A 56775-nucleotide genomic window follows, 5' to 3' on the forward strand; every position below is an offset into this window, starting at 1 on the left:
GGCGTCACCGGCCTCGTCGTCGCGAACGAGTGGCTCGACAACGTGCCGCTGGACGTGGCGGAACGCACCCCCGACGGCGTCCGGACCGTGCTGGTCGACCCGTTCACCGGCACCGAGCGCCCGGGGCCGCCGCCGTCCGACGAGGACCGCGACTGGCTGGAGCGGTGGTGGCCGCTGCCCGAACCGGGCGACCGCGCCGAGATCGGGCATCCGCGCTGCGCCGCCTGGTCCGCGGTGATCGAACGCCTTTCCGCCGGCCTCGCGCTCGCCGTCGACTACTCGCACTCGCGCGAGTCGCGCCCCGTGTACGGGACGCTCACCGGCTACCGCGACGGCGCCACCGTCCCCGCCGTGCCGGACGGATCGTGCGACGTCACCGCCCATGTCGCGCTCGACGCCTGCATGGTCGCGGGGAAGCGCGCCGGCGCCACGTCCAGCCTCCTGACGACTCAGCGCGAGGCCCTGCGCGCCCTCGGCCTCTCGGGCGCCCGCCCCCCGCTGGACCTGGCCCACCGCGACCCCCGCGCCTACCTCGCCGCCCTCTGCCACGCGGGCGAGGACGCCGAACTGACCGACCCGTCCGGCCTGGGCGGCTTCGGCTGGCTAGCCCAAACCACCGCCATCCCGCTCCCCCCTCCGCTGGCGACCGGTTAGCGCTCCACGTGGAGGGCTGTTAGGCCGCGGAGGATGAAGCCGGGCTTCCATTCCGGCTCGGCGGTCAGGTGGAGAGCGGGGGCCGCGCGCAGCATCGCGCCGAACGACTCCACGAGTTCGATGCGGGCCAGGGGCGCTCCCAGGCAGTAGTGGATGCCGAGGCCGAAGGTGATGTGCGGGTTCGGGTCGCGGGCGAGATCGAGCCGGTTCGGGTCGGCGAACACCTCCGGGTCGCGGTTGGCGGACGCGAACTGCAGCGCGACCTCGGCGCCACGGGGGATGTCGACGCCGGCGACCCTGATGTCCTCCAGCACCCAGCGCTCGAACATGGGCGCCGGGGTGTCGTAGCGGAGCAGCTCCTCGACCGCGGTGGGGACGAGCGACGGGTCGGAGCGGAGGCGTTCCAGCTCACCGGGGTTGCGGAACAGCGTCCACCAGCCGTTGCCGGTCGCGTTCACCGTGGCCTCGTGGCCCGCGTTGAGGAGCAGGACGCAGGTGCCGATCAGCTCGTCCTCGGTGAGCCGGTCGCCCTCGTCCACGACGTGCGCGAGCGCGGAGATGAGGTCGTCGCGCGGATCGCTCCGCCTGGTGCGGGCCAGGCCCCGCAGGTAGTCGGAGAACTCCACGGCGGCGCGGACGGCCGTCCGCTGGGCCTCCTCGGGCGGGTTCAGCTCGTACATGCCGCAGATGTCGGCCGACCAGGGGCGCAGCAGATGCCGGTCCTCGACGGGGACGCCGAGCATCTCGGCGATCACGTTCACCGGCAGCGGCTCGGCGACCTCGGCGAGCAGGTCGCCGCCGCCCCGGTCCGCGAGCCCCGACGCCAGTTCCTCGGCGAGGCGCCTGATCGTCGGGCGCAGGCCCTCCACCATCCGCGCCGTGAACGCCTTGGACACGAGGCGCCGCAGCCGCGTGTGCGTGGGCGGCTCCACGTCGAGCATCCCGGCGCGGATCAGGTCCCAGAACGGCTTGAGGAAGTCGGGCTCGGCCATCTGCCCGAACTCCTCGTGGGTGGCGATGTGGAGGTACGACCGCCCGAGGCGCCGGTCGCGCAGCAGCGCGTCGACGTCCTCGTACCGGCTGATCACCCACTGGCCGGTGGGCTCGTGGAAGAACACCGGATGCTCGGCCCGCAGCCGCTCGAACACCGGGTACGGGTCCGCCACGAACGCGGGGGACCAGGGGTCATAGGCCAGATCGCTCATGCCCAGACGATATGTGCCTCGCACCACCGGCCTGCCCCTTTCTGACGGTGTCGGCCCGCCCTCCCCCCTCGGGCGGGCCGACGCGTTCCATCGTCGGGGGACGCCGAGGGGCTCGGAAGCAGAACGCGATTCTGTGGAAAACCCGTCCGGGGTCGCGGCTTGGCGCCGGCCTTCGGCACTGCGCGCAGCGCGAGCGCATCATGGGGGTATCCGCCGGGGACCGATCCCGTCCGAGCCCCGCCCTCCGGGCGGCGGCACAGAACGGATCCGGGCGTCTCTAGCCATTTTCCCCGTGACGTGCAGGATGAGCAACGTGAAGAGGAATGACAAGACGATCAGGGACCACTCTCCGATCCCTTTCGGGAGGCCCAGGCGCAGTGTTGCGGATACCAACTCAAAGCCGAAAAGGACGAGGAGCACGGTTCGCATGAGCGCGATCAACTCCGCGCGCCGCCGCCAGTCCTGAAGGCCTGGATCATTCGCCTGCGGCAGCCCGTCCTCATATGCAGCCAACCGGTCCTTGACAGGACGCAGGGCGCCACGCAACCTCGCTCGGAGGACGTCGTAGAGTGGAAAGGCGGGAGGCAACGGCGAGAAGCTCGGAGCCCAGTCGGTTGAATAAGTGATCAGACCGCCACTGGAGCGCTCCTTGTTCATGAATTCCCTCGCGGCCGGGCGGAACTCCGGCAATTCGGGGACGGACGCGCGCTCTTCGGCGGAACAGCCTCGCAGCGCGCTGGCGACCTCGGCTCGGAACAGGTCGAACGCCTCCTCTGTCTCGGGGGCGACGAAGAGGAGCCGCTCGGGCGGCACGATACGGGTCGCCTGGAGGAATTCCCAGACGAGCCCGGAAGCGCCGTCGGTTCCCCCCGGGGTGGCGACCGAACGGGGATCAAGAGCGATGACGACCATTCGAGCCCGGGACATGAGGTCTTTGACCGGCTCTTCCCAGCCGTCCTGCGGCATGTACAGGCGCCGGGCTCCGGCGGGCGGCAGAGGCTCGCCGGGGATTCCCACGGCTATGACCGGCCCCAGGCCGCGCAGGGACGAGATCAGGTGTTCTTCGATGCTGTGGCCGGAGAAGAAGAACGTCCCGAGGTGCGGCAGCGACATCAAGGCTTCGGGGCGCAACCAGGACCGCTCGAGACCGGTCTTTTCCGCATCGCGGTAGAAGGCTCTGAGGTACAGGACGAACACGTCGCCGTCCGCGGGAAAAGGTGCGATCTTCGCGAGACGCCTTCTCCCGTTCAACCGGAGGAGTTGGCCGCAATGAACCACCGCCCCGCCCGCCAGCATCGACGGGAAGATGAGAAAGTACTCCCAGGAGAACGTTCGGCCGCTGTATCCCAAATAGAGAAGCATCCCCAGAGACATGGCCAGGCCGAGGAGTGACAGCAGCCAGCCCGAGATCCATAAAGCGATCCCGAACGGCTTCGATCCGGTTCTGGACAAGCCGGAATGGGAGGAGTCCGACTGGGCTGGATGAAGGTCCATGCGGCCGACTATAGAGACTCTGACACCGAGTCGAGTCGGTTGCCGCCCAACTTGCGGGCGATGGGGAGCTCGCTGTGGCGATTCCGGCGGAATTCCAGCTCCCGCGCTTCTCCGCCCCAGGTGACGAAACCGGGCCGCCCTGAGATGACTTCCTCTGGATGACCGTCAGCGGGCCCAGTGGGTGGGGTCCCCGCCGCCGGCGCGGCGGGCGGCGAGGGCCCGGCGCGCGGTGGACTCGACGATCGCGCGGGCCTCGCCGAGCTCGCGGTCCGCCGCGGACACCTGGACCGGGCCTGGGGGCGCGTCCACATGGACGGTCGCCAGGCCCAGCAGCCGCTGGAAGAGGTTCGCGGTCAACCGAACGCTTTGCGCGCGCGCGTGTGCGATCACGTCCGTGCGGCGGCAGGGCCACCCGTGCCGGGTCACGAAGACGACGTCGTCGGTGCCCGCGCCGTCCGCGTGGTCGATCGACACGGTCTTGGAGGACGCCGGGATGAGGGGGACGGCGTCCACGTGCGTCCCCGGGAAGACCTGCGAGACGAGGTGCATGGCGACGTGGCGCGGCGCGACGGGGAGCAGGGTCGACGACAATGCCTGCCGCTCGCCCGCGTATCCGGCGACCGTGACGTCGACGCGGGCCCATCCGAGGGTGCGCCAGATCGCCGGTTCGACGATGCTGACGGCCTGGACGCGTCCCGGCGGGAGCGTCTGCATCCGGGTCTCCAGCAGGCCGTAGCGCAGGCGGATCCCGTCCGGTGACATCGCCACCGTGAAGTTGGCGTACATGACCAGCGGCGCGATCACGGCTCGGATGAGGCCGAGCAGGACCGGGATGGTGACGGCCAGGATGCCGCCCTCCGCGTACAGCACGAAGAAGATGAGGGACGCGAGGAAGAGCAGCACCGTCCCCAGGACGGGCAGCCGCACGACCAGCGACCCGAGGAGCGGGCCGAACGACACGCGCCACAGGTGCCGTTCGGGGGCCTCCGGGGTGTGGCCCGGAAGCCCGGCGGCGCGGGCCAGGAGTTCGGCGCGCAGCTGTTGCGCCGACTGCCGTCCCAGGTAGCGGAGGGCGATCTCGCTCTTCTCGCCTCCTGCCAGTTCCACGCGCACTTCCGAAAGCGCGAACACCCGCGTCACGAGCGGACGCACGACGTCGATGGCCTGGATTCGCGAGAGCGGGATGCGCCGCGCGTTCTTGCGCAGGATGCCGGTCTCCACGACAAGGTCGTCTTTGTCGACGCGGAACCGCAGGGACAGCCACGTCCACAGGCCGGTCCCCACCGCGATGAACCCCATGGGGACGGTCACGATGATGAACCGCAGGATCACCTCGGGTGTGAGCGCCAAGGTGACGCCGCTGTCCGTCTGCGTCAGCAGGAGGGGGAAGCCGAGAAGGACGAAGTAGATGATGAGGAAGATGAACGCGCGCAGCGGGGCCGTCGCCCAGTGGAGCCTGTGCGTGCCCTCCGAGAACCGGACGGGCGGCCGTTGCGGCGGGCCGTACACATACGGCGGACGAGGCGGACCGTACCCAGGGCGTGGGGGCGGGTACGGAGGCCCCGGAGGGCGCCCGTAGGGGCCAGGCTGCCCGTGGGGCCCGGGTTGCCCTTGTGGTCCCGGTTGCCCATAGGGCCCAGGCGGGCCCGGTGGCCTGGGTCGGCCAGGCGGGCCGTACGGGCCATAGGGGCCGCTCATAGGCCCATGCTCCGTTCCTCGCCCTTCTGCGCGAGACGGTCACGCAGGAGCGCGGCCTCCGCGGAGGGAAGCCCCGGAATCGTCGCGTCCGTCGCCGCGGCCGCGGTGTGCATCCGGACGGTGGCGACGCCCATCCACCTCTCCAGCAGCCCCGCGGTGACGTCCACGAACTGCATCCGGCCGTAAGGAACCACGATGAGCCGCCGGACGAAGACACCGTGGGTCACGATGAGGTCGTCCTGACGCTCGACATAGCCGTAGGCCCTGCGGTCCAGTTCCGCGACCAGCCAGGTGAGGATCACCCCGAGCACGACAGCGGCGACCCACATGGAGGCCGCCACGACGGTGCCGTTCCTCCATACGATGAAAGCGCCCACCCCGCCGACGGGGATCGCCCAGAGGACCGCTGTGAGAAGCCTGTGGAAGGCGTGGCGTTTCGAGATGGGCGACCAGTGGAGGCCGGCCCCAGGCGCGAACGCCTGATCCGCCTGGTAGAGAGGCGGCCCTTGCTGCGGCGGGTAAGGTGCCCCTACCTGTCCCTGACCAGGGGGCTGACCGCCGTGGCCCGGGTCGGACGGCGCGGGCGGACGCACCGCGCCCTGCGGTCCAGGATGCGCGGCGGGATCGTATGGCGGTTCGCCGTGGCTCGCGTTCATTGCCCCCTAGTCAATCGGATAACGACTACCGCTCGCCATGGGACCATGAAGCGGTGATCGGAGTGGCGGAGGCGCGACCATGACCACCGAACGGATCGTCGGGATCGGTGCGGGCGCCAAAGAGCTCGCCACCGAGGACATGACCCTGAACATCGGCCCCCAGCACCCGTCCACGCACGGTGTGCTCCGGCTGAAGCTCACCCTGGACGGCGAACGCATCTCGGCCGCCGAGCCCATCGTCGGGTACATGCACCGCGGCGCGGAGAAGCTGTTCGAGGTCCGCGACTTCCGGCAGATCATCGTCCTGGCGAACCGGCACGACTGGCTGTCGGCGTTCTCCAGTGAGCTCGGCGTCGTGCTCGCCGTCGAACGCATGCTCGGCATGGAGGTCCCGGTACGAGCCGTCTGGGCGAGGACACTGCTGGCCGAGCTGAACCGGATCCTCAACCACCTGATGTTCCTCGGCTCCTACCCGCTGGAAGTCGGCGCCATCACTCCGATCTTCTACGCGTTCCGCGAGCGCGAGGTCCTGCAGCGGGTCATGGAGGAGATCTCCGGCGGGCGCATGCACTACATGTTCAACCGGGTCGGCGGGCTGAAGGAGGAGCTTCCCGCCGGTTGGACGGCGCGCGCGCGGACGGCGGTCTCCGAGGTGCGCGCCCGCATGGGCGACATCGACGACCTCATCATGGGCAACGAGATCTTCCGGGCTCGCACCCGGGGAGTCGGCGTCCTCACGCGGGAGCAGATCCTGCAGTACGGGGTGTCCGGGCCCATCGCGCGCGCGTCCGGTGTGGACTTCGATCTGCGCCGGGACGAGCCCTACCTCGCCTACGGCGACCTGGACGTCCGCGTGGTCACCCGGTCGGAGGGCGACTGCCTGGCCCGCTTCGAGTGCCTGCTCGACCAGGTGCACGCGTCCCTCGACCTGGCGGACGCCTGCCTCGACCGCCTGGCCGAACTGCCGCCCGGCCCGATCAACCAGCGGCTGCCGAAGGTCCTGAAGGTCCCCGAGGGCCACACCTACGCCTGGACGGAGAACCCGCTCGGCCTCAACGGCTACTACCTGGTGTCACGGGGCGAGAAGACCCCGTGGCGGCTGAAGCTGCGTTCCGCGTCGTTCAACAACGTCCAGGTGCTCGCCGAACTGCTGCCCGGCAACCTGGTCGCCGACATGATCGCCATTCTCGGCTCGATGTTCTTCGTCGTCGGCGACATCGACAAGTAGCACCGCGGCGGCGGTCGCTCAGGCGCGGGACGCGCCGTGGCCCTGGTGCTCGTCGTCCGGGCCCTTGGGCACCCGGCACGCGTACTCCAGGAAGAACGCCGCCGCCACCAGCACGACCGCCGCGAGGAACGTGGCGCCGCTCACGAAGAAGTCGTGCCGGGGGGTCGACTTCTCGAGCGCGCCGACGAGGCTGATGGCGAACCCGGCGAACACGCCCGCGATGACCGCCGCCGAATGCGCGCTGGCCTTCCCCAGGGCCGCCAGGCGCGCCACCGCCATCGGATCCAGCGGCTTGGGCGCCGGCTTGCGCGCGGCGTCCACCGTACGCCGGTCGGTGGGCTTGCGGCGGATGCGGCGCAGCACGTTCAGGCCCGTGAAGGCCTCGCCCAAGGCGAGCAGCAGCAGCGTCGGCACCGCGGTCCACGGCAGCGGCGGCAGCGACAGGTAGGCGGAGCGCAGCACCGCCCAGGTGATCACCGCTATGACGACCACGACGGCGACGAGGAACAGTGGGCGGGAGGGCTTCATGCAGGCTGCTGGAGGGCCAGGTCGTCGCGCCGCCGGCAGGCCGAGGGGCCGCCCTCCGCCTGCTTGGCCTCGGCCAGGTCGCCGACGCGGCCGTGTCCGGGGAGCAGCACGTCCGGCTCGATGTCGGACCACGGGACGAGGACGAAGGCGCGCTCGTGCGCGCGGGGGTGCGGGAGCGTCAGATCGGGATCGTCGGACGTGATGTCGCCGAACGTCACGATGTCGATGTCGAGGGTGCGGGGGCCCCAGCGGACCTCGCGCTCGCGCCGCATCGAGTTCTCGATGTTCAGGACCCGCTCCAGGAGGTTCTCCGGTGGCAGGCGGGTGTCGGCGATGAGCACGATGTTGAGGAAGTCGCCCTGCTCGGGGATGCTCTCCCCGGGCGGCGCGTAGGGGGCGGTCTCGTAGACCGGGGAGAACGCCACGAAGTGCAGGCCGGGTGCGTCGAACAGCGCGTCGACAGCTTCCTGGATGTTGTCCATCCGGTCGCCGAGGTTGCTGCCGATCGAGAACACGACACGGTGCTGGACCAGCATGTGCCCGCCGGTGGCGGTGCGGTCGGGCATGCGGTCGGACGCTGTCATGGGCGACTCCTCCTGATCTTCACGGCGACGTCCGTGAAGGGGTGCGGGATCGGGGCGCTCGGCTTGTGGACGGTGATCTCGACCTCGGACACCGTCCGATCTTCCAGACATATCTTCGCCAACCGGTCGGCCAGCGTTTCGAGCAGGTTGAGGGGCTCACCCTCGACGGCGGCGACCAGCTTGCCGGCGAGCGTGCCGTAGTCGACGGTACGCGAGAGGTCGTCGCCCTCCGCGGCGGGGCGCGTGTCCAGGCCGAGGACGGCGTCCACGACGAACTCCTGGCCCAGTTCGCGCTCGGCGGGCAGGCATCCGTGCCTTCCCCGCGCCCTAAGGCCGCGCAACTCGATGCGGTCGAGAGTCATTCTTCCTCTGCATCCACGACGTTGAGGACGGGTGAACCGTGGTGAAGCAGAAGCCGCCACTCACCGCCCGCCCGTACGAACACGTTCGTCGCCACGATGCTTCCACCCGCGAGGAATCCGGCTTCGGTGTCCTCGTCGGCGGTCAGGATGTTCTCCTTGCACGTCACCACGGCGTGGTCGCCGTAGACGTCCGTCTCCACGTCGGTCAGCACGAACTGGATGTAGGACGTGTTGGCCATGATGAGCGCCCACGAGCGCAGCACCGCCTCTCGTCCGCGCAGCATCGTCCAACCGGGGTGCACGCAGGAGACGCCGTCCGCGTAGGGGCCGTCCGCCCAGACCGCCGACATGCGGTCGAAGTCGCCGGCCTCGAACGCGGCGTAGAACTCGGCATGGACCTCGTCCACGTCGGCGCGGTTCACGGCACGGCTCATAGGCGGGGACTCCCATTGTCGTAGCTGGCGCTGTCGTAGCTGGCGCCGTCGTAGCTGTAACTGACCGGACGCGCCGCGCGCATCGCGGCCGCCACTCGTACGGCGTCCGCGTTGGGCCGGACCCTGTGGACCCTTACGCACCACGCCCCGGCGGCCGCCACGAGAGACGTGATGGCCACGGTCGCGTCGTCGCATTCGCCGAAGGGGCGGCGCGTCCCGTCCGGCTCCGCTAGGAGCCTTGTCAGGAATCCTTTGCGGGACGCTCCCACGAGGACGGGGTAGCCGAGGCTCGTGAACGCGTCGAGATGGGCGAGCAGCGACCAGTTGTGCCCCGTCTCCGGGTTCTTGGCGAAGCCCAGCCCCGGGTCGAGCACGATCATCGAGGGATCGACGCCCTCCCCCAGCACGGCGTCGACCCTGTGCGACAGCTCGTCGCGAACCTCGCGCACCACGTCCGTGTAGACGGCGCGGGTCTGCATGTCGTGACTGTGGCCGCGCCAGTGCATGACCACGTAGGGGACGCCCGCGGCGGCCACCACCCGCGGCATGTCAGGGTCGGCCAGGCCGCCGCTCACGTCGTTCACCAGCCGGGCGCCCGCGTTGACGGCGGCCTCGGCGACCTCGGCGCGCATGGTGTCGACGCTCACCGGAACGTTCTCGGCCACGAGCGCCTCTATGACGGGGACGACGCGGCGCAGTTCCTCTTCCTCCGTCACACGCTGCGCGCCGGGGCGCGTGGACTCGCCGCCCACGTCGACGATGTCGGCGCCCTCGGCCACGAGGTCGAGCCCATGGCGGATGGCCTTCTCAGGGTCGAACCAGGCGCCGCCGTCCGAGAAGGAGTCGGGGGTCACGTTCACCACGCCCATGACGAGGCAGCGCCCTGGCTCGGGCAGCCCCGGAACGGCGGCAGTGGTCATGTCACCCCACCCTATGCCTTGGAATCGACCTGCCAGGGCGGCGCATCGACCGCCTCATCCGTCCGGCATACCCTCTCCGGAAGCAGCAGAACGGGCCTCAGCGCGACGCTGAGGCCCGTTCAGACGTTCAGGCGACTCCGGGAGCCCCGAAGTCGCGTCAGCGGCCGAGAATCAGGCTCATCGCCTCGGACCGCGTCTCGGGGTGGTCGCGGAAGTCGCCGCGCACCGCCGACGTCACCGTCTTCGCGCCCGGCTTCCGCACTCCGCGCATCGTCATGCACAGGTGCTCGGCCTCGATCACCACGATGGCCCCGCGGGGCTCCAGCACGGTCATCATCGCGTCGGCCACCTGGCTGGTGAGGCGCTCCTGCACCTGCGGCCGGCGCGCGTACACGTCCACCAGCCTGGCCAGCTTCGACAGACCGGTGATCTGGCCCTTCTTGTTGGGCGTGTAGCCCACGTGCGCGACCCCGTGGAAGGGCACCAGGTGGTGCTCGCACACGGAGTACACCTCGATGTCCTTCACCAGGACCATTTCCTCATGGTCGGCGTCGAACACCGTGGTCAGCGCGTCCTCGGGCTGCTGGCGCAGGCCCGCGAACTGCTCGGCGTACGCGCGCGCCACCCTGGCGGGGGTGTCGCGCAACCCGTCACGGTCGGGGTCCTCCCCGATGCCGATCAGGATCTCGCGGACGGCCTTCTCGATGCGCGCGTGGTCGAAACGCCCGCCGTGCAGGGTCTCGCCCGGCGGGTCGTTCTCGATCGGCGCCTCGTCGTACGGGATCGCCAAGGCCGTCAGCTCTCGCCCGGGGCCGGGTCGACGGCCTCAGAGGTGACGCCGCCCTGGCCGTTGTTCTTGGTCAGGTCGGTGACGTCCTGCGGGCCGAGCAGGGCGAGCTCCTTGGGCGTGAGCACCGGCGGACGGTCGGACGGGAGGCGCTTGCCGTAGCCGGTGTAGGAGTTCTGGTGCGGCCGCTTCTGGATCGGCGCGAAGATCTCCAGCACCTGGTTCTTGGAAAGCGTCTCCTTCTCCATCAGGTTGACGACCAGCTCGTCCAGGACGTCGCGGTACTCGACGAGGATCTCCCACGCCGTGTCGTGCGCGGCCTCGATGTAGCGCCGGACCTCGTCGTCGATCGCGGAGGCGATGTCCTCGGAGTAGTCGCGCTCGTGGCCCATGTCGCGGCCGAGGAAGACCTCGCCCTGCCCGGTGCCGAACTTGCGCGCGCCGAGGCGCTCGCTCATGCCGTACTCGGTCACCATGTTGCGGGCGATGGAGCTGGCCTTCTCGATGTCGTTGGCCGCGCCCGTGGTGGGCTCGTGGAAGACCAGTTCCTCGGCGGTGCGCCCGCCCAGCAGCATGGCGAGCTGGTCGGTCATCTCCGAACGGGTCGTGAGGAACTTGTCCTCCATGGGGAGGGTCATGGTGTAGCCCAGGGCCCGCCCGCGCGGCAGGATCGTCACCTTGTGCACCGGGTCGGAGTTCGGCAGCGCGTGCGCCACCAGCGCGTGCCCGCCCTCGTGGTAGGCGATGATCTTCTTTTCCTTCTCCGACATCACCCGGGTCTTGCGCTCCGGCCCGGCCATGACGCGGTCGATGGACTCCTCGAGGGTGTCCATGTCGATCAGCTTGCGGTCGAAGCGCGCGGTGAGCAGCGCCGCCTCGTTGATCACGTTGGCCAGGTCGGCGCCGGTGAAGCCGGGGGTGCGGCGCGCGATCACGTCCAGGTCGACGTCCTGTGCGAACGGCTTGCCGCGCCCGTGCACGCGGAGGATGCCCTTGCGGCCCTCCAGGTCGGGACGGTCCACGGTGACCTGGCGGTCGAAGCGGCCGGGGCGCAGCAGCGCCGGGTCGAGGATGTCGGGGCGGTTCGTCGCGGCGATAAGGATCACGCCGCCCTTGACGTCGAAGCCGTCCATCTCGACCAGCAGCTGGTTGAGGGTCTGCTCGCGCTCGTCGTGGCCGCCGCCGAGGCCCGCGCCGCGGTGCCGGCCGACGGCGTCGATCTCGTCGATGAAGATGATCGAGGGGGCGTTGGTCTTGGCCTGCTCGAACAGGTCGCGGACCCGGGACGCGCCCACGCCGACGAACATCTCGACGAAGTCGGAGCCGGAGATCGAGTAGAAGGGGACGCCGGCCTCGCCGGCGACGGCGCGCGCCAGCAGCGTCTTGCCGGTGCCGGGCGGGCCGTAGAGCAGCACGCCCTTGGGGATCTTGGCGCCGATGGACTGGAACTTCGCCGGGTTCTGCAGGAAGTCCTTGATCTCTTCCAGCTCCTCCAGGGCCTCGTCGGCCCCGGCCACGTCGGCGAAGGTGGTCTTGGGGGTGTCCTTGGTGATGAGCTTGGCCTTGGACTTGCCGAAGTTCATCACGCGCGAGCCGCCGCCCTGCATCTGGTTCATGATGAACAGGAAGATCAGCACGATCACCACGATGGGCAGCAGGCTGAACAGCAGGTTCAGGAAGAAGCTCTGCTTCGGGACATCAACGTTGTAACCGCCGGACAGCTTGCCGGCGTCGGCCTGCTTCTGCAGCTGCTGCTGCAGCTGGAGGCCCTGGCCGTCGACCCAGGAGCTCTGCTGCTGCTTGCCGTTGGTGAGCGTGAGCTCGATCCGCTGGTCCTTGTCAATGATCTTGGCGGACTTCACCTGGCCCGCGTTGATCTCCTGGACGACCTTGGAGGTGTCGACCTTCTCGAACGAACGGCCGGGGTTGACGCCCCACATGACAAGGGCGACCAAGAGGCCGAACAGCAGGATCCACAGCAGCGGCCCGCGAAAGTAGCGCTTCACGTCCATTTATCCGGTTACCCCTGAGGGGCCCGTCCCTCCTGACCAACGTCTGTGTGTGATCCTCGCCCGTCCCGGGGGACGAACGCCACTGCGACCAACAATGCGACCGACGGGAAGGCCCGTCGCCCGGGGCTCCGGTCCCTCCGTGGCGGCTTCCCTCATTCGACTTCCCGAACCCGGGGTCCGGGACACCGACGGTACACCGCAGGCGCAGGAGACGCAGCCGACGCCGTTCTCCCGCATCCCTTGCCTATACCCGTCAACGACCTTTGCAACGATTCGTCACGGTCCCTTGTTCCCTGGGAGCGTTGGTACGCCTCTGACCAGTGTGGCCCTGTCCGGGGCGATCGGCCCTCCAGTCGCTCGGGTCTCTCCGGTCACCCGGGCTCCGTCGGTGGCTCAAGCCCCAGGGTGCTCAGGCTCCCTCGCCGCCGTACACGTGCGGGGCCAGGGTGCCTACGAAGGGGAGGTTCCGGTACCGCTCCGCGTAGTCGAGCCCATAGCCGATGACGAACTCGTTGGGGATGTCGAAGCCGATGTACTTCACGTCGATGTCGGTCTTGACGGCCTCCGGCTTGCGCAGCAGCGCGCAGATCTCCAGCGAGGCGGGGTTGCGCGAGCGCAGGTTGCTCACCAGCCAGGAAAGCGTCAGGCCCGAGTCGACGATGTCCTCAACGATCAACACGTGCCGGTCGAGGATGTCGGTGTCGAGGTCCTTGAGGATGCGGACGACGCCGGACGACTTCGTCCCCGAGCCGTAGGACGACACGGCCATCCAGTCCATGGAGGCGGGCGAGTGCAGCGCCCGCGCCAGGTCGGCCATGATCATGACGGCGCCCTTGAGGACCCCGACGAGCAGCAGGTCCCTGCCCTCGTAGTCGGCGTCGATCTGCGCGGCGAGCTCCCTCACCTTGGCCTGCAGGTCGTTCTCGGGGATCAGTACCTTCGCCAGGTCTTTGCCCAGGTCCTTCTCGTCCACAACCCCACCCTCATAGCTCAGACCTCGCCCGTCCGGTGGGACGGACGTCGGACGGACACCGCCGCGCGCCGTTCAGGTGCGCTGCGGACGCGGCACGTGGTGATGCGCACACGCCGCGACGTCAAACCGGGCCGAACAGCAGCTTCCCAGACCTCCGCAGGGCGCGCAGCCCCCCGGGCAGATCCACGTGCCGCTGGCCGTGCCAGGCCGTGACCAGCCGATCCACTGCATCGACATGGACCGCCGCGAGCGTACCCGGTGGGCTGCCGGCCCTCACCGCCGCCATCCGGAGGACCCTCGTGCGGACGGCTCTGGGCAGGTTTCCGAGCCCTTCCAGACGGACGGCCGCGCCGTAGCCGTCTTCCGACGCCTCCAGGTCGGAGTAGGCGCGAGCGGCCAACTCGTCAAGGGCGTCTGCGTCGTCGCGCAGCATCCTGGCCGTCCTCGCCAGCGCTTCGGCCACTCCGGGGCCGAGCGCCTTCTCCAGGGCGGGAAGGGCCTCGTGCCGGACGCGCACGCGCGCGTAACCGGGGTCGATGTTGTGAGGGTCGTCCCAGGGGTCGAGCCCCATGGCCTTGCAGGCGCGGCGCGTTGTGGCGCGGTTTAGGTCCAGCAAGGGCCGCAGATACAAGACGCCCTGGGAGCGCCTGAAGCTGGCGGGCATCCCGGCCAGCGACCGGGCTCCGGAACCACGCGCCAACCCCAGCAGGACGGTTTCGGCCTGGTCGTCTTGGGTGTGACCGAGCAGGACGGCAGCGGCCCCCAACCTATGGGCGGCATCGTCCAGGGCGGCGTATCGGGCGTCGCGGGCGGCGTTCTCGGGGCCGCCGCCCCCATCAACGGTGACGGCGACGGATCCTGATGGGTCCAGGCCGAGGTCCGCCATGGTGCGGACCACCGCATCGGCACGCTCGTCCGAACCGTCCTGGAGGCCATGGTCGATCGTGATGCCTCCGGCCGGACGTCCCGCCCTGGGCGCCTCAAAGGCCAGCGCCCCAGCGAGAGCGAGCGAATCGGCGCCCCCGCTGCACGCGGCTAGCACCATCGCCCCCTCAGGGAGGTCGGCGAGAACCCGGCGCACCGCAAGACGTACCGCCGCCACAGCCGGATCAGGGCCCATGGCAAACGTTTACCATCACACGCCGCCGCCCGCCCGGGGCAGGGGCGGCCTGCGGTCCCGGCCGGGACGGCGCGTTGGTTCAGGCCTCGTTGGCCGTGGGCGGGGCGTCAATGGCGCGCGTGCCCACGACCCTGCTCATCCACAGGGTCGGTTCCTTGATCTCGTCGTGGGTCGGGAGCGACTCCGGCGACTCCCACACCCGGTTGAACCCGGTCATGCCCACCTCGGTGACGACGCGCCGCACGAACCGCGACCCCTCCGCGTACTGCTTCATCTTGAGGTCGATGCCGAGCAGGCGCCGGATCGTCTTGTCGAGCTTGGAGCCGCCGCTGCGCCGCCCCTGGAAACGCGACCGGATCTGCTGGACGGACGGCACCACCTCAGGGCCGACCGCGTCCATGACGTAGTCGCCGTGCCCTTCGACGAGCGTCATCACGGCGGTGAGGCGGTCGAGGATCTCCCGCTGCTCCGGGGTCTGGATCGCGTCGATGAGGTTGGAGTCGCCACCGCGCACGGCGTCGGCGACGGCCTCGGCCGCGTCCCGGATGCGGTCCAGCATCATGCCGGGGTCGAGGTCGGACGCCAGAAGGAACTTGGTCATCTGGTCCTGGACGTACTCGCGCAGCCATGGGACGCCGGTGAACTGGGCGCGGTGCGTCTCCTCGTGCAAGCAGACCCACAGGCGGAAGTCGCGCGACTCCACACCGAGCTCCTGCTCCACATGGACGATGTTGGGAGCCACGAGGGTCAGCCGCCCTGTCGGCGCACGCCCGGACGGGTCCGGCGGCAGGAACAGCTCGTACTGTCCAAGGACGCGGCTGGCCATGTACGCCAGAATCGCGCCCACCTGCATGCCCGTGACGCGGGATCCCACGGCCTGGACGACGACGTTTCCGGCGCCGCCCAGCGGACCGGCGTTGCGCCGCTCGGACATCTGCTCCATGAGCGGCTCGAGCACGACCCGGAAACCGTCCACGTTGGCACGGATCCAGCCTGGCCTGTCCACGATCGTCGCAGGGTCGGGGTCGAGCTCGGAGGCCATGCCGGTGAAGTCCCGCACGTGCCCGTGCGCGAGCTTCGAAAGGCCCCGCAGCTCCTTCACGACCTCACGGGCCTCGGCGTGCGTGACCTGCGGCCCCGGCCTGACGAGCCTGGTGCCGGCCTGGACCGCGAGGTTCCAGTCGATCATTGAGGCGCTCATGTGACTCCACCGTACGTTGACAACGTGGCGCCGGAGCGCCCTGCACGGTCGTTCAACGAACGACCGTTCTGGTTATCTCCCATACGGCCGCCCCCACACCCGAGCCAAGGCCCGGCCGCAGGAACGCGCGAATCAGCCGCACCCGCAGGACGCGACCGCGGCGGCGAGCTGGTCGAGCTTGCCGGGGTCGACCGGCCCCTTGCCGTCTCCGGCCATGAACGCGAAGGCGAGCAGCCGTCCGTCCGCGTCGTGGGCGAGCCCGGCCAGCGTGCTGACCCCCGAAAGGGTGCCGGTCTTGGCGCGCACCATCCCCGCACCGGCCTGACTTGCCGCGACGGTGTAGCGGGGCGGGCTCAGCGTCCCGGAGAACCCCGCGATCGGCAGGCCGGTGATGACCGGGCGCAGCTGCGGATGGTCGTCGCCCGCGGCGAGCGAGACGATGCGGGCCAGCGCGATCGGCGAGATGCGGTTGAGGGGCGACAGCCCGCTGCCGTCGTTGACCGAGACCCCCTCGGCCACGCCCAGCCCGGCGAGAACCTGGCGGACCGCCTGCGCGGCGTCGGCGAACGTCGCGGGGCGCCCCGCCTTGATGGCGACCTGGCGGGCCACCGCCTCGGCCACGTCGTTGTCGCTGTCGGTCAGCAGATGCTCCACGAGCGCCGACAACGGCGGCGACTGGACGGCGCCGAGTTGCGCGGCCCCGTTCTGCGCGACCGTCAGTCGGCCCGCCCTAGCGCTGACGCCGTTCTTGGACAGTAGACGCGCGAACTCTCTCGCCGCGGTGGCGGGCGGGTCCGAGACCCGCGTCTTCCTGGACGGGTCCGACGGGGCGACACGTCCCTCATCGACCGTCAAGGCGCTGACAGGGGCGACCTCACCGTCCGGCAGGTAGTTGGGCTTCCAGCCCGCGGCCGTACGGGGCCCCTGGTAGGCGGACGCGTCGTAATCCACGCGCACCTGGCTCGCACCGGACGTCTTCAGAGCCGCGGCCGTCTGGCGGGCCAGGTCAGCGAGCGACGCATAGGGCGGATGCCCGGCCCCAGGGCGCGGGGGAAGGGCCGTCAGGGTAGGATCCCCGCCTCCGACCAGAACGATCCCCCCGCCGGAGCCGCGCACGACCCGGGTGGTGATCCGGTGCGCGGGACCGACCGAGGCCAGCGCCGCCACCGACGTCGCCAGCTTCGTCGTCGAGGCCGGGGTGGCGGGCTGGCCGGCCCGCAGCTCGTACAGCGGCCGCCGGGTCTCCGCGTCGACGACGACCGCGTTGATCTTGGCCTGCGGGCCGCCGATCAGCGCCGAGAGCCGTCCCGCCAGGGCGGACGGGTTCGGCGCACGGCCCGCCCCGGGCTCGGCGGCGAGGACCACGGCGGAGGACCGCGGGACCTGGACCAGGTCGCGCGCCGCCACGCTCGGCGGTTGCGGCGACAGATGGCGCGCGGGTGTGAGTTTCACCACTGCCAGACCTGCGGCGACGGCGAAAACGTTAAGGAGGGACAGCGACAGTACTGCGAGGGCTCGGCCCCGTCCAGGCACGTGACCGCCCCTCTCCCACTCACCACTCACCAACGTGCGACATCCTTATACAGGGGAACACTCACCTGTGGTGCCGGCCTCGCCCACAGGCTCCCGAAAGACTATTCACTGCGAGCGCGCAGGGAGCGGAGGACATCTTGGATTTCGACGTCACGATTGAGATCCCGAAGGGCCAGCGGAACAAGTACGAGGTGGACCACGAGACCGGGCGCATCCGGCTCGACCGCATGCTCTTCACCTCCACGCAGTACCCGGCCGACTACGGGTTCGTCGAGGACACGCTCGGCGAGGACGGCGACCCCCTGGACGCCCTGGTCCTGCTGCAGGAGCCGACGTTCCCCGGCTGCCTCATCCGCTGCCGCGCCGTGGGCATGTTCCGCATGACCGACGAGGCCGGCGGCGACGACAAGGTCCTGTGCGTCCCCGCCACCGACCCCCGCATGGAGCACCTGCGCGACATCCACCACGTCGCCGAGTTCGACCGGCTGGAGATCCAGCACTTCTTCGAGGTCTACAAGGACCTGGAGCCCGGCAAGTCCGTCGAGGGCGCCAGCTGGGTGGGACGTGTCGAGGCCGAGCAGGAGATCGTGCGTTCCTTCAAGCGCGCCTCCGACCAGGGCGGCCACTGAGTCGTCCCCGCCCCGTGCGGCACGGCCGGGCCGTGCGGAGTCGCGGACGGCGCTGATCCGCTCCCCGCTGCTTACGCGACGCGCCTTGTGAGGAACCCTTCCGCAGACCCTGCGGAAGGGTTCCGGCTTTCCAGGGCTGGAGCGGAGGCTCCGGCGAAGCGGGGTCGGCATCAGCCTGCGGGACGTGTCGCACCGATCAGGTCGGACCGGTGGATGCTCGCGATGCGCACCCGTGCCCCGGTGTAGGGGGCTTCCACCATGCGGCCGCCGCTGAGGTAGAGGCCCACGTGGTGGATGGAGGCGGGGTCGGACCGGCTGGTCGCGAAGAAGACGAGGTCGCCTGGACGCAGTTCGCTGATGGGGATGTGCGGTCCGGACGTCCACTGCGTGCCCGTCCAGTGGTCGAGCCGCACACCAGCCTGGCCCCACGCGTACATGGTGAGGCCCGAGCAGTCGAAGCCGACGATCCCTGCGCCCTGGGCGATGCCGTTTGTGGGTCCGTTCGCGTCGCCCCCGCCCCAGGAGTAGGGCGTGCCGAGCCACTTGAGCGCCGCCTGGACCGCGACGGCTCCGCGAGTCTCCGACAGCAACCCCGCTGGAGACCTGGGGACGGGGAAATCCGCTCGTGCTTTGCGCGCCTTCGCCCTCTCCAGGGCCCGTTCCCGCGCGCGCTTGACTTTCGCAGCCTTCGCCTGGGCCTTGCCCAGCCTGTGTTCCAGACGGCGCTTGTCAGCCTCGATGCGTTGGACCGCTTCCTGTTGCGTGACCACCGCGTCCTGCGCGAGCCGTTTGGCCTCGTCGGCGCGCCTCGTCGCTGCCTCCTGCTCGTCCAGCGCCGTCTCCGCCTGGCGGCGGAACAGGCCCGCGACCGTCTTGGACGCTTCGACCTCGCGGAACATGGCGGTCCGCCGTTCGGCGAGCATCTTGACCATGCTGGCGCGGTCCATGAACCCCTGGGGCCCGCCCTCACCCGCGACGGCCGAGGACATGGGGTCGTAGCCGGTGTTGTCGCGGTAGACCTGCGCGGCGAACGACGCCAGTTCGGCTCTGGCCTCCTCCGTTCTCCGGTTCGCCTCGGCAAGCCGCCCTTGGACGTCCCTGTACGCCTCCTGCGAGCGCCGTAGGCTCACCAGTTCGCCGTTGTAGCGCTCCACCGCGGCCTCCGCGGCTATGGCGAGCCTGTCGAGTTCGCCGTCCGCCTGGGCGAGCATGGCCTTCGTCCGGCCGACCTCGGCGGCCCGCTCCCTGACGTCGCGTTCGCTCTGTTCGACGTCCTTCGCGCTGGGGCCGGGAGGATCGGACGGGCGGGCCGACGCGAACGGGACTAGCAAGCTCATGCCGATCGCCACTCCGGAGGTGAGGGCGACCACGCGCAGCGCCGTGCTGCGGGCAGGAGACGGGGTCACGCGACGGCGAGAGATCTCTGGAGCGCCAGGTGCCATGATCGCCTTCTCCCCGCCCGCGATGCTGCTTAGCGCAAATGATCGGCTACGAAGCGTAGTGAATTCGGGAAATGGCAGGTAGGCACGCCACACGGGGGTAGAACACGCCGCTCGCGCACTCGGGCGCGGTGCTCTTCTTTCGGGCGCGGCGCTCGTCCTGGGCGCGGTGCTCTTGTTCGGGGTCGGTCGCGGCGCTCGGTCTCAGGCGCCGTGGGTCGGGCCAGGCCCGGACGACGCGGCCCCTGAGGGCGTGGGCGCCGCCGACTCCGAGGGCGGTGCGCTTGACGGGACCGTGGACGGCGGGCGGTCCGGTACAGAACCGGCCGACGGCAGACGTGGAGCGCGCCTAGGAGGAGCGTGGCGTCGGGGGAGGTCGGAATCACCGGGATGCGCGTCCGACCGCCGCCCGGACCCGGGCCGCTGGGAGATGCCGGGTATGGCCGTCGGATGCGGGCCCGCGTTCCGGTACGCATCCTCCCGCCCGGCACCTACGCCGTACATGGAAGCGACCCCACCCGCAGATAGAAGCGCCACAGCCACGAGGACGGCGGCGGCGCGAGCGGCCTGCGCGTAGACCCTGGCCGCCCCCTTCTCCTTTGCCGCCTCACCCTCCTTCGTCTGGTCCTCCTTGGACGCCCTGCGGGGGCGCCCGAACCGCCGCCGCCTGCCTCGGCGAGAGGCCCGGCCGGGGCGTCCAAAGGCGGTATAGAGGGGAAATCCATCGGACCTGAACTCCGTCACACGGGTGGCCACGAAGAGCCTGTAGCCGACGAGTTCCGGATCCAGGAAGCAACTCATCACCCTGAGCCGCATCTCGGGCGCGGGAGTCACTACCGGCAGCATCCCGTACACCTTGGCTGCGGACACGGAACGGGGACGGAGGGCTCCACAGACGGGGCAGCCTTGCGCGTGCTCCATCAACCGCTCGCTGATGTCGTAGGCGGGGTCCTCTTGCCGCTCACGCAGAAGCAGCGCGCGCTCGTCGCAACCGCATGGCCCCTTGTGCGCGAGTACCTCCGCGGTCAACGCCACCTTGAGTTCGTCTTGCGCTTCGTCGAGCGCGGCTTGGGCGTCCGTTACCGACATGCCGAACACGGCGGCGAGGTCAGGGACGGACAACCGGTGCCGGACGTGAAGCTCCAGGATCTCGCGGGAGATGGGCGGCAGCGCCAGCACCGCCTGCCACGCAACGATGCGCTGGTCAGCGTCCTCCTGATCCGGGCCGACGACCGGTACGTCCGGCGCCTGATGCCGGCGAGGCATGCGCCGGGCGCACTCCAGCCGGGCGATGGCGTAGAGCCATGGCCTGAACCGCTCGGGTTCCCGCAGCTTGCCGATGTACGCCTCGGCCACGATGAAGGTGTCGCGTAAGGCGACCTGTGCCGCGTCGCGGTCCCGCAACTGGAACCAGCAGTACGCGTAAAGCCCGTCGGCGTGGGCGTCGTACACCGCGGCCGCGGCACCCGGGTCCCGCTTCCGGAGCGCCTCGACCAGGACATGGTCGCTCATACCGAAAAAGGTAAATGCTTCGGGCGCTCTCTACCAGGAAATTCAAGAGATCACAGTCCGATACCGGACATCACCATCCTCTTTTAATTTGGACTTTTTGCAGAGTGTCCTACTTGAGTGGTTTGAGAGTTTCGCCCGAGATACTGCAAGGTTCGCATGGTTCATGTGACCAGCATGTCATGGCGACAAGTGATCATCAAGGCACCGAGAGTGATGAGAATAATTCGGCTTTCGAGCCTTGTTTGATCACATGAGATGCCCGTCCACGGGACGCCGGGAGATTATCCGTGCGCCAGGAACGATCAATTCCGCTGTCACGATGCCGAAGAAGGCAATTCGGCGAAGACTTCGTCACTACCCAGCCGCCCGAGCCGCGCTACGGCGCTCGACCGTGCCGCCGCAACCACGCCAAGGACAGGAGCCCGAGACCACGAAACCGCACACGTCGCGCGCCGCCACGGCGCGGGCTCGGAGCGAAGCCGGCCCGGCGAGATCTATTTGACACTGTCATCGTGACAGTGTCATCATCGACCCATGGACGACACCTGGACGATCGCCGAACTGGCGGACCGTGCCGCCGCGGCCCTCGCGGCGGACGGGTCCGCGCAGGCCAGCGGCCGGGTGCGCGACCTGCCCAACGAGCGGCTGATCCGCTGGTACACCACGATCGGCCTGGTCGACCCGCCCCTCGGCCGTCGCGGCCGCACCGCCCTGTACGGGCCCCGCCATCTCCTCCAGCTCATCGCGGTGAAGCGGCGCCAGGCCGCCGGCCGCTCCATCGCCGAGATCCAGGTCGAGCTCGCCGCCGCGACCGACACGGCCCTCGCCCGCATCGCCGCCCTCCCCGCCCAGCCGGGCTCCCCTTCGACCGACCTGCCTTCGACTCCCCGCACGCCCCCAGGCCCAGCAGCGAGTCCGCCGGGCTCGAACGTCCAGACCGCAGAGGACGGCGATCCCTCCCTCAGCCATGACCTCCCGGCAAGGCCAGACGACCAAGGCACTTCCCCGACGGCGCCCAGGGGCCCGGAGGAGGCTGAGGAGGCTGAGGAGGCTGAGGAGGCTGAGGAGGCAGCGGGAGGCGGCGACGGAGGGAGCTTCTGGAGCCGGCGCCCCGACGTGTCGTTCCGCCAGAACATCGTCGCCTCCGGCTACGGAGAACCCGCTCCCGCGGTCGTCCAGGGAGTCCGCCTGGCGCCCGGCCTCACCGTGCTCCTCGAGGTCCCGGCCCTCAGCGGCGACGACCTCGCCGCCATCGAGGCCGCCGCACGTCCCCTGCTCGACGAGTTGCGCGACCGCGGCCTGCTCGCCCCCGCGAAGAACACCACCGAAAGCCCCGCCTTCCAGCACGCCGACCCACCCGGGAGGACCCAGTGACCGTGCGCATCCTGCCGCTACCCGACACCGCGCCACCGGCACCCGACCACGGGCTCGGCGCGCTCAGCACCGACATCGGCAACCTGCCGCTCGATTCCGTGGACGTGCACGCGTCCATCACCGGCCTCGCCGCCGGCATCGAGATCGTCCAGGGCTTCCGCAACCCGTCCGACAAGCCGCTGGAGGCCACCTACATCTTCCCCCTGCCCGACCGCGCCGCCGTCACCGCGCTACGCATGGAGGCCGCCGACCGGGTCATCGAGGGGAAGCTGAAAGAGCGCGGGCAGGCGCGGCAGGACTACGACACCGCGATCGCCGCGGGTCAACGCGCCGCCATCGCGGAGGAAGACCGCCCGGACGTGTTCACCATGCGGGTGGGCAACATCCTGCCGGGCGAGAGAGTCACGATCAGGCTGTCCCTCGACCAGCCGCTTCCGCACGAGTCGGCGTCGAGCGCGACCTTCCGGTTCCCGCTCGTCGTCGCCCCCCGCTACATCCCCGGCGCTCCGCTCGCCGGCGGGCGCGCCGGATCGGGGGTGGCCGACGACACCGGCGCCGTCCCGGACGCGTCCCGGATCAGCCCGCCCGTCCTGCTGCCCGGCTTCCCCAACCCGGTCCGCCTGGCCGTCACCGTCGACATCGATCCGGCCGGGCTCCCGCTCACCCAGATCCGGTCGGCGCTGCATGTGGTGGCCGAGGAGGGCGACGGCGAGCGGACGACCGTGCGTCTGCAGGCGGGCGAGCGGCTCGACCGCGACTTCGTCCTCCGCCTCGACTTCGCCCCGCACGAGAGCGCCGCCCTCTCCCTCATCCCGGACGAGTCCGGCGAGGAGGGGACGTTCAACCTCACCGTCCTGCCCTCCGGGGAAGCGAAGCCCCGCCCGCGCGACGTGGTGCTCGTCCTCGACCGGTCCGGCAGCATGCACGGCTGGAAGATGGTCGCCGCGCGCCGCGCCGCCGCCCGCATCGTCGACACCTTCCGCGCCGAGGACCGGTTCGCCGTCCTGTCCTTCGACACCGTCATCGAGCGCCCGCGCGACCTCGGCTCCGGGCTGGCCGACGGCACCGACCGCAACCGGTTCCGCGCCGTCGAGCACCTGGCGGCGCTGGGCGCGCGGGGCGGCACCGAGATGCTCACCCCGCTCGACGAGGGCTGCCGCCTGCTCGCCGACTCCACCCGCGACCGGGTGCTCGTCCTCATCACCGACGGCCAGGTCGGCAACGAGGACCAACTCCTCGCCCACCTCGAGCCGCGGCTGCGCGGCGTCCGCGTGCACACGGTCGGCATCGACCAGGCCGTCAACGCCGGCTTCCTGAACCGCCTCGCCGCGATCGGCGGGGGCCGCTGCGAACTGGTCGAGTCCGAAGACCGCCTCGACGAGGCGATGGAGCACATCCACCACCGGATCGCCGCCCCGCTGGCGACCGGCCTCACCCTGCACGCCGACGGCCTGGAGATCGTCCCCGACACGGTGGCGCCCGCCCGGCCGAGCGCCCTGTTCCCCGGCGTCCCCCTCCAGATCGCGGGCCGGTTCCGAGGCACGCCCTCCGGCACCCTGTCCGTCAGGGGTACGGCGTCCGACGGCACGCCCTGGGCGCAGCACGCCACCGGCATCGTCGTCGAAGACTCGGCCGCCCGATCCATCTGGGCCCGCGCACACCTGCGCGACCTGGAGGACCGCTACACGGTCGGCGGACCCGACGACCTGGAGCAGCGCATCATCGCGACGTCCCTCCGCTTCGGCGTCCTGTGCCGCTTCACCGCATTCGTCGCCGTGGACAGCCGGGTCGCGACCGAGGGAGAAGCACCGCACCAGGTAGTCCAGCCGGTGGAGATGCCCCGAGGCTGGGGCGGCGCCGCACCGATGGCCGCCCCGCGCATCGCCCCCGCCACCTTCTCGATCGATATGGACATGGTCCCCGACGCCTTCTCAAGCGCTCCGGCCGCCCCCTCCGGCCCGCCCCCGATGCCGCCCGCATCCATGCCGCCCGCTCCCTCCGGCCCGCCGCCGATGCCGCCCGCCCCTTCGGGTCCGCCCCCGATGCCGCAAGGCGCCCCTCCCGGCTACGGCGCCCCGCCTCCCGTCTCCGGCCGCCCCTCCGGCCGCCCCCACGGTCGATCCGCCGCACGGACTCGCCGACCGGCGGGCTCGGCGCCCTCTGCCCTCACCGGATTCCAGCAAGAACTGGCCAACGTGCTGGGCCGCCTACGCCAGGTCCCCGAAACGCGAGAGGAGCGCATCCACCGCCTGCTGAGCGAACTCCTCCCCATCCTGGAGTCGATCGTCCAGCGGATGCAGGCCCTGTCCCTGGACGCCACCCCTCTCGCCGCCCTTCGCGACGACCTGCACCGGCTGCCACCCACCGCAGACGAGACCACCGTCAACGACCAGTGGACCAGTGCCTTGCAGGTCCTGGCCGACTTCACCGGCGAACCCCAACCCCGCCGCCCCTTCTGGAAACGCCCCAGGTAACCCATGGCGGGGGGCGCTCCCACGAGACCGCCTCCCCGCCACCCACGTCCAACAAACCCGCCCGGGCAGGCCACCCCGGGCGGGCCCGCAGTCGACACACCGCGCTCGAGAGCGGCGCTGCTGAGGACAACGAAAGCCGTCCGATTCCACTGCCCGCGCGAGTCGCCAGGCCAAGCGCCACTGTGCCGAAGACGAAGAGTGTTGAGAGCTAGGGGCAGGGCTCATGCGAGCAAAGAGGTGTCGGCCGCGAGCAAGGGTCGGGCCGCAAGCAGAGGGCGAGGCCGCGCGAGCAAGAGCCCCACGGCGGAGACGAGGCCGCGCTAGCAGAGAGTGGGGTGGCGCATGCACAGGACGGGGCGGCGCTAGCAGAACTCCCTCGGCGGAGGCCAGGCGGCGCGAGCACAAGGCGAGACGGCGCAAGCAGAAGCCCCACGGCGGAGACGAGGCCGCGCAAGCACAGGGCCACATGGCTCGGGCAGAGAGTTGGGCGGCGCATGCACAGGACGAGGCGGCGCGAACGGAGAGGGGCTGCGCCGGCAGCGAGTATGGGCCGCGTCGGAGGGGGAGGCCATGTCAGCAGCGAGCGACTCGCGGGTCGTCTGGACAGAAGGGTGGGCCGGGCCGCGGGGTAGGAGGCGCGGCCCGGCCCAGATCGGCGGAGGGCGGTCAGACGTGCTTCGGGTGGTAGCGGCGCATGAGCGGGATCAGGTTCAGGGCCAGGCCGACCACGGCGACCGCGCTGACCAGGTTGACGCCGGGGTGGAACTCGGCGAAGCCGTCGCCGCCCGCGGCCGTTCCGCCCGCGACCAGGGCGGTGACCACGGCCAGGACCAGGGCGGCGCCGACCTGGCCCGAGGTCTGGACGAGGCCCGAGGCGAGCCCCTGCTCGGAGTCGTCGATCCCGTCCGTGGCCTGCGCCATGATCGAGCTGAAGCCGAACGCGAACCCGCCGCCCAGCAGCAGCATCGTCGGCAGGATCGTGAACACGTAGTGCGGAGTGTTCCCGGCCGTGCCGAGGAACCAGGCATATCCGAGGCTCAGGGAGGTCATCGAGCTGATGATGAGGCGGGGCGTCGCGTACCGGTCGATCAGGCGGCCGACGAAGGGTGAGCCGAACGCCACGAGGAGCCCGGCCGGCAGCAGCGCCATGGCCATCTTCAGCGGCGACCAGTGCAGCACGTCCTGCAGGTAGAGCGTCATCATGAACTGGAAGCTCAGGTACGAGCCGAACAGCGCGACGATGCTCAGGTTGGCCCGGACGATCGAGCCGATCCGCAGGATGCCGAGCCGGATCAGCGGGTGCCGGACCTTGTTCTCGGTGACGAAGAACGCGATCAGCAGGGCCGCCGCGACCCCGATGGAGCCCAGCGTGAGCGGGTCCAGCCAGCCGCGATCGGGGGCCGACACCACGGTGTAGACCGCGAGCAACATGCCGCCGGTGAGTGTCACGGCGCCGAGGACGTCGTGCCCTCCACCGGCCGCGGGCCGGTCCCGCGGGATCAGCGCGATGCCCGCGACAAGGGCGAGGATGGCGAGCGGCACGGGCGTCAGGAACGTCCAGCGCCACCCGAAGCTGGTCAGCAAGCCGCCGAGGATCAGCCCGGACGAGTAGCCGCTGGCCCCGAAGACGGAGAACACCGACAGCGCCCGGTTGCGCGCCGGCCCCTCATGGAAGGTGGTGGTCAGGATGGACAGCGCGGTCGGCGCGGTGAAGGCGGCGGCCAGGCCCTTCACGAAACGGGTCGCGATGAGCAGCGCGCCGTCGTCGACAAGACCGCCCACCAGTGAGGCCAAGGCGAACACGGCGAGGGCGGCGAGAAAGACCCGGCGGCGACCGAGGAGGTCGGCGGTGCGTCCGCCGAGCAGGAGCAGTCCGCCATAGCCGAGGACGTAGCCGTTGACGATCCACTGCAGTGACGTGGTCGAAAGGCCGAGCTCCGCGCCGACCGACGGCAGCGCGACGCCCACCATCGAGACGTCGAGTCCGTCGAGGAACAACACGGCGCACAGGACGGCCAGGACTCCCCACAACCGCGGGGTCCAGGTCTGCTCGGCCGGTGCGCCCACGGCGCCCGGCGCACCGACAGCGGAGTCGGGTGAGGTCTCGGTGATAGTCACGTCGCAGGACAGTACATGCACATGCATCAAATGTCCATGCACAAAATTCTGCGGAATTTAATTCGTGTGCATCTGATGCGTGCGCATGGTAAGGTGCGCGGCATGGAGGCGGAGTCTGCTCTGGTGAGCCGCTGGCGCAAGCTGGCGACCTGCTACAACACGGTCGCGTGCGCTCTGGACCGCGCCCTGCAGGACGTCCACGGCCTGAGCATGAGCGAGTACGAGACGCTCGACCGCCTCGTGGACCAGGACTGTGAAAAGCGCCGCATGCAGGACATCGCCGCGGCCATGTATCTCAGCCAGAGCGCCCTGTCACGGACGGTCGCCCGCCTGGAGAAGCACGGCTACGTCCAGCGCGGGCTCTGCGAGGCCGACCGCCGCGGCGTCTTCGTGGAGATCACCGACGCCGGCCGCCGCTGCCACGCCGAGGCGCGCGACACCCACCTGAAGATCCTCGCCGAGCACCTGACCGACTGACTGTGCCGGTGCTCGTGGTGCCGCCGCCGGGCGGAGCCCGACCCGCCGACCGACTGTGCTGGTGTTCGTGTGACGTGCCGGGATCTGACCCGCCCGCCGACTGACCGATGTTGCGGCTGGAGTTCATATGAGTCCCCGGCGCCGACCCTGGTTACACCGCGAAGGCACTTCTCGCACTGCGCACGCTCGGACTGAGGTCCCTGGCCCGGCCGATCGGTGAGAGGGCGCGGGATGTCCCGGCCGAGGCGTCCGCCGACCGGGCTACTCGCCGGTCGTTCCGTCGATCAGTTCGCGGGCGACGTCGAGGTGGCCCATGTGGCGGGCGTACTCCTGGAGCAGATGGAAGAGGATCCGTCCGAGGGAAGGGGCCTCTTCGGACGTCTTAAAACGACCGCCGAGCCGGGCCTTGTCGTTCAGCGAGGCGCCCTCCACCAGATCACGTGTGCTGGCGACCTCCAGACGGTAAGCGGCCATGATCTGCGCGCTGGACCGATCGACAGGGACGGTCCATTCCGCCTCGTCGCCCCCGGGCGGGTAGGCGAGGACGTCATCGGCGGCGAATCCCCACCGCATCCAGCGGCGCTCGACCCAACCGAGATGCTGGACCAACCCGAGCGGTGACCATCCCAGTGGTTCGACCGGCGCGCGGAGCCGATCGTCGGGCAGCCCGGAGAGCTTGCGCATCAGTGCCTCGCGATACCACTCCAGGTAGCCGAGGAGGAGTTCACGAGCGTCCGTCACCTCGACGCCTGGGCCGTCGAGAGGCGGGGGGACCTGGTCTGGGGGGTTCTGCATCCGCCGAAGGGTAGTGCGGCCCCGGCCCCGCAGCAGGGCTGTGATCAGGCGGATGACGACGAGCTCATTGGCTGGGCCCCTCGATACCTGTCACGCCGTCTCGTCAGCCGAAATCGGCCTCTGTCATTCCAGCCGGATGCCCCGAGGGCCATTGCACGAGTTCGATCCTGTAGCCGTCGGGGTCGGTCAGCCATGACGTCCTGATCCCCGGCCCGGGGTCGGCAGGCGGCTCGGCCGCGACCCCCTTGACGGCGAGATCAGCGATCGTGGCGTCCAGATCGTCCACCTGTACGACGAGATGGTTGACGGCGCTGATGTTCTCGACCGGCCTCTCGGGATCGTGCACGAGTTCAAGGCTGACGAACGGATCGTCGGGAAGCTTGAGCATCGTGAGGCTGCCGAAACCCGTCTCGGGAACGCTGCCGAGTTTGGTGTACCCGAGCGCTGTGTAGAAGGCGAGCGAGCGCTCCAGGTCGGTGACCCGCAGCCCGATGTGCAGCATGCGCATGGACGGCACACTAGGCCGTCCCGTACGACGCCACCATGATCCCAGGTGCCCCAACACGAGCAGAGAACGTTAACGGAAGCCGTATACGCCGGCCCGCGACGAGCCTTCAACGTGGGAGCCGCCTGTCGAAAGGCAGCTGACAACCCGCTCGTCCCAAGGTGCCCCACCTCGACGCTGCCGCCCTTTCCAAGAGGGGCATCGGGGTCGCCGGGTGGCAACCGGACGCGAGCTCAGGAGGCCTCTCACATGGGAGTGAACCTGATCTGCCAGTTGCCTTCGGCTCGCACATGGAGATAGGTCGGGCCCGACATGTGGGCTTCGGCGTAGGTGGAACCCTTGCCGGACAGGACGTGCGCTCCCTGCTCGAATTCCGTTGTGAGCTCAGTGAGGGAGAAGTCGCCGTCCTCGGTGTGGGTCATCTGGACGATCGCGGGACCTCCCGTGTAGCGGAAGACAAAGGAGCCGCGTGAGGATATGCGGTCGTCGACCATCGGGACAGTGTCGAAGGGCTGCAGCCATGCAGCCCACCGACTCTTGGAATCGATACGCAAGTGAACGTGCTTGTCCTCGCGCACGGGGAGAGGTTCTACGACGCGGTTCCGCTCCAGGCGACCTCGTAGTAGCACCCTCGCGTATCCGTCCTCGAAGAGCTTGACCACACCTTTCCGATCGCCGCCGTGGAGGCGGACGACCAGCACCTGGGGCCTGCGCGGTTCACGGTGGGGAAACTTGAACTCTCTGTTCCCGCCTCCCTGGGCTTGTTGAGTCTTGCGAACGCCCGCCGGGCACGTCTTGAAGGGCGCGGGCTGTGCGGGAGGACGTGGAGCCTGGGCTCCGGGTTGAGACTTGCGCGGCTGAGGCCTGGATTGAGGCTCGCGCGGCTGAGGTCTAGGGGCAGGCACGCGCGGCTTGGGTTCCGGACGCGCACGCCGACCGGTGTCGATGGGAGCCATGCCCTCCCGGATCCTCACCGCGTCAGCGGCGCACACTTCGATGATCCGGGTGGCGCCCCCTTCAGGCGTCCAGGAAACGCGATCGGCGGACGAGCCGTGGCGCGGGTCGAAGAAGCACAGAGGCCGACGGGGCGGCGTCGGGCGACCTGCGAGGCGGGCGTCGACGCAGGCGAGCGCGTGACGACCCTCGTCCAGCGCGATCAACACATCTGCAGCGTCCGCCAGGTCGCGGTCTCCAACGAAAGCCCTCTTGGCCTGCTCGTAAGCGTCGAGCGCACGCGAGTAGTCGGCCAGGAGCTCGGCGTCCGCGGCGTGCTGCTCGGGTACGAAGGGATGCCCCGCCAGCGCCTCCCCGAGGGCAGTGATCTCTGCGTCGATGACGGCTAGTTCATCCCCGCGTCGCCGACGGAAGATCCTGAACATAGGTCCGACCTCGCCATCCCCCGAATCCCCACAAGATCGTACCGAACGCCCCCTCCGCGCGGCGCTCCCCGTGTCCGGTTGGTCCCATCTGCAATCCGAGCGCATGCCCTGGGAGGCAAGCCGGCCACCCGGACCGTCGCCAAGAGCGCGGCGACGACCCCTGCCCACTCGGCGGGCATGTGCCGGACGTGGTTGACGAGCGCCCCGACGAGTTGGATCGCCAGGACGCGAAGGCAGCGCCACCATCAACCCGACAAGACCGCGCCCGACAACGACGCGCGTCGGCAGCGACGTCAGCCGGAGCCGGAGCAAACCACCCGAGGCTCTTGTCCTCGGCGACGCCGCTGCCGCTGTTGAGAAGGCCGTCCATCGCGCCGAACGCGGCCATGGTGACGGTGAGGAGCATCAGCGTCTCGGCGCGGTCCGGGTCCTTGGCGCTGTTGCCGCGCACGAAGTACATGAGCATCAGCGTGATGAGGCTGACGCCGAGGTAGAGGCGGGTGCCTTCGAGGCGCAGTAGACGAACATGGCCGCTAGCAACTCGACCAGGCGCTCGACCCCCCTGCTCCTAGTCCAGCGCGGACGTCCAGAAGGACATGGCGTGGGGCATGCCCGCTCACACCGATCGCGGGGAAGCCGAGTCTGCGCATGAACCCGAGTCTGGGCAGAACCTCAGCATCCTTGGACGTACCCGGGCAGCCGACGGGCCGGGGCCCAGGTGGCGGGCGCGGCGAGGGAGCGGCGCCAGCCACCTGGCCCTCAGGGTCTACCCCCGGCGCCACCGTGACCGCGCGTCGCCTGGCCGTCCTCGCCGACCGCAGTGACGGCCGATCACCTCCGCAGTGAGCGCGGAAGTGCGACGGCATCGTCCCCTCGCACTCGACATCGGCGGAGCGCCGCTGCTCACTGCTCGCGTCCCTTGTGGGTCTTCGTGGCCTTACCGGACGGAGTCGTGCAGGGCGCATCGCCGGTCGCACCGCAACGAGGGCACGCGGCGGCCTTCGTGCTCGGCTCCGCGTCCGGTTCAGCAGCCGGCTCCGCAGTAGATTCCGTAGCGGCCTCTGTGTCCGACTCGGCGGCCGGCTCAAGGGCCGACTCCGCAGCGGCCCCCGCGTCCGACTCAGCAGCGGGCTCGCCGGCCGACTCGGCAGCGGCCTCCGTCTCCGACCCAGCGTCCGACTCGACGGCCGGCTCCGCAGTCGATTCCGCAGCGGCCTCCGCGTCCGACTCCGCGTCCGACTCAGCAGCGGGCTCCGCAGGCGGCTCAGCGTCCCGCTCCGCAACCGACTCAGCGGCCGACTCCGCAGCCGCCTCGGCAGCGGGCTCCGTAGTCGCCTCCTCGGTCGATTCCGTGGCTGGCTCGGTGGTCGGTTCAGACTCCGGCGTCTCCGAGGTAGCGGATTCCGCGAGCTCCTTGTCCTCGCGGTCCGGCTCGTGCTCTGCGCGGTCGCGCTCAGCCGGCGCGGGGTCGACGTCGCGTCCCGTTATCTTTCGGGCGTACGTCTTAACGCGGTCGATGATCTTCATGGGTGGGGGGCTCCTTAGCGTCGGGCACCAGGCCGCGCGGGCAGTTCGGACATGGCCTCTCGGATGGCGTCGGTGTGCTCGGCTCGACCCGGTGGCGCTCCTCGAAGGTCATCAGCTCATAGTGTGATCCAGTCGAGTACCGCCAGATGTTACGCCTCAAGACCAAGGTGCGAATCGTCCCCGTCGCCGCCGAGGGCGCCCGGTCTTCGTCCAGGCCCGTCCAGACCTGCCGTTAGCACCCGCGTCAGCAGCTCGGGCCGCTCGCCTGCTCTGACCCCAACTCTGTCCGACCTCCACGGCATCCTTGGCGTGTGATCACCGAAGACGACCTCGTATTCGAAGCCGTGCGCACCCGGGTGGAGTCGGGTGACCACCTCGACGAGAGATTCGGACCTCCAGGCGTCGATACCGCAGGCGGCGGAGCGTTCAAGTACGCCCCTGACGGCCAGCTTCAGCGGGTGTACTGGCGCGGTACGCCCGAGTACACCGCCGCCCATACCGCCGGTCTATTCGAGCCCCTACCGCCACTGACCCCCGCTCGGGGCGACGCAGTGGAGGAGTGTGAAGCCCTGTTGGGCCGCCCCCTGCCGTCTCTGCTCCGCCGCTGCTACCTCGAACTCGGCGATGGCGGGTTTGGCCCCGCTTATGGCCTTGAGCCCCTCGGGGTCATCCTTCGCGACTACGAAGAGCAACAGCAGAACTGGCCCGAAGCGTGGCACCCGATGGCCAGAGCACTGCTGCCGATCTGCAACTGGGGATGCGGCATCGTTTCCTACGTTGACACCACTGACCCGTCCCTCCGGATGTGGGCGATCGACCCGAACCCCGCGCCCGCGGAACAGTATGAGGTTTCCCTGTTTCCGCAGCATTTCGGCATCGCCGAGTGGATGCGGCGTTGGGTCGAGGGATCACTTCACCAGCCATGGCTACTCCAAGATCAGAAGACCGGCCGCTGGCGGGGCGCTACTGATGCCGAGACCGACTCGGCCCTGGAAACCCAATAGGAGGCGGTGATCACTGGGGATAGTCCCGATCCTGCCGGCTGATGACGCTGACCTGGTAGGGCGCCGTACCGCAAGTGACCAGGAGTGCTTCTTGATCGGCTTGGCTAACGACCCGGCACCCCGTGCCTGACCTGGGTTGCTGGTCGCCTCAGCGGCACACGTACCGCACGGGTGCGCAACGCTCCGGGGGCTCGTTCGCGCGTACGGCGCGCAAGGTGTGACAGACCGTGGCAAGGAAGGCCCAGGCTGCTGACAGCTCCTCGTCGGTGACAGGTGGCGGGGCACGGAAGACGGCTACGTGTTCGCTACTGGGTGGGGCGACCCGATCCATCCGGACTCGGTCGGCGCGCTGATGGCCAAAACCATCCGGGCCCACAACGAGCCCAAGGAAGGCCCGCGCCTGACTGAACCGCTGCCGCATGCTCGGGTCCACGACTTGCGCCACATCCACGCGACGACTCTGCTCCTGGCGGGTGTGCCCGTTCACGTCGTCGCCGCTCGGCTCCGGCACGCTGACCCGGCCATCACGCTTCGGGTCTACGCGCACGTGGTCCGGTCGGCCGAGGTGGCTGCGGCGGACGTGTTCGCGCGGGTCATGAGCGGGGCCGCATAGGCAACGCTGTTAGCAACCCTGTTAGCAAAGAAGGTCCCTTCCATGATCGGAAGGGGCCTCTGAGGTGGGAGCCGCCTATCGGAATCGAACCGATGACCTATTCATTACGAGTGAATCGCTCTGCCGACTGAGCTAAGGCGGCCTGCCGTGCGGGGCACGGCGGGAAGAAGTCTACCGGGTGTTGGAGGTGGGTGTGCACCGGTTAATCAGCGGCAGGTGGTTCCGTCCTTGGGCGGGTCGGTGGTGATCAGGTAGTCGTCGGTGGTCTTGGTGATGCAGGAGTTGCCCTGGAGGTAGGCGGTGTGGCCGTCGCCGTCGAAGGTGAGCAGGACGCCGCTGGAGAGCTGGCCGGCGAGGCTCTGGGCCCACTTGTAGGGGGTGGCGGGGTCGCGGATGGTTCCGATGACGACGATGGGGGCGGCGCCTTGGGCGGTGATGGGCTTGGGCGCCTGCTTGGTCTGGACGGGCCAGTAGACGCACGGGAGGCCGCCCCAGACGACGAAAGGTCCGAAGCGGGGGGCGACCTTCTTGGCCTGCTCGGCGGACTTGCCGTAGGCGGCGAGGTCCGGTGGGTTGGGCTTGTCGACGCAGTTGACGGCCATGTTGGCGTCGGTCTGGTTGCTGTAGGTGCCGTTGGGCTTGCGTTCGACCATCTCGTCCGCGAGGGCTAGGAGGAGGGTGCCGTCGCCCTTCTGCATAGCCTGCGTGAGCGCCTGGCGCAGGACGGGCCAGTACTCCTTGACGTAGAGGGCTCGAGCGATGCCCATCACGGCCAGGGACTCGGTGACCTTGCGGGAGTCGCGCGTATTGCTGAGGGGCTTCTTGTCCGTGGCCGTGAGGAAGGACGAGACCTGGCCGATGACCGCGTCCGGGGTGGCGCCGAAGGGGCAGGCACCCGACTTGACGCAGTCGTCGGCGAAGGCGCGCAGGGCGGTCTCGAAGCCCTTGGCCTGCTCGATCAGGAGGTCCGTGGAGGAGAGCTTCGGGTCGACGGCGCCGTCCAGGACGAAGGCCCGGATGTTCTTGGGGAACTGCTCGGCGTAGAAGGCGCCCAGGTAGGTGCCGTAGGAGGCACCGTAGTAGGTGAGCTTCTGGTCGCCCAAGGCGGCGCGTAGGACGTCCATGTCGCGGGCGGCGTTGACCGTGCCGACGTAGGGAAGCTCAGAGTCGGCCTTGGCTTTGCAGCGCTCTGCGAAGGCCTTGCTCGCGCTGCCCAGTTGGTTGGTCTCCTTCGGGTCGTCCGGGGAGGCGTCCGTGGCGAAGAACTCGTCCAACTGCGGCCCGGTGTTGCAGCGGACAGGGTCACTGGACGCCACGCCGCGCGGGTCGAAGCCGACGATGTCGAAGCGGCGGCGCAGGTCGTCTCCGAAGGAGCGGGCGGCCTGGCGGACGAAGTCGACGCCGGAGCCACCCGGGCCCCCGGGGTTGGTGAGCAGGGAACCGATCCGGTTCTTCTCGTCTTCGGCCGGAAGCCTGATGACCTTGATACCGACCTTCTCGCCGGACGGCTTGGCATAGTCCAACGGGACCTGTACGGTCGCGCACTCGAACCCGTTGCCGCAGCCCTTCCAGGAGGGCTTCTGCCCGTAGAACTGCCCGAGGCCCGTGGGAACGCTCGCGGCCTGGGTCGTGTTCTTGTCACCGCTGTCGCAGCCGGTGGCAGTCGCCAGGACCAGCATGATGGCCACGCTGATGATTCTCGCTGCCCGCACCTGGCCCCCGTCTCGTCGTCGCGGCACGTACGCCGCCGCCTACGCTACGTCGGCACGGTGGTCGACGGCTACTTTCCTCGGTATTCGTGTTCGATGCCGTCGAGCAGCCATTTGAGCCCCAGTTCGAAGCTGTCGCCGCGGTAGAAGCTCGTCTCCAGGAAGGGTTTCAGGTGCTGGAGCTCACCGGGCTCCACCAGCAGCTGCACGTACGACTGCTCCAAGAGGTCGTCTGGACGCGTTGCGGGCCTGCTTCGCCGGCCTGCTGCTCCATGGGGCCGGGGGTCGTCGTTCTCCTGCGGAGTGCCGGAAGGAGCGCCACACCTGCGCCACTGCCGCAGCGCCGAACCAAGCCCCGCGAGGGCGCAGGCCAGTGGCCACTGTTCACCTGTGAGTGACCCGGCAGCGCCCTCACCCGTGTCGCTGTCGCAGTGCCGGTCAAGGCCACAGAGGTGTGGTCAAGCAGGCGGGCGGGTCAACGATCAGCGTCCACTGCAGGAGCCCGGGTAGTGCGCCCGTCAGTAGTGCCCTTGCGCGGGCAGAGCCTGCACGCGTACGGATCAGCGATCGCCGTTCACCTGGGGGAGGTCCGGCGGTGCCCTCGCCTGGGTTGGGGTTGCGGGGCTGGGCGAGGTCGCAGGGGTGTGGGTCAGGGGGTGTTGTTCTCCTGCGGGAGGCCGGAGGGTGGGGCTCCGCCTGGGCCATTGCGTCGTTGGGGGGCTAGGGAGGCGCAGGTCTGCATGGCTTTTTGTTCTGCTGCGGATCTCGTGGGGCGTTGGGTTGGGGCGTTGGTGGGGCGGCCGGGTCCGGGGGCGCCTGGGTGGGTCGTTGGGGCGTCGGTGGGGTGGGTTGATGGGGCGTCGGTTGGGCGGGTGGGTGGGGCGGAGGGGGGTGTGCCGCCGGCGGCGGGGCCGCCGTTCGGGAGGGTGACGCCCTGCTTTTCAAGGCATGCTCGGAATGAGGCCATCGGATCGGCGGCGGCGGACTTGTCAGGGCCCGCGGTCGTCGTGTCGCCGTTTCCGCATGCCGTGCTCAGCAGGAGCACACCGCCGACGGCCAGGACGCCGAGGATTCGGCGTGAGCCTGTGCTGCCCATCGAGATCATCCTTCCCATGTGATTTGTCGGTCTGCTCGGGTGCGTCCATCCGCGGCGATCAACGGCCGGAGCCTTCGTTCACGGTGGTCGCGGTGAGGGAGCCGTCCTCACCCGTGGAGCCGCGGACGACGACGGTCGTGCCCGCGCCGAGGTCGCGCAGCGCGCCGTCCTCGACAATGCGGATCTTGGTCGTGCCGGTCGTCCTGACCTTGATGGTCTTGCCGGACGAGGTGCGCAGGTACAGGGTGTCGCCGACGACCTTGGTCACCGTCCCCACGGTTCCCGGCGTTCCGTTCGCGCCGCTCCCCGGTCCGTTCGCCGGCCCGTTGCCTGGTGCGCCGTATTGGCCGGGGCCGTCGCCGGAAGCGGGTGGGCCGCCGTAGCCCCCGGTCCGTGCGCGTCCGGCTTCCGGGCCCCCGGCCGCGCCGCCGGCGGACGGGCCGGTTGACCCGTCCGACGACCACTTGTGCGCTTGGACGCCGCAGAGGAAACCGGCCACCAGGATGACCCCGGCCGCGAGGTAGAGCGTCGGCCCTGGCAAAGACCTCTGCGACGGCCCTTCCGTCAACTCGGCGCCGAGATCGTCTTCGAACGGCGAACTCGCCAGGAGTTCCGCGTCCCCCATCGGCTCGTCAGGCATTTCCCGCCCCCCGGTCACAGCGCACCCGCGTGCGCTCGGGCGTGTTCTGAGGGGGCATGTGGCGTTCAGTGGTCCTGGGGCGCTTTCGGTGACTGCTGTGGGCGTGTTTCGGTGGGTGATGGCCTGGATGGCGCATAGGAGTCCTTCAGTCAGTCGTGGCGTAGGGCGTCTATGGGACGGAGCTTGGCGGCGCGGTTGGCCGGGTAGCTGCCGAAGAACAGGCCGATCGCCACGGAGACGGCCAGAGCCAGGACGATCGATGAGGGCACCAGGACGGGTTCCACGCCCGCGATCGTGAAGAGGCTGCCGATGACGCCCGCGAGGACGCCGAGCAGGCCGCCGACGAGGCTGAGGACGGTGGCCTCCGCGACGAACTGGCCGAGGATCGCGCCGCGCGGAGCGCCGATGGCCTTGCGGATGCCGATCTCGCGGGTCCGTTCGGTGACGGTGACCAGCATGATGTTGGTGATGCCGATGCCGCCGACCAGGAGGCTGATCGCCGCGACGGCGCCGAGCAGGACGGTGAAGGTCCGGCTCGACTCGCTGACCGCCGACTGGACGCTCGCCTGGCTGGAGACCGTGAAGTCGGCGGTACCGGAGGAGCCCGTGCCGTGCCGCTGGCCGAGGATGCCGGTGACCTCGGCCTCGGCGGCGTCGACGGCGCCGGTGTCCTTGGCCTGGACGATGATCTGGTCGAGCGCGCCGTAGCCGGTGAGGGTCTCCTGGACGGCGGGAAGCGGCGCGACGGCGATGCCGTCCGGGTCGGAGAAGGTGGACGAGGAGGAGCCGGTCGCCTTGAGGACGCCCGTGACGGTGAAGCGGATCCCGCCCACGTCGATCTTCTTGCCGATCGGGTCCACGCGTCCGAACAGGTCGGTGGCCACCGTGCTGCCGAGCACGACCGTCTTGCTCGCGGCGGTGACGTCATCGGCGGTGAACGCCGCGCCGGACGCGAGGGTCTTGTTCGCGGCCGCGAAGTAGGACGGCGTCGTCCCGACGAACCGGTCGATGGTCGTGCTCGTGCCCGCGTACCCGGCGGTGACGGACTGGCCGGTCACGACGGGCGACGCGCTCCTGACCGACGGGGCCTGGCCGGCGGCGGTGAGCGCTTCGGCGTCCTGCACGGTGAGGTCCCGGGCCTGGGTGCGCGGGCCGGAGGCCTGGTCCTGCGTCCCGAAGCCGCCCGGGCCGCCGCGGCCCGTCGTGGACGGCGTGACGGTGAGGGAGGCGGCGCCGAGGCGCTGGATGCTCTTCTTGATCTGCTCCGAGGAGCCGTTGCCGACCGCGACGAGCAGGATGACCGCGCCGACGCCGATCATGATGCCCAGCGTGGTGAGGGAGCTGCGCAGCTTGTTGGCCGACAGCCCGCGCACGGCGAAGCGCAGGATCTCGAAGGCGCTCACCTTGCGACCTCCCGGCGGACGTCCGCCACGACGCGGCCGTCCACGAGCCGGACGGTCCGCTTGGCGTGTGCGGCGACGTCGTCCTCGTGAGTGATCACGACGATGGTGCGGCCGGTGCGGCTGAGCCGGTCGAAGACGCCGAGGACGTCGGCGGTGGAGGCGCTGTCCAGCGCGCCGGTCGGCTCGTCCGCGAGCAGCAGGGTCGGCGCGGTGACCAGGGCGCGGGCGACGGCGACGCGCTGCTGCTGGCCGCCCGACAGCTCGTTCGGCTCGTGCCGGGTGCGGTCGGCGAGGCCGACCTCGCGCAGGGCGGCGAGAGCGCGGCGCCGCCGTTCGGCCCCCTTGAGCCCGCCGTAGGCGAGGGGCAGTTCCACGTTGGCCTGCGCCGACATCCTCGGGATCAGGTTGAACGACTGGAAGACGAACCCGATGCGGCGGTTGCGCAGGATCGCGAGGTTCCGCTCGGCCAGGCCGGCGACGTCGATGCCGTCGAGGAGGCAGCGGCCGGCGCTCGGCACGTCCAGGCAGCCGATGATGTTCATCAGCGTCGACTTGCCCGAGCCCGACGCGCCCATGATCGCCACGTAGTCGCCGCGCTCCACGGTGAGCGAGACGCCGCGCAGGGCGTGGACGGCGGTGTCGCCCGTCCCGTACACCTTCGTCACGCCGCGCATGTCGAGCGCCGGCGGCGCCCCCGCGGCGGGCGGCCTCGGCGCGGTCATCGACGGCCTCCGCCGCCCGGCGCTCCACCCGGCGCTCCGCCGAGCCCGGGGCCGCCACCGCCGCCACCGCCGGGGAAGCCGCGTTCGCTCGTGTTCCCGCTGCCGGACGTGGAGGTCACGGCGACCTGGTCGCCTTCGTTCAGGCCCGACTTGATCTCGGTTCCCTGGTCGCCCTTGACGCCGGTCTCGACCGTCGTCGGGATCTGCCTGCCGTTGCGGACGACCGTGACCGTGCTCTGCCCGCCGGCCGTCCTGACCGCCGCACTCGGCACATGGAGGACGTCCTCCGCCCGCGCCACGGTGATCTCCACCGTGGCGGTCTGGCCGAGCCGGACCCCGGACGGGACGTCCTCCAACGCGATCGTGGCGGGGAACTTCACGACGTTGTCGGTGGTCGTCGGCGCCGCGCCGATCGCGGTGATCTTGCCGGTGGCGGTCGTTCCGGTGAGCGCGTCGAAGGTGACCGTGGCGGCCTGACCCGCTTTCAGCTTGGTGGTGTCCGCCTCCGTGAACTCCCCCTCGACCTGGAGGTGCGCAGTGTCGGCGAGTTCGACGAAGCCCGAGCCCGACGAGGAGGAGGCGGATGACGAGGAGGGCGAGGACGACCCGGAGCCGGACCCGGAACCCGACCCCGAGGAGGACGAGGATGAACCACTGGAGCCGCCGCCCACCGTCCCGTTGACGGCGGTGACCGTCCCGGCGAACGGGGCCTTCAGGACGGTCCCCTGGTATGCGCGCAAGGCCGAGTTGTAGGAGTTCTTCGCCTGGACGTAACCGGCGTAGCCCTTCTCGGAAGAGGTGTCCCCGTCGGCGGCGACGGCCAGGTTCGCCTTGGCGGCGTTGACGTTCTCGATCGCCTCGGTCTGGTCGAGGCGGGCCAGGACGTCGCCCGTCTTCACCTTCTGCCCCGCCCTGACGTAGATCTTGGCGACCGTCCCGGAGGCGCCGAAGGACAGCGAACGGCTCCGGGCGCTCCCCACCGAGCCGGACGCCGACACCGACGAGATCACCGTCCCGCGCGAGACGCGGGAGAGGCGGGTGGACGCGGCGGCGCCGTCGTCTCCGTCGCCGAGTGCGAAGTACGCGGTTCCGGCCCCGGCGGCGAGCAGCACGCCCAACGCGCCGTTGACCAGGAGTCTCCGATTCATGCGGATGAGGCTCTTGACCGCTCCTGTGGCGTTCGTGAGGCACGGGTGAGAAATAGATGAAATAGCGGCCGGAGCAGCTGCGGACACCTCGCGGAGGACCCGCTCCCGGATCGAAGGGGAGCGGCAGCGCGCCAGGGCATACCTCAATGGCGGCTCGACACCGGCGGTGGACGGGGCGAAGCCGCCCAAGGAGCGGCCGAACGCCGCGTGCAGTGCTCTCCGGGCGGGCACGGGGCTTCTTGCTCGGCCGACAAATCGTGGATCGTCTTTTATCAGCGGACATTACATCCGTGGATGGAACATCAGCTGATGGTGTGATGCCTGTCGCTTTGGCCGCCGAAGCCTTGAATCTTCCCCGATTCCTACGCGACCGTAGGTTACGCGAACGTAAGTTAGCGCCTCCGGGGAGGAAACCTTGACCATCGCACCGCGACGTCCAGGCCGCTCCAGCGCGGGACGGCGGATCGCGGCGGCCGCCCGGCTTCTCACGACGCCGCTCCTGCCGGAGGATTACCTCGGCCTGGTCAACCCTCTGTGGTCCACGGCCGAGCTGCGCGGACGGATCGAGTCCGTCCGGCGCGAGGCCCCCTCCACCGCGACCCTGGTGATCAAACCGGGGCCTGCCTGGCGTGCCCATCGGCCCGGCCAGTGGGTCAAGATCGGCGTGGACGTCGGCGGCGTCCGGCACTGGCGGACGTTCTCGCTGTCGTCGCCGCCGCGCCGCGACGGCCGCATCACGATCACCGTCAAGGCGGCCCGCGACGGGTTCGTCTCCGCGCACCTGGTCAGCGGGATCAGGCCCGGAACGATCGTCCGCCTGTCGCAGCCGGAGGGCGAGTTCACCCTCCCCTCACCCGTGCCCGGCAAGCTGCTGTTCGTGACGGCCGGCAGCGGGATCACGCCGGTCATGGCCATGCTGCGGCATCTCGGCGGCGCGGCCGACGCGGTGCTCGTCCACTCGGACCGGACGGCCGGGGACGTCATCTTCGGCGACGAGATCCGCCGGATGCCCGGAGTGCGCCTGCACGAGCGCCACACGACCACCGAAGGCCGCCTCAAGCCGGCCGAACTGCCCGACGTCTGCCCCGACTGGGCGGAGCGCGAGGCGTGGGCGTGCGGTCCGGGAGACATGCTCGACGACCTCTCCGCGCACTGGCGGGCCGCCGGGATCGAGGAGAGGCTGCGCGTCGAGCGGTTCCAGGTCGTCCTGGACGGCGGCGGGGGCGAGGGCGGGCGCGTCACGTTCACCAGGAGCGGCGTCACGGCCGACGCGGACGGGGGCACGCCCCTCCTGGTGGCCGGCGAGGACGCCGGGGCGCTGCTGCCGAGCGGATGCCGGATGGGCATCTGCCGCGGCTGCGTCGGGCGGCTCGCGTCCGGCAAGGTCCGCGACCTGCGCACCGGCGAGGTGCACGGCGACGAGGGCGAGATCGTCCAGACCTGCGTCTCGGCGGCCGCCGGGCCCGTGGAGATCGAACTGTGAAGGGAGCAGCATGACCGAGCACCTGACGGCCGAGGACTACGAGACCATCGCCGCCGAACTGGACGCGCTGCGCGAGGAGATCATGTCCGATCTCGGCGAGCGCGACGCGTCCTACATCCGCCGGGTGATCCGCTGGCAGCGCGGCCTGGAGATCGGCGGCCGGGCGCTGCTGCTCGCCTCCTCGCTGCCGCCCGCCTGGATCGCCGGGACCGCGACGCTGGCCGTCGCGAAGATCCTGGAGAACATGGAGATCGGGCACAACGTCATGCACGGCCAGTGGGACTGGATGCGCGACCCGAAGATCCATTCCACGACCTGGGAGTGGGACAACGTCTCACCGGCCGAGCAGTGGAAGCACTCGCACAACTTCGTCCACCACACGTTCACGAACATCCTCGGCAAGGACAACGACGTCGGCTACGGCATCCTGCGCGTCGCGCCCGAGCAGCCGTGGTCCCCGGCGCACCTCGCGCAGCCGCTCTACAACCTGCTGCTGGCGATGTTCTTCGAGTACGGGGTGGCGCTGCACGACCTGGAGATCGACAAGATCCGGGCCGGGACGGCCGACGAGGCGGTGACCAGGGAGAAGCTGCGCGCCATCGGCCGCAAGATCCGCCGCCAGTGGGGCAAGGACTACCTGGCGTTCCCGCTGCTCAGCGGCCCGCAGTTCCTGTCCACGCTGACCGCGAACGCCACCGCGAACGTGCTCCGCAATGTCTGGGCCCACATGATCATCTTTTGCGGCCACTTCCCCGGCGACGTGGAGGTGTTCGAGGAGGAGCGGCTGGACGGCGAGACGCAGGGCGAGTGGTACGTCCGGCAGCTGTGCGGCTCGGCCAACATCACGGGCGGCGAGCTGTTCCACCTGATGACGGGCAACCTCAGCCACCAGATCGAGCACCACCTGTTCCCCGACATGCCGAGCAACCGGTACGCCGAGATCGCCCCGCGCATCCGCGCCCTGTGCGACAAGTACGACATCCCTTATCACACGGGCTCGCTGTCGAAGCAGGTCACGGGCACGTGGAAGAAGATCGTCCGCTATGCGCTGCCCGGCGGAAGCCCGTCCCCCGCGAAGGGATAGGTCCGCCGAGGCCCTGGATCACGGGAAAGCGCAGGTCAGCCGAGCGCTTGGGCCACGGGGAGGTAGAGGCGCGCCGGGTCGTTCGCGATGGGCGCGCCGTACTCCATGACCGTGGTGGTGAACGCCGGGCGCAGGCCGTGCCCCCGCGCCCATTCGACCAGCTCGGGATGCCGGTGGTCGATGTCCAGTCGGATCGGCCCGGCCGGGACGATCTCTTCGACGAGCGCGAGCGCGGTCTCGGCGTCCTGGGCGGTGACGGGGCCGACCACAGCCCGGTCGTCGTTCCACCACACGCCGCCGAACCCCTTGATGCCGGTCTCGTCCCGGACGACGCGGAAGGTCTCGCAGAACGACGGCAGTCCTTCGACCAGCCGTGAGCGGTCGGCGCCGAAGACCTCGGTGTCCAGCGCATGGACGGCGGGCATGTCCGCCGCCTCCGCCGGCACGGATACGCCCCGCTTGTACGGCCCCTCCCCTATGCCCTTGTACGTCGTGCAGAGCCCGACGGAGCGGAACCCCAGACGCTCATACAGCGGACGCCCGTATTCGGTGGCCGTCAGGCAGAAGCTCTTCGTGTCGGTGTTGTCCATCGCGTGCCGCATGATGCGACCGCCCAGGCCACGCCGCTCGTAGCGCTTGGCCACGAGCACCATGCTGATGGCCGCGACGTCCCCGCCGTATGGGGTTGACACCAATGCGGCGGCGAGTTCGCCGTTCCCGTCGTCGATCCCGTAGACGTCGCCGACCGAGAACAGGAACCGCCACTTGCGGTCTTCGCGGCCCCACTCGCGGTCTTCGGCGAGCCGCTGGCAGGCGGCCAGGTCGTCTTGCCCGAGCCGTCGTGCGGGCCTGTCCAAGTCCATGCGACGGACGCTAGGGCGGCCGCCCTGGCACCACAACCCAATTACGCGGCATTACCTCACGCGTCATCGCCTTCACGACCTCCCCGGCGAGATCGTCTAGGTGCGGACAACAACGACCTGAGGAGAACCATGTCGCACACGGCGACTCCAGTGGCGGGACGGCACCCGCGCGAGGCCGCGCCTCCGCCGGCCGCGTCCGTCGGCGCCCTGCTCGTCCTGCTCACCGGCATCTTCATCACCACCCTCGACTTCTTCATCGTGAACGTGGCGATCCCCGACATCCAGGCCGACCTCGGCGCCGGTGCGACGGCGATCCAGTGGGTCGTCGCCGGGTTCGGGCTGGCGCTCGGCAGCGGGCTGATCACCGGTGGCCGCCTCGGCGACCTGGCCGGACGCCGCCGGATGTACGCGCTCGGCCTCGCGGTGTTCACGGCCGCCTCGCTCGCGTGCGGGCTCGCCCCGTCCCCCGGCACGCTGATCGCCGGCAGGGTCGTGCAGGGGATCGCGGCCGCGCTGCTGATGCCGCAGGTCCTCGGGATCATCAACGGCGTGTACACCGGGGAGGCGCGCGCCAGGGCGTTCACCGCCTACGGCCTCGCGATGGGCCTGGGCGGCGTGTTCGGGCAGCTCATCGGGGGTGTGCTGATCCAGGCGGACCTGTTCGGCACCGGCTGGCGCAGCATCTTCCTGATCAACGTCCCGGTCGGGCTCGTCACGCTCGCGCTGATCCGCCGGACCGTCCCGTCCCAGCCGCGCTCCGCCGGGACCCGCCTGGACGTCCCGGGGACGGTCCTGGTCACCCTCGGGCTCGTCGCGCTCGTCCTTCCCCTGATCGAGGGACGCCGCCTGGGCTGGCCCGCCTGGACGTGGGCGTCGCTCGCCGCTTCGGTCGTCCTGCTCGCCGCGTTCGCCCTGTCCCAGCGCCGCAGCAGCGCGCCCCTCGTGGCGCCCGCGCTGTTCCGCGAGCCCGCGTTCCGCGTCGGCAGCGGCCTGGCGCTCGTCTACACCCTGGCGATGGCGTCCTTCTTCCTCTACCTCGCCCTGTACCTCCAGCAGGGGCGCGGCCTCAGCGCCCTGGAGTCAGGACTGCTCTTCGTCGCCTTGGGCGCGGGCTACTTCGCCGCGTCCACCCGCGCCACGGCCGTCGCCGCCCGTCTGGGGCGGCAGGCCCTCGCGCTGGGCGCCGCGGTGCAGGCCGCCGGGTGCCTGCTCCTGCTCGCCGAGACCGGGCAGGCCATCGGCTGGCTCATCCCGGGCCTGGCCCTCGTCGGGGCGGGCATGGGCTTCGTCCTGGCGCCGCTGTCGGAGCTCGTCCTGTCCGGCGTGACCGACCGGCACGCCGCCTCGGCCGCGGGGGTCCTGTCCACCGCGCAGCAGGTCGGCAACGCCCTCGGCGTCGCGCTGGTCGGGATCGTCTTCTACGGCGCGCTGGGCGAGGTCGAGGACGCCTTCCAGGCATCCCTCTTCCCCGTCATGGCCTTCTGCGGCGTCACCGCGGCCCTCGCCCAGTTCCTCCCCAAGCGCTAGTACACGCTGACACCGAAGGCGCTGAGCACCGGGGAGATCGGCAGGAAGTAGGACGTTCCGCCGCTGGTGCAGTTGCCCGAGCCGCCGATCCCCAGCCCGACCGCTGTGCTGCCCGAGAAGTACGGAGCCCCGGGACCGTCCCCGGGCTCCGTGCATATGTTCGTCATCGCCACCCCGGTGACGGTCCCGTCGGGGAAGTTCACGGTCACGTTGACCGCCGTCACGCTGCCGCAGCGCAGGCCCGTGGTGGGCCCGCTGCGGCAGACGCGCTGCCCGACGACCGGCCTGCCCGCCGTCGTGATGTCCTGGGACCCGGGGTAGAGGTACACGCTCCCGGGCCTCTCCACGGAGGGCTCCACATACCGGACGAGCGCGACGCCGCCGGTCGTGGCCGAGACGACCGTCCCGAGCTGGACGGTCAGCCCCGGATCGGCGTAGACCGCCATGCCGACCTGTGCGCAACCGCCCGCGGTGAGGAAGTAGTACGTCCCGTTCTGCCGCACGTTGAACCCGAGGACGCAGCGCGTTCCCCCGGCGTAGACCGCCTGGCCCCCTTCCGCACCCGGCGCCGCGACGGGACGCACGTCCCGCCCGGCCCCCGGCGAGGCGGACGCCGCGGGACTGACGGCGGCCAGGACGGCGGCGATGCCCGCGAGCAAGGTCGCGACGCGCAGTCTCACGGAGTACCTCCTGCGGGAAATGGCGCCTTGCCCGGAATGGTGCGAAAACCAGAGAGCCGCGACAAGGGGAGGAAGGTGCCAAGGTTGCCCGCGACCGTATATCAACCCTTGAGGTTCGATGCGGCGAAGCCCCGTCCGGCCCGGCGTGTGCGGCACCAGGCGATGAGGTACCAGCGGCCGTTGGCGGTCAGCAGTCCGGCCGGTTCCACGACGCGCCCGCTCTCGCGTCGTCCGGCGTCGGTTCAACGGAAGGCTGTAGCACCACGACGGCACCGGCTGGCGACCCGCCCACGTCTGCTTGTCGGCGGTGGGACGTCGGTCAGGTGGGGTCGTCGGGGGTGGGGTTGTAGTGGGCGTCGTGTTGTTGGCGGGGGGAGCAGACCGAGGCGGAGGGGCAGGAGCAGCGGCGGGAGCCCACTTTCACCGTGACGCGGTCGCCGGGAACGTTGTAGCCGATGACCTGGCCCTCGCCCTCCGGTGTGCTGACGCGCGAGCCCAGGCGGGGCGCCTTCTCCTTGAACTCCATGTAGAGGGGGTGCTCGTACTTGAGGCAGCACATCAGGCGGCCGCAGGCGCCGGCTATGCGGAGCGGGTTGACCGGGAGGTCCTGGTCCTTCGCCATGCGGACGGAGACGGGTTCGAAGTCCTTGAGGAAGGTGGCGCAGCACAGGTCGCGGCCGCAGGGGCCGATGCCGCCCTGGAGGCGGGCCTCGTCGCGGGGGCCTACCTGGCGCAGTTCGACGCGGGCCTTGATGCCGCGGGCCAGGTCGCGGACGAGGGCGCGGAAGTCGACGCGGTGCGGGGCGGTGAAGTAGATCTTGAAGACGTTGTCGGCGTCGAGGTAGTCGACGCCGATGACCTTCATCGGAAGGTCGTGCTTGCGGATGAGGCGCTTGGCGATCGAGCGGCCCTCGGCGCGGCGGCGGCGGTTGGCCTCGTCGCGGGCCAGGTGCTCGTCGGTGGCGGGGCCCGCGCACTCGGGGAGGCCGTCGATGTCCTCGGAGACCCACTGGGGCGCCCACACGCACTCGGCGACCTCGGGGCCGGAGTCGGTGGGGACGAGGACCTTGTCGCCGACCCTGGGGCTGTGCGGGCCCGGGTCGAGGTAGAACAGCCGGCCGTAACGGGTGAAGCTGACTGCCATCACCATGCCCACGGTTTCGCTCCGTTCGCCCGGTTTTGCGACCCACTCTAGGTCTCACCAGGCCGCGTCGGCGAGATCCTCTCCCGGGACGGTCGGGACGCCCTGCGCGTAGAGGTCGCCCGCGGTCGCCATGACGCCGTGGCCGGTGTGGGCGATGTCGAGGGCGGTGGGCTCGGCCTTCACCTTCTGCGTCCACAGGGTCTTGGTGGGGGCTCCCTGCAGGGTGAAGGTCTGGAGCGTCAGTTCGGAGTTCTTCGCCACGGCCGCGATGAGGGAGTTGCCGTCCCGGCTCAGGACGGCGTTGGAGCTGCCCTTGGGCAGGGGCATGACGGCCTTGCTGGTCTTGAGGTCTCCGGCGGCGCCGTTGGTGTCGATGCTGCGGACCTGGTGCTTCGCCGAGCCGACCGGGCTCCACACGAAGGACAGCGTGGTGCCGGACCAGGAGAGGCTTCCGACGCGGGCGCGCAGTTTGGTCGTCCACACCTTGTGGACACCGGTCTCCGGCGACACGACGTCCACGCGGGCGCGCGCTCCCTTGTAGATGACGTAGGCGATGCTCGCGCCGTCCGGGCTCACGGCGAGGTCCGACCAGGCGGTGGAGACGCCGGGGACGGTGGCCTTGGGGATGGGCTTGAGGTCCTTCGGGCGCCCGTCGTCCAGGCGGAGGCGCTGGAAGGTGACGTCACGGTCTCCCGGGGACGCGACGACGTACGAGCCGTCCTTCAGGGCGGCGACGCGGTGGAAGCGGCGGCCCTCTGGAGCAGCGACGGGGAGCCCCACGTTCGCCCCGGTCTGCACGTCTCGGACGAGGAGCGACGTGCCCTGCTTGGCCACGCCGACGACGACGGACGGTTCGGTCTTCTCGGCCTTGGCGGCGGGCTTCGCCTCGTGCTCCTTCTCGGCGGCGCGCTGGTGGCGGTGCACCGTGTCCACGCCGCCGCCGATCAGCAGCGCGGCGGCCGCGGCCACGCCGAGCGGGACGAGGCCCTTCCAAGAGCCGAGACGGGTACCCGGGTCCTCGCGCCTGCCGTCGTCCATGGGGTTGCCAACCTGCCCTTCCTGCCGGATCGCCCGTCGTTTCTACCGCATATGCAACGCGACAAAAACCCATGGAGGCGGAGTTACCAAGTCGTGAGCCGCGTCAGCCGAGGGACGCGCGGGCCGCCTCGACCAGAGACCCCCGGTACGACCCGCCGAACAGCGCCACATGGACGAGCAGCGGGTGCAGTTGGTGCAACGGGACGCGGGAGCGCCATCCGTCCGCCAGGGGCGCGGCCTCATCGTAGGCGCCGAGGACGGTGTCGAGGTGCGGTGTCCCGAAGAGCGCCATCATCGCGAGGTCGGTCTCGCGGTGCCCGCCATGCGCGGCCGGGTCGATGAGCAGCGCCCGCTCGCCGGTCCACAGGATGTTCCCCGACCACAGGTCGCCATGGATGCGGGACGGCGGCTCCGGCGGCCCCGCGAGCGTCTCGATGTCGGCCATGACGCGCTCGACCAGGCGGACGTCCTCGGGCGAGAGGTGCTGCGCGCCGAGGCGGAGGAACGGTTCGAGGCGGCGTTCGGCGTACCAGGCGGGCCAGGGGCGGTCGTCCGGCGTGTTGTCCAAGGGGAGGTCGGCGATGAAGCCGTCCCAGGGCGCGCCGTAGACGTCGGGCCGGTTCCCGGTATGGAGGGCGGCCAGTTCCCGTCCGAGGCGTTCGGCCGCCTCGCGGGACGGTGCCGACGTCGGGAGCCACGGCAGCACCAGCATGTGGTCGTCGGTCGCCACGACCTCGGGGACGGGAGTCCCGGGGCCCGCCTCCCCCAGCCAGCGCAGCCCGGCCGCCTCCGCCGCGAACACGCCGTCCTGGTCCTGGGCCGCCTTCACGAACACCTCGCGGCCGTCGGCCAGGGAGGCCCGGTGCAGCGTCCAGGAATGGCTGGAGCCGAGGTCGTGCACCTTCTCGACCCCGATTCCGAGCAGCCGCTCCAGCCGCACTCCGGTCAGGCCTCCTTGAGCGCCGCGCGGATCTCCTCCAGCAGTCCGGGCATCGCCGCCTCCACCTGCTCCAGGACGAGGTCGAAGTCGGCGCGGCCCCCGTAGTAGGGGTCGGGGACGTCGAGATCGCCGGCCGCCCCGGGGTCGAACTCGCGCAGCAGCCGGATCTTGCCGTGCGCCTCCCCGTCCGGCGCCATCGAGCGCAGCGCCCGCAGGTGGCCCTCGTCCAGGGCGAGGATGAGGTCGTACCGGTCGAACCAGTGGTCCTCGAACTGCCGGGCGACGTGCGCCGACCGGTAGCCGGCCCGCGTCAGCGCCGCGACCGTCCGGTCGTCGGCCCCGTCGCCCACGTGCCAGCCGCCGGTGCCCGAACTGTCCACCTCGACGTCCAGGCCCTCCTCCTCGACGTGGTGGCGCAGGACCCATTCGGCCATCGGGGATCGGCAGATGTTGCCCGTGCAGACGAACGTGACTCGGTACGGCATCCCTCCATGATGCACGAGGCGCCGGAGGGCGGAAGACCAGGGAACGGCCGGGCGGCCCCGGAAAAGAACGCGACCCCCGACCGGAGCCGGGGGTCGCGTCCTGGGGTGGTCCAGGCGGGGGGTCAGCGCGAGACGGCGTGCAGCGCGTCCACGATGCCGTTGCCGAAGAACCCGTTCTGCTCCTTCGAACCCTCACAGGTCTGGGTCGAGGTGTGCTTCACCCACTGGCCGTTCGACTGGGTGTACCAGACGTACTCGACCGTCCGCGGGCTCGGGCATTCCTTGGGGGTCGCGGTGCCGCGCAGGACCTGCTCGACAAGGCGCGGGTCCATGGTCAGGCCGCCGGCGCGGTCCCTGTGCCCGTACTTGCTGATGATGAGCGCCGCGACGCCCACCGCGTGCGGCGAGGCCATCGAGGTGCCCTGCAGCGACTGGTAGTAGGCGCACTTGTCGCCCTTGCAGCTGCGGATGATGGACGCCAGCTTCGGCGTGCCGTCGTCGTTCAGCTCGCCGCGCTCCTTCGCGAGCCGCTCGGGGTAGGCCGCCCAGATGCCGCCGTTGTTGTCCGGACGCTGGTCGGCGTTGTCGACCTTGTCGCCGCCGGGCGCCGCGACAGCGACGTAGCCGTTGCCGAAGCTGCTGTAGTACGACTTGCGGCCGCTCGGGCCGGTGGCCGAGATCGGGATGACGTGCTCGCCCTCGGACGGCATCGACACGCAGCTCGCCGGGACGGTGCGCTCGCGCGGCTCCTCGCCCGGGGTGGACGGGAAGTCGGGGCTGCTGTCGTCGACGTTCGTCTTGGTGTAGTCGACGAAGTCGTTGCCGGCCGCGGAGATCAGGGTGACGCCGCGGTTGTGCGCGAAGTCCAGGGCGCGCTGCGCCGCCTTGATGATCGTCCGCTGCTCCAGCTGGTCCTCGGGGCTGTCGGCGGGGTTGTCGCCGCAGTTCCACAGCCACGGGTCGATGTAGTACGACATGTTGACCACGTCGATGCCGTTCTTGGCCGCGTAGGTCAGGCCGTCGACGGTCGGCTGGAGGAAGAAGTAGCCGGAGTCCTGGCCGACGCGCAGGTTGACGATCGACACGTTCGGCGCGACGCCCGCCATGCCGAGGCCGTTGCGGGGCGAGGCGATCGTGGACGCGACGTGCGTGCCGTGGTCGTTGTCGTCCCAGTCGTTGGGGTCGACGCACGACGTGAACTCGCAGGGCCCGTCGACCTCGTTGCCGTTGGCGTCGGTCGGGATGTCGTGGGTGAAGTTGCGGCTGAGCTTGCGGTTGAAGTTCGGCGCGATGTCCGGGTGGTCGCCGTCCACACCGGTGTCGAGGACGCCGACCAGCACGCGCCTGTCACCCGGCTCCTTCTTGTAGGAGCCGTCGGCGGTGGCGTGCATCTGCTTCATGTCCCACTGCAGGTCCGCCAGGGGCTCGGCGTCCTTGGACGGCTTGCCCGCGGGGCTGGTCCTGGTCGCGGCGCCGTGGCCCGTGCCGTTGAGCTTCTCGACCTTCTCGGCCTTCTTCTTGGTCTTCGGCGCCTCACCGATGACCCGGTTGTGCGCGACGCCCTCCAGCGCCCGCTGGTTCATCACGGCGTGGATGAACTCCGGGTTCTGGGACTTGACGGTCGCGACGCCCACGTCGCGGTTCTCGTGCACGACCTTGCCGCCCGCGGCCGAGACGGCCCGGTGGGCCTGGCCGAGGGAGACGCCCTCCTTGTAGAGGACGACGTACTCCGAGACCTCACCCTTGGTTTCGGTGGGGCCCGGAGCTGCTGACGCTGGGAACGCGAGAGCCGTCACGGTGGTGACGGCGCACGCGGCGGAAATCAAGGCTCGCCGCAAGGCAGACCTCCTGGCTTGGGGGTAATCAACCGGTTTTCGGTTGATCAGCCAGCGAACGTTACGTGTGCGCTAGTTGAGAGTTGCGTACGGAAATGTAACGAATGAGGGCAGCTCTTGTAAGCCCCCATCGACTTATCCGTGACGCAACGCCAAGGTCAGCGCCTCGAAAGCCAGCTGCGGATTGACGTTCGCGGCCAACCGCTCCCTGCAGTCCATGATCGCATCGAGCCGGCGGAGGGTGTCCTCAGGGCGGCCGTCCGCCGCGGCCGACCGCAGCTCGGGGCCGAGCTCGATGTTGACCAGCTCGCTGCCCGCCCCCAGCTGAAGGGTCAGCACGTCCCGGTAGTAGGACGCGAGGTCGAGCAGCGTCCGGTCGAGGGCGTCGCGCAGCAGCCGCGTCGCCCGCGACTTCTGCCGGTCCTCCAGCTCCTTGAGGGCGCCCGCCGTCCCGCGCGGCATCCGCCCCTTCTCGCTCTCGCCGAGCGCCTTGCGCAGGGCGGAGGTCTCGGTCTCGTTCAGCTCGGCCGTCTGCGCGTCGCGCTCGGCCTTCGCCGCGTTCACGAGGGTCTCCGCCGCCGCCACCGCCGCGCTCACCCCGGTCAGCCGGCGCGGAACCGCCACCACCTGATCGCGCACCTGCCGCATCCGCGGCTCGGCGGCGAGCCGGCGCGCCCGGCTGATGTGGCCCTGCGCCGCCCGCGCCGCGACCTCGGCGGTCTCGCGCGGGACGCCGTCGCGCTGGACGAGGAAGTCGGCGATCGCCGCGATCGGCGGGGTCTGCAGGGTCACCAGCCGGCAGCGCGACCTGATCGTGACGAGCAGGTCCTCCGGCGACGGCGTGCACAGCAGCCACACCGTGCGCGGCGGCGGCTCCTCGATCGCTTTCAGCAGCGCGTTGGCGGCGCCCTCGGTGGCCCGGTCGGCGTCCTCGAACAGCACGATCTGCCGGCCGCTCCCGCTCGGCGAGGACGAGGCCCGCAGCACCAGCGCGCGGGCGTCCCTGATGCCGAACGACAGGCCCTGCGGGCGGACGACCTCGACGTCCGCGTGCGTCCCCTGGAGGACCTGGTGGCAGGACGCGCAGTGCCCGCACCCGCGCGGCGTCTCGGTGCACTGCAGCGCGGCGGCGAACGCCCGCGCGGCGGTGACGCGCCCGGACCCGGGCGGCCCGGTGAACAGCCACGCGTGCGCCGGCCCGCCCTCCCGCTCCGCGGCCGCGGACAGCTGCGCGATCACGGGCTCCTGCCCCACCAGGTCGTCCCACACGCTCATGGAACAGAGGCTAGCGGGCTCAGAAGTCGGTGATGACCGGGAACGTGCTCGTGGCGTCCTCGGTGCCGAGCGGAACGGGGTCGGGCAGGATCTCCCGGATGCGGTACTGGATCTCCCGGCTCAGCTCGCCCTGGGGGCGGCTCGCGTCCAGGATGAGGTAGCGCTCGGGGTCGGCCTCGGCGAGCGCGTGGAAGCCCGCACGGACCCGCTCGTGGAACTCCTGCGACTCCGACTCCATGCGGTCGGCGGGGGCCGACAGCCGGCCGAGGCCCGCCTGCGGCGGGATCTCCAGCAGGACGGTCAGGTCCGGGACGAGGCCGCCGGTCGCCCACGCGTTGACTCGGGCGATGTCCTCGACCGGCAGCTGCCGCCCGAAGCCCTGGTAGGCCAGGGACGAGTCGACGTAGCGGTCGCTTACCACGATCGCGCCGCGCTCCACCGCCGGCCTGATCACGTTGGCGACGTGGTCGGCGCGGTCGGCCGCGTACAGCAGCGTCTCGGCGCGGTCGGACAGGCCGGTGGTGTCGCGGTCCAGCAGCATCGCGCGCAGCCGCATCCCGATCTTGGTGGCGCCGGGCTCGTGCGTGGTGACCACGTCGTAGCCGTGGTCGCGCAGCCAGATCGCAGCGAGCCGCGCCTGCGTCGTCTTGCCCGCGCCCTCGCCGCCCTCGAACGCGATGAACACGCCGCGGTTGCGGTGGACTGGCTGGGGCGCCGCCGCGGCCTGCTCCGGCGGTGTGTAGATCTCGCCGTGCAGGGCGGCGCGCAGGTCGGGGAAGAGCGGGATGCCGCGCCGGTCGTCCAGCCGCCGGTAGGCGACCAGCCCGGCCAGCAGGGCGACGACGGCCGCGGCCAGCATCGCGACCCCGGAGCCGTAGGCGTCGTAGACGCCGCCGCCGAGGTCGAGGCGGTGCGATCCGACCAGCGCCGCGATCAGCGGGACGGCGGCGAACGTGATCAGCACGGCGATGAGCGCGACCGACCGCAGGAAGGCCGCCGGGCGCGCGTCCTCCGGCGCGTCGGGGTCGCGCGCGGCGTCGGCCTCGCGCAGCGCGGCGGTCGCGGTCGACCAGGCCGCCCCGGCGAAGACCCCGAGGAACGCCGTCGTGAACACCACGACGACGAGGTTCTGGACGAGGGCGAGCACGACCAGCGCGAGCGCGGCGGCGATCACCGCGAGGCCGAGAAGCCGGCGGCGGCTGAACGGGACGAGCACGCGCGGCCCGAGGAACAGCCCGAACCCGAGCCCCACCGTGAGCGCGGTCAGGACGGAGCCGTACCCGGCGTCGCCGCCGCCGAGTTCGCCCGCGTGGACGCGGGCCACCGAGACGACCGCACCCGCCGTGACGGACGCGGCCGCGATCGCGAGGCCGAGGCCCCGCGCGGCGGCCGACCCCGGGCCCTGGAAGATCAGTTTCAGCGGCGACGGCGCCGCGACCGGCTCGGTCGCCGGGATCTCGCCGGCCGTCGCGACGACGGCGGCCGCGACCAGGAACAGGCCCGCCGTCACGTACAGGGCGAGGTCGGCGCGGGAACCGGCGCCGAGCGTCCCGCTCGCGACGAGGGCGAGGACGGCGAACAGCAGCGCGGCGGCCGGCGCGGGGCCGTAGAGGACGCGGGACGCGGCGCGGCGGGCGGCGGGCCGCGACTCCTCGTCCGGGACCAGGCCGGGCAGGGACGAGCGCGCCGCCGGGATCCACAGCAGGCTCAGGCACGAGACGAGGAACGCGGCGGCGAACGTCCACGGCAGCGCGTCCACGAGCGGGACCGTCACGACGACCACCAGACGCAGCACGTCCGCGATGATCAGCATCAGCCGGCGGTCGACGCGGGCGGCGAGCAGCCCGGCGACCGGCGGGAGCACCACCGCGGGCAGCAGCAGCAGCGCCAGCGTGCCCCCGATCGCCTGCGCCCGCGCGGCGGGATCGTCGCCGCGGGCCAGCACCGCGGCCATGGCGGTCAGCGCGGGGACGCCGAGCCACTGGGCGGCGCTGGACAGCGACAGCGCGATCCGGAGCCGGCGGAACGGCCCGATCGACGAAAGCGACGAAACGCCCGGCGGCGGTGGCGCTGCGGGGTGCGGCCGGGGTGCGCCCGTTCTGGTCATGTCGGTCAGGGTATCGGCGTAGATGTCCCTATGAACCGGACTTTGCGGAGGTTCGACGGCGCGTCGTCGTCTTCTTCTTCCCGCCGCCCGCGGCCACCTTCTCACGACGCTCCGCGAGCAGTTCCGCGGCGCGCTGGATGGTGATCGACTCGACCTCGTCGCCCTTGCGCAGGCTGGCGTTCGTCTCGCCGTCGGTGACGTACGGGCCGAACCGGCCCTCCTTCACCACGACCGGCTCCCCGCTAGCCGGGTCCTTGCCCAGCTCGCGCAGCGGCGCGGCCGCCGCGGCCCGGCGGCCGCGCTGCTTGGGCTGCGCGAGCAGCTCCTTCGCGCGCTCCAGCGTGACCGTGAACAGCTCCTCCTCCGAGCCGAGCGACCGGCTGTCGGAGCCCCTCTTGATGTAAGGGCCGAACCGCCCGTTCTGCGCGGTGACCGGCTCGCCGTCCAGCTCGCCCAGCGTGCGGGGCAGCGACAGCAGCTTCAGCGCGTCGTCCAGTGTGATCGTGTCGAGCGACATCGACTTGAACAGCGACGACGTGCGCGGCTTCGGGGTGTCGGCCTTCTTCGTCCGCTTCTTGCCGTCGGCGGGCGGCGGCTGCTGCTCGGGCAGGATCTCGGTGACGTAGGGGCCGAACCGCCCCGACTTGGCCACGATCGTGTGGCCGGTCTCGGGGTCGGTGCCGAGCTCCCGGTCGCCGGACGGCTGCGCGAACAGCTCCTCGGCCTTCTCGGCGGTCAGCTCGTCCGGCGCGATGTCCTCGGGGATGTTGACGCGCTCGCCGTCCCGGTCGAGGTACGGCCCGTACCGGCCGACCCGCACCATGATGTCGGTGCCCTTGATCGGGAACGAGCTGATCCCCTTGGCGTCGATGTCGCCGATGTCGCCGACCAGCTCCTTCAGGCCCTCCTCGCCATTGTCGCCGAAGTAGAACCGGGACAGCCAGCGGACGCGCTCGGCCTCGCCGCGGGCGATCTCGTCGAGACCGTCCTCCATGTGGGCGGTGAAGTCGTAGTCGACGAGGTTGCCGAAGTGCTGCTCCAGCAGGTTGACCACGGCGAACGCCAGGAACGACGGGACCAGCGCCGTGCCCTTCTTGAACACGTACTCGCGCGCCAGGATCGTCCCGATGATCGAGGCGTACGTCGACGGCCGCCCGATCTCGCGCTCCTCCAGCTCCTTCACCAGGCTGGCCTCGGTATAGCGGGCCGGCGGGCGGGTCGAGTGGCCCTCCGCGTCCACCGCGCTCGCGGTCAGCGGGTCGCCCTCGGCCAGGTTCGGCAGGCGCCGCTCCTGGTCGTCCCGGTCGGTGGACGGGTCGTCGGCGCTCTCCACGTAGGCCTTGAGGAACCCGTGGAACGTGATCGTCTTACCGGTCGCCCCGAACTCGGCCCGCTCGTTCCGCGTCGACACCCCGGTGACCCGGATCGACACCGACTGGCCCACGGCGTCCTTCATCTGGGACGCGATCGTCCGCTTCCAGATCAGCTCGTACAGCCGGAACTGGTCGCCGGACAGGCCCGTCTCCGCTGGCGTCCGGAACGTGTCGCCCGCCGGGCGGATCGCCTCGTGCGCCTCCTGCGCGTTCTTCACCTTGGAGGCGTAGACGCGCGGCTTGTCCGGGACGTACTCGCCGCCGAACAGCGACGCCGCCTGCCGCCGCGCCGCCGTGATCGCCGTCTCCGACAGCGTGATCGAGTCGGTTCGCATGTAGGTGATGAAGCCGTTCTCGTACAGCTTCTGGGCGACCGACATCGTGTACTTCGCGGAGAAGTTCAGCTTGCGGCTGGCCTCCTGCTGGAGGGTCGTCGTCCGGAACGGGGGGTACGGGCGGCGCGTGTACGGCTTGCGCTCGACCGACTTGACCTCGTACGGACGGCCGCGGAGCCGCTCGGCGAGGGCCGTCGCGGCGGCCTCGTCCAGGTGCAGCGCGTCCCGCGTCTTCAGGGTGCCGTCGGAGGCGAAGTCGCGGCCCTGCGCGACGCGCTTGCCGTCGACCGAGACGAGCCCGGCCTTGAACGCCGTCGGCTCCTCGTCCTTGCCGGTGTCGAACTGGGCCGCGATGTCCCAGTAGTGGGCGGGGACGAACGCGATCCGCTCCCGCTCCCGCTCGACGACCAGCCGTGTCGCCACCGACTGCACGCGGCCCGCCGACAGCTTCGGCATGACCTTCTTCCACAGGACGGGGCTGACCTCGTACCCGTAGAGGCGGTCCAGGATGCGGCGCGTCTCCTGCGCGTCCACCAGGCGCATGTTCAGCTGGCGCGGGTTCGCGGCGGCGCGCTGGATCGCGTCCTTGGTGATCTCGTTGAAGACCATCCGGTGCACGGGGACCTTGGGCTTGAGGACGTCCTGGAGGTGCC

48 protein-coding genes, 1 tRNA gene and 2 pseudogenes (2 of these 51 cut by a window edge) are annotated in these 56775 nt (G+C 70.5%); 11 read left to right on the top strand and 40 right to left on the bottom strand.

Going from position 1 to position 56775, the window contains the following annotated elements; all coding sequences use genetic code 11:
- A protein-coding gene (locus tag ABWI07_RS15460) for an SAM-dependent methyltransferase (protein WP_353818935.1) crosses the window boundary here: on the top strand, window positions 1-654 show its 3' portion. Its footprint begins 360 nt before the window's first position; the window shows 654 of its 1014 coding nt (coding positions 361-1014); its start codon lies off the left edge, out of view; the stop codon is at window positions 652-654.
- Here the strand turns inward: ABWI07_RS15460 and ABWI07_RS15465 are convergent.
- From ABWI07_RS15465 to ABWI07_RS44480, 4 genes are all read right to left on the bottom strand, one after another.
- The gene (locus tag ABWI07_RS15465) at window positions 651-1859 is read right to left on the bottom strand and encodes a cytochrome P450 (RefSeq protein ID WP_149259778.1); all 1209 of its coding nucleotides are present in this window, start codon (window positions 1857-1859) and stop codon (window positions 651-653) included. The genes ABWI07_RS15460 and ABWI07_RS15465 overlap by 4 nt on opposite strands.
- A gap of 198 nt (window positions 1860-2057) precedes the next feature.
- Entirely contained in the window at window positions 2058-3353 is a 1296-nt protein-coding gene (locus ABWI07_RS15470) for a hypothetical protein (protein ID WP_353818936.1), read from the bottom strand.
- A gap of 165 nt (window positions 3354-3518) precedes the next feature.
- Window positions 3519-4862 carry a PH domain-containing protein gene (locus tag ABWI07_RS15475; protein WP_235036844.1) on the bottom strand — a complete coding sequence of 448 codons (1344 nt, stop codon included), beginning with the start codon at window positions 4860-4862 and terminating at the stop codon, window positions 3519-3521.
- A gap of 185 nt (window positions 4863-5047) precedes the next feature.
- Complete coding sequence (locus ABWI07_RS44480; RefSeq protein ID WP_149259781.1) at window positions 5048-5707, bottom strand: PH domain-containing protein; 660 nt, start codon at window positions 5705-5707, stop codon at window positions 5048-5050.
- Between the two features lie 79 nt (window positions 5708-5786).
- On the opposite strand from ABWI07_RS44480, the gene ABWI07_RS15485 reads away from it, so the two are divergent.
- Window positions 5787-6935: an NADH-quinone oxidoreductase subunit D gene (locus ABWI07_RS15485; protein WP_149259782.1), complete on the top strand. Its 1149-nt coding sequence runs from the start codon at window positions 5787-5789 to the stop codon at window positions 6933-6935.
- An 18-nt stretch (window positions 6936-6953) separates the two neighbouring features.
- On the opposite strand, the gene ABWI07_RS15490 is transcribed toward ABWI07_RS15485, so the two are convergent.
- The 11 genes from ABWI07_RS15490 to dacB all read right to left on the bottom strand — a co-directional run bounded on the left by ABWI07_RS15490 (window position 6954) and on the right by dacB (window position 17308).
- Window positions 6954-7463: a DUF3180 domain-containing protein gene (locus ABWI07_RS15490; protein WP_149259783.1), complete on the bottom strand. Its 510-nt coding sequence runs from the start codon at window positions 7461-7463 to the stop codon at window positions 6954-6956.
- The gene (folK, locus tag ABWI07_RS15495; RefSeq protein ID WP_149259784.1) at window positions 7460-8047 is read right to left on the bottom strand and encodes a 2-amino-4-hydroxy-6-hydroxymethyldihydropteridine diphosphokinase; all 588 of its coding nucleotides are present in this window, start codon (window positions 8045-8047) and stop codon (window positions 7460-7462) included. Before folK ends, ABWI07_RS15490 begins: the two co-directional genes overlap by 4 nt.
- Complete coding sequence (gene folB, locus ABWI07_RS15500) at window positions 8044-8409, bottom strand: dihydroneopterin aldolase (protein WP_149259785.1); 366 nt, start codon at window positions 8407-8409, stop codon at window positions 8044-8046. The genes folK and folB overlap by 4 nt, the downstream gene beginning before the upstream one ends.
- A complete protein-coding gene (locus tag ABWI07_RS15505; RefSeq protein WP_141580195.1) occupies window positions 8406-8843 on the bottom strand; it encodes a nuclear transport factor 2 family protein in 438 nt (145 codons plus the stop codon). The genes folB and ABWI07_RS15505 overlap by 4 nt, the downstream gene beginning before the upstream one ends.
- Window positions 8840-9763, bottom strand: a complete 924-nt coding sequence (gene folP / locus ABWI07_RS15510; RefSeq protein WP_353818937.1) for a dihydropteroate synthase — start codon at window positions 9761-9763, stop codon at window positions 8840-8842. Before folP ends, ABWI07_RS15505 begins: the two co-directional genes overlap by 4 nt.
- A gap of 157 nt (window positions 9764-9920) precedes the next feature.
- Window positions 9921-10526, bottom strand: a complete 606-nt coding sequence (gene folE, locus ABWI07_RS15515; RefSeq protein ID WP_149260152.1) for a GTP cyclohydrolase I FolE — start codon at window positions 10524-10526, stop codon at window positions 9921-9923.
- 32 nt (window positions 10527-10558) lie between these two features.
- Window positions 10559-12562, bottom strand: a complete 2004-nt coding sequence (ftsH, locus tag ABWI07_RS15520; protein ID WP_149259788.1) for an ATP-dependent zinc metalloprotease FtsH — start codon at window positions 12560-12562, stop codon at window positions 10559-10561.
- A 409-nt stretch (window positions 12563-12971) separates the two neighbouring features.
- Window positions 12972-13535 carry a hypoxanthine phosphoribosyltransferase gene (hpt, locus tag ABWI07_RS15525; RefSeq protein WP_149259789.1) on the bottom strand — a complete coding sequence of 188 codons (564 nt, stop codon included), beginning with the start codon at window positions 13533-13535 and terminating at the stop codon, window positions 12972-12974.
- A gap of 121 nt (window positions 13536-13656) precedes the next feature.
- The gene (gene tilS, locus ABWI07_RS15530) at window positions 13657-14655 is read right to left on the bottom strand and encodes a tRNA lysidine(34) synthetase TilS (protein WP_149259790.1); all 999 of its coding nucleotides are present in this window, start codon (window positions 14653-14655) and stop codon (window positions 13657-13659) included.
- A 79-nt stretch (window positions 14656-14734) separates the two neighbouring features.
- Complete coding sequence (locus ABWI07_RS15535) at window positions 14735-15844, bottom strand: Rv3626c family coenzyme F420 biosynthesis-associated protein (protein ID WP_149260153.1); 1110 nt, start codon at window positions 15842-15844, stop codon at window positions 14735-14737.
- A gap of 144 nt (window positions 15845-15988) precedes the next feature.
- A complete protein-coding gene (dacB, locus tag ABWI07_RS15540) occupies window positions 15989-17308 on the bottom strand; it encodes a D-alanyl-D-alanine carboxypeptidase/D-alanyl-D-alanine endopeptidase (RefSeq protein ID WP_353818938.1) in 1320 nt (439 codons plus the stop codon).
- A 218-nt stretch (window positions 17309-17526) separates the two neighbouring features.
- Here dacB and ABWI07_RS15545 point away from each other — a divergent pair, with 218 nt between their 5' ends.
- On the top strand, window positions 17527-18018 hold the full coding sequence (locus ABWI07_RS15545; RefSeq protein ID WP_149259792.1) for an inorganic diphosphatase: 492 nt from the start codon (window positions 17527-17529) through the stop codon (window positions 18016-18018).
- A 170-nt stretch (window positions 18019-18188) separates the two neighbouring features.
- Here ABWI07_RS15545 and ABWI07_RS15550 read toward each other — a convergent pair whose 3' ends face one another.
- Both ABWI07_RS15550 and ABWI07_RS15555 read right to left on the bottom strand, forming a co-directional pair.
- Window positions 18189-19424 carry a C40 family peptidase gene (locus ABWI07_RS15550; protein WP_353818939.1) on the bottom strand — a complete coding sequence of 412 codons (1236 nt, stop codon included), beginning with the start codon at window positions 19422-19424 and terminating at the stop codon, window positions 18189-18191.
- 237 nt (window positions 19425-19661) lie between these two features.
- Window positions 19662-20969 carry an RNA polymerase sigma factor gene (locus tag ABWI07_RS15555; RefSeq protein WP_149259794.1) on the bottom strand — a complete coding sequence of 436 codons (1308 nt, stop codon included), beginning with the start codon at window positions 20967-20969 and terminating at the stop codon, window positions 19662-19664.
- A 534-nt stretch (window positions 20970-21503) separates the two neighbouring features.
- Here ABWI07_RS15555 and ABWI07_RS15560 point away from each other — a divergent pair.
- Both ABWI07_RS15560 and ABWI07_RS15565 read left to right on the top strand, forming a co-directional pair.
- Complete coding sequence (locus ABWI07_RS15560; protein ID WP_353818940.1) at window positions 21504-22343, top strand: MerR family transcriptional regulator; 840 nt, start codon at window positions 21504-21506, stop codon at window positions 22341-22343.
- Window positions 22340-24817 (top strand): VIT domain-containing protein, encoded by a 2478-nt coding sequence (locus tag ABWI07_RS15565; RefSeq protein WP_353818941.1) that lies wholly within the window; start codon window positions 22340-22342, stop codon window positions 24815-24817. The genes ABWI07_RS15560 and ABWI07_RS15565 overlap by 4 nt, the downstream gene beginning before the upstream one ends.
- Window positions 24818-25483: 666 nt before the next feature.
- Here the strand turns inward: ABWI07_RS15565 and ABWI07_RS15570 are convergent.
- Entirely contained in the window at window positions 25484-26962 is a 1479-nt protein-coding gene (locus tag ABWI07_RS15570; protein WP_502912824.1) for an MFS transporter, read from the bottom strand.
- A gap of 75 nt (window positions 26963-27037) precedes the next feature.
- Between ABWI07_RS15570 and ABWI07_RS15575 the strand changes: the two genes are divergently transcribed.
- On the top strand, window positions 27038-27412 hold the full coding sequence (locus tag ABWI07_RS15575) for a MarR family winged helix-turn-helix transcriptional regulator (protein ID WP_149259797.1): 375 nt from the start codon (window positions 27038-27040) through the stop codon (window positions 27410-27412).
- 261 nt (window positions 27413-27673) lie between these two features.
- Here ABWI07_RS15575 and ABWI07_RS15580 read toward each other — a convergent pair whose 3' ends face one another.
- The 4 genes from ABWI07_RS15580 to ABWI07_RS15595 all read right to left on the bottom strand — a co-directional run bounded on the left by ABWI07_RS15580 (window position 27674) and on the right by ABWI07_RS15595 (window position 31618).
- Window positions 27674-28207 carry a DinB family protein gene (locus ABWI07_RS15580; protein ID WP_353818942.1) on the bottom strand — a complete coding sequence of 178 codons (534 nt, stop codon included), beginning with the start codon at window positions 28205-28207 and terminating at the stop codon, window positions 27674-27676.
- A 103-nt stretch (window positions 28208-28310) separates the two neighbouring features.
- On the bottom strand, window positions 28311-28715 hold the full coding sequence (locus ABWI07_RS15585; RefSeq protein ID WP_353818943.1) for a VOC family protein: 405 nt from the start codon (window positions 28713-28715) through the stop codon (window positions 28311-28313).
- Window positions 28716-28957: 242 nt separating this feature from the next.
- Complete coding sequence (locus tag ABWI07_RS15590) at window positions 28958-30091, bottom strand: hypothetical protein (RefSeq protein ID WP_353818944.1); 1134 nt, start codon at window positions 30089-30091, stop codon at window positions 28958-28960.
- A gap of 903 nt (window positions 30092-30994) precedes the next feature.
- Complete coding sequence (locus ABWI07_RS15595; protein WP_353818945.1) at window positions 30995-31618, bottom strand: hypothetical protein; 624 nt, start codon at window positions 31616-31618, stop codon at window positions 30995-30997.
- Between the two features lie 311 nt (window positions 31619-31929).
- On the opposite strand from ABWI07_RS15595, the gene ABWI07_RS15600 reads away from it, so the two are divergent.
- Both ABWI07_RS15600 and ABWI07_RS15605 read left to right on the top strand, forming a co-directional pair.
- A complete protein-coding gene (locus ABWI07_RS15600; RefSeq protein WP_353818946.1) occupies window positions 31930-32622 on the top strand; it encodes an SMI1/KNR4 family protein in 693 nt (230 codons plus the stop codon).
- Window positions 32623-32917: 295 nt separating this feature from the next.
- Window positions 32918-33235: pseudogene (locus tag ABWI07_RS15605) on the top strand (tyrosine-type recombinase/integrase); the annotation flags it as partial.
- A gap of 69 nt (window positions 33236-33304) precedes the next feature.
- Here ABWI07_RS15605 and ABWI07_RS15610 read toward each other — a convergent pair.
- The 7 genes from ABWI07_RS15610 to ABWI07_RS15640 all read right to left on the bottom strand — a co-directional run bounded on the left by ABWI07_RS15610 (window position 33305) and on the right by ABWI07_RS15640 (window position 39953).
- A tRNA-Thr gene (locus ABWI07_RS15610) sits at window positions 33305-33377 on the bottom strand.
- Window positions 33378-33441: 64 nt separating this feature from the next.
- The gene (locus ABWI07_RS15615) at window positions 33442-34914 is read right to left on the bottom strand and encodes an alpha/beta hydrolase (RefSeq protein ID WP_353819048.1); all 1473 of its coding nucleotides are present in this window, start codon (window positions 34912-34914) and stop codon (window positions 33442-33444) included.
- 101 nt (window positions 34915-35015) lie between these two features.
- The gene (locus ABWI07_RS15620; protein WP_353818948.1) at window positions 35016-35153 is read right to left on the bottom strand and encodes a hypothetical protein; all 138 of its coding nucleotides are present in this window, start codon (window positions 35151-35153) and stop codon (window positions 35016-35018) included.
- Between the two features lie 945 nt (window positions 35154-36098).
- The gene (locus ABWI07_RS15625; RefSeq protein WP_149259818.1) at window positions 36099-36308 is read right to left on the bottom strand and encodes a hypothetical protein; all 210 of its coding nucleotides are present in this window, start codon (window positions 36306-36308) and stop codon (window positions 36099-36101) included.
- A 521-nt stretch (window positions 36309-36829) separates the two neighbouring features.
- Window positions 36830-38083 carry an ABC transporter permease gene (locus ABWI07_RS15630; protein WP_149259819.1) on the bottom strand — a complete coding sequence of 418 codons (1254 nt, stop codon included), beginning with the start codon at window positions 38081-38083 and terminating at the stop codon, window positions 36830-36832.
- On the bottom strand, window positions 38080-38805 hold the full coding sequence (locus ABWI07_RS15635) for an ABC transporter ATP-binding protein (protein WP_149259820.1): 726 nt from the start codon (window positions 38803-38805) through the stop codon (window positions 38080-38082). Before ABWI07_RS15635 ends, ABWI07_RS15630 begins: the two co-directional genes overlap by 4 nt.
- Window positions 38802-39953, bottom strand: a complete 1152-nt coding sequence (locus tag ABWI07_RS15640; RefSeq protein WP_353818949.1) for an efflux RND transporter periplasmic adaptor subunit — start codon at window positions 39951-39953, stop codon at window positions 38802-38804. The genes ABWI07_RS15635 and ABWI07_RS15640 overlap by 4 nt, the downstream gene beginning before the upstream one ends.
- Window positions 39954-40368: 415 nt before the next feature.
- Here ABWI07_RS15640 and ABWI07_RS15645 point away from each other — a divergent pair, with 415 nt between their 5' ends.
- Together ABWI07_RS15645 and ABWI07_RS15650 are read left to right on the top strand one after the other, a co-directional pair.
- Window positions 40369-41436, top strand: coding sequence for a ferredoxin reductase (locus ABWI07_RS15645; RefSeq protein ID WP_235036850.1), 1068 nt, complete (start codon window positions 40369-40371; stop codon window positions 41434-41436).
- Window positions 41437-41446: 10 nt separating this feature from the next.
- Window positions 41447-42520: a fatty acid desaturase family protein gene (locus ABWI07_RS15650; protein WP_149259822.1), complete on the top strand. Its 1074-nt coding sequence runs from the start codon at window positions 41447-41449 to the stop codon at window positions 42518-42520.
- A 35-nt stretch (window positions 42521-42555) separates the two neighbouring features.
- On the opposite strand, the gene ABWI07_RS15655 is transcribed toward ABWI07_RS15650, so the two are convergent.
- The gene (locus ABWI07_RS15655; RefSeq protein WP_353818950.1) at window positions 42556-43383 is read right to left on the bottom strand and encodes a GNAT family N-acetyltransferase; all 828 of its coding nucleotides are present in this window, start codon (window positions 43381-43383) and stop codon (window positions 42556-42558) included.
- Between the two features lie 129 nt (window positions 43384-43512).
- On the opposite strand from ABWI07_RS15655, the gene ABWI07_RS15660 reads away from it, so the two are divergent.
- A complete protein-coding gene (locus ABWI07_RS15660; protein WP_353818951.1) occupies window positions 43513-44910 on the top strand; it encodes an MFS transporter in 1398 nt (465 codons plus the stop codon).
- Here ABWI07_RS15660 and ABWI07_RS15665 read toward each other — a convergent pair.
- The 10 genes and pseudogenes from ABWI07_RS15665 to topA all read right to left on the bottom strand — a co-directional run.
- On the bottom strand, window positions 44907-45590 hold the full coding sequence (locus ABWI07_RS15665; RefSeq protein ID WP_149259825.1) for a S1 family peptidase: 684 nt from the start codon (window positions 45588-45590) through the stop codon (window positions 44907-44909). The genes ABWI07_RS15660 and ABWI07_RS15665 overlap by 4 nt on opposite strands.
- Window positions 45591-45691: 101 nt before the next feature.
- Window positions 45692-45811 (bottom strand): annotated as a pseudogene (locus ABWI07_RS15670) (WYL domain-containing protein); the annotation flags it as partial.
- 98 nt (window positions 45812-45909) lie between these two features.
- Window positions 45910-46740, bottom strand: coding sequence for a PSP1 domain-containing protein (locus tag ABWI07_RS15675; protein ID WP_149260157.1), 831 nt, complete (start codon window positions 46738-46740; stop codon window positions 45910-45912).
- A gap of 48 nt (window positions 46741-46788) precedes the next feature.
- Window positions 46789-47772, bottom strand: a complete 984-nt coding sequence (locus tag ABWI07_RS15680) for a TolB-like translocation protein (RefSeq protein WP_353818952.1) — start codon at window positions 47770-47772, stop codon at window positions 46789-46791.
- Between the two features lie 103 nt (window positions 47773-47875).
- Window positions 47876-48712 carry a fructosamine kinase family protein gene (locus ABWI07_RS15685; protein ID WP_502912825.1) on the bottom strand — a complete coding sequence of 279 codons (837 nt, stop codon included), beginning with the start codon at window positions 48710-48712 and terminating at the stop codon, window positions 47876-47878.
- 5 nt (window positions 48713-48717) lie between these two features.
- Window positions 48718-49197 carry a low molecular weight protein-tyrosine-phosphatase gene (locus ABWI07_RS15690; RefSeq protein WP_149259827.1) on the bottom strand — a complete coding sequence of 160 codons (480 nt, stop codon included), beginning with the start codon at window positions 49195-49197 and terminating at the stop codon, window positions 48718-48720.
- Window positions 49198-49319: 122 nt separating this feature from the next.
- Window positions 49320-51035, bottom strand: a complete 1716-nt coding sequence (locus tag ABWI07_RS15695; RefSeq protein WP_149259828.1) for a S8 family peptidase — start codon at window positions 51033-51035, stop codon at window positions 49320-49322.
- Between the two features lie 132 nt (window positions 51036-51167).
- Window positions 51168-52307 (bottom strand): DNA polymerase III subunit delta', encoded by a 1140-nt coding sequence (locus ABWI07_RS15700; RefSeq protein ID WP_149259829.1) that lies wholly within the window; start codon window positions 52305-52307, stop codon window positions 51168-51170.
- A 19-nt stretch (window positions 52308-52326) separates the two neighbouring features.
- Window positions 52327-54414, bottom strand: a complete 2088-nt coding sequence (gene tmk / locus ABWI07_RS15705) for a dTMP kinase (protein WP_149259830.1) — start codon at window positions 54412-54414, stop codon at window positions 52327-52329.
- Window positions 54415-54442: 28 nt separating this feature from the next.
- Window positions 54443-56775: the 3' portion of a type I DNA topoisomerase gene (topA, locus tag ABWI07_RS15710; protein ID WP_200841914.1), read on the bottom strand. Its footprint extends 361 nt past the window's final position; the window shows 2333 of its 2694 coding nt (coding positions 362-2694); its start codon lies off the right edge, out of view; it ends in the stop codon at window positions 54443-54445.

It is taken from the genome of Actinomadura sp. NPDC000600, assembly GCF_040492135.1.
Taxonomy (GTDB): domain Bacteria; phylum Actinomycetota; class Actinomycetes; order Streptosporangiales; family Streptosporangiaceae; genus Spirillospora.

What these genes read in the sequence shown, in the direction of transcription:
- ABWI07_RS15585 (WP_353818943.1), bottom strand. Translation starts at nt 28,715, where the DNA reads ATGCGCATGCTGCACATCGGGCTGCGGGTCACCGACCTGGAGCGCTCG.
- ABWI07_RS15635 (WP_149259820.1), bottom strand. Translation starts at nt 38,805, where the DNA reads ATGACCGCGCCGAGGCCGCCCGCCGCGGGGGCGCCGCCGGCGCTCGAC.
- ABWI07_RS15700 (WP_149259829.1), bottom strand. Translation starts at nt 52,307, where the DNA reads ATGAGCGTGTGGGACGACCTGGTGGGGCAGGAGCCCGTGATCGCGCAG.
- ABWI07_RS44480 (WP_149259781.1), bottom strand. Translation starts at nt 5,707, where the DNA reads ATGAACGCGAGCCACGGCGAACCGCCATACGATCCCGCCGCGCATCCT.
- folB (WP_149259785.1), bottom strand. Translation starts at nt 8,409, where the DNA reads ATGACTCTCGACCGCATCGAGTTGCGCGGCCTTAGGGCGCGGGGAAGG.
- ABWI07_RS15675 (WP_149260157.1), bottom strand. Translation starts at nt 46,740, where the DNA reads ATGGTGATGGCAGTCAGCTTCACCCGTTACGGCCGGCTGTTCTACCTC.
- ABWI07_RS15660 (WP_353818951.1), top strand. Translation starts at nt 43,513, where the DNA reads ATGTCGCACACGGCGACTCCAGTGGCGGGACGGCACCCGCGCGAGGCC.
- ABWI07_RS15655 (WP_353818950.1), bottom strand. Translation starts at nt 43,383, where the DNA reads ATGGACTTGGACAGGCCCGCACGACGGCTCGGGCAAGACGACCTGGCC.
- ABWI07_RS15615 (WP_353819048.1), bottom strand. Translation starts at nt 34,914, where the DNA reads ATGCTGGTCCTGGCGACTGCCACCGGCTGCGACAGCGGTGACAAGAAC.
- ABWI07_RS15580 (WP_353818942.1), bottom strand. Translation starts at nt 28,207, where the DNA reads ATGCAGAACCCCCCAGACCAGGTCCCCCCGCCTCTCGACGGCCCAGGC.
- ABWI07_RS15490 (WP_149259783.1), bottom strand. Translation starts at nt 7,463, where the DNA reads ATGAAGCCCTCCCGCCCACTGTTCCTCGTCGCCGTCGTGGTCGTCATA.
- folK (WP_149259784.1), bottom strand. Translation starts at nt 8,047, where the DNA reads ATGACAGCGTCCGACCGCATGCCCGACCGCACCGCCACCGGCGGGCAC.
- ABWI07_RS15595 (WP_353818945.1), bottom strand. Translation starts at nt 31,618, where the DNA reads ATGAAGATCATCGACCGCGTTAAGACGTACGCCCGAAAGATAACGGGA.
- ABWI07_RS15590 (WP_353818944.1), bottom strand. Translation starts at nt 30,091, where the DNA reads ATGTTCAGGATCTTCCGTCGGCGACGCGGGGATGAACTAGCCGTCATC.
- ABWI07_RS15485 (WP_149259782.1), top strand. Translation starts at nt 5,787, where the DNA reads ATGACCACCGAACGGATCGTCGGGATCGGTGCGGGCGCCAAAGAGCTC.
- ABWI07_RS15535 (WP_149260153.1), bottom strand. Translation starts at nt 15,844, where the DNA reads ATGATCGACTGGAACCTCGCGGTCCAGGCCGGCACCAGGCTCGTCAGG.
- ABWI07_RS15680 (WP_353818952.1), bottom strand. Translation starts at nt 47,772, where the DNA reads ATGGACGACGGCAGGCGCGAGGACCCGGGTACCCGTCTCGGCTCTTGG.
- ABWI07_RS15560 (WP_353818940.1), top strand. Translation starts at nt 21,504, where the DNA reads ATGGACGACACCTGGACGATCGCCGAACTGGCGGACCGTGCCGCCGCG.
- ftsH (WP_149259788.1), bottom strand. Translation starts at nt 12,562, where the DNA reads ATGGACGTGAAGCGCTACTTTCGCGGGCCGCTGCTGTGGATCCTGCTG.
- ABWI07_RS15470 (WP_353818936.1), bottom strand. Translation starts at nt 3,353, where the DNA reads ATGGACCTTCATCCAGCCCAGTCGGACTCCTCCCATTCCGGCTTGTCC.
- ABWI07_RS15650 (WP_149259822.1), top strand. Translation starts at nt 41,447, where the DNA reads ATGACCGAGCACCTGACGGCCGAGGACTACGAGACCATCGCCGCCGAA.
- ABWI07_RS15570 (WP_502912824.1), bottom strand. Translation starts at nt 26,962, where the DNA reads ATGCATGTGCATGTACTGTCCTGCGACGTGACTATCACCGAGACCTCA.
- ABWI07_RS15465 (WP_149259778.1), bottom strand. Translation starts at nt 1,859, where the DNA reads ATGAGCGATCTGGCCTATGACCCCTGGTCCCCCGCGTTCGTGGCGGAC.
- ABWI07_RS15640 (WP_353818949.1), bottom strand. Translation starts at nt 39,953, where the DNA reads ATGAATCGGAGACTCCTGGTCAACGGCGCGTTGGGCGTGCTGCTCGCC.
- ABWI07_RS15555 (WP_149259794.1), bottom strand. Translation starts at nt 20,969, where the DNA reads ATGAGCGACCATGTCCTGGTCGAGGCGCTCCGGAAGCGGGACCCGGGT.
- folP (WP_353818937.1), bottom strand. Translation starts at nt 9,763, where the DNA reads ATGACCACTGCCGCCGTTCCGGGGCTGCCCGAGCCAGGGCGCTGCCTC.
- ABWI07_RS15575 (WP_149259797.1), top strand. Translation starts at nt 27,038, where the DNA reads ATGGAGGCGGAGTCTGCTCTGGTGAGCCGCTGGCGCAAGCTGGCGACC.
- tmk (WP_149259830.1), bottom strand. Translation starts at nt 54,414, where the DNA reads ATGACCAGAACGGGCGCACCCCGGCCGCACCCCGCAGCGCCACCGCCG.
- ABWI07_RS15690 (WP_149259827.1), bottom strand. Translation starts at nt 49,197, where the DNA reads ATGCCGTACCGAGTCACGTTCGTCTGCACGGGCAACATCTGCCGATCC.
- ABWI07_RS15505 (WP_141580195.1), bottom strand. Translation starts at nt 8,843, where the DNA reads ATGAGCCGTGCCGTGAACCGCGCCGACGTGGACGAGGTCCATGCCGAG.
- tilS (WP_149259790.1), bottom strand. Translation starts at nt 14,655, where the DNA reads ATGGGCCCTGATCCGGCTGTGGCGGCGGTACGTCTTGCGGTGCGCCGG.